The 56,475-nt window shown below is 72.9% G+C and carries 50 protein-coding genes and 6 tRNA genes; 28 read left to right on the top strand and 28 right to left on the bottom strand.

What is annotated here, in order from left to right; genetic code table 11:
- The first annotated feature begins 31 nt into the window (after window positions 1-31).
- Window positions 32-883 carry an inositol monophosphatase family protein gene (locus tag AC1C2V_RS17560; protein ID WP_495391001.1) on the top strand — a complete coding sequence of 284 codons (852 nt, stop codon included), beginning with the start codon at window positions 32-34 and terminating at the stop codon, window positions 881-883.
- Between the two features lie 274 nt (window positions 884-1,157).
- On the top strand, window positions 1,158-1,457 hold the full coding sequence (locus AC1C2V_RS17555; RefSeq protein ID WP_495390927.1) for a DUF4193 domain-containing protein: 300 nt from the start codon (window positions 1,158-1,160) through the stop codon (window positions 1,455-1,457).
- A 136-nt stretch (window positions 1,458-1,593) separates the two neighbouring features.
- Here the strand turns inward: AC1C2V_RS17555 and AC1C2V_RS17550 are convergent, their stop codons facing one another.
- The gene (locus AC1C2V_RS17550) at window positions 1,594-2,064 is read right to left on the bottom strand and encodes a DUF3093 domain-containing protein (protein ID WP_495390926.1); all 471 of its coding nucleotides are present in this window, start codon (window positions 2,062-2,064) and stop codon (window positions 1,594-1,596) included.
- A gap of 52 nt (window positions 2,065-2,116) precedes the next feature.
- Between AC1C2V_RS17550 and dut the strand changes: the two genes are divergently transcribed.
- The 4 genes from dut to AC1C2V_RS17530 all read left to right on the top strand — a co-directional run bounded on the left by dut (window position 2,117) and on the right by AC1C2V_RS17530 (window position 4,799).
- A complete protein-coding gene (gene dut / locus AC1C2V_RS17545) occupies window positions 2,117-2,617 on the top strand; it encodes a dUTP diphosphatase (RefSeq protein WP_495390925.1) in 501 nt (166 codons plus the stop codon).
- 154 nt (window positions 2,618-2,771) lie between these two features.
- Window positions 2,772-3,545 carry a DUF3710 domain-containing protein gene (locus tag AC1C2V_RS17540; RefSeq protein ID WP_495390924.1) on the top strand — a complete coding sequence of 258 codons (774 nt, stop codon included), beginning with the start codon at window positions 2,772-2,774 and terminating at the stop codon, window positions 3,543-3,545.
- Window positions 3,546-3,591: 46 nt separating this feature from the next.
- Window positions 3,592-3,960: an OB-fold nucleic acid binding domain-containing protein gene (locus AC1C2V_RS17535; RefSeq protein ID WP_495390923.1), complete on the top strand. Its 369-nt coding sequence runs from the start codon at window positions 3,592-3,594 to the stop codon at window positions 3,958-3,960.
- Window positions 3,961-4,025: 65 nt separating this feature from the next.
- Window positions 4,026-4,799 carry a DUF3159 domain-containing protein gene (locus tag AC1C2V_RS17530; protein WP_495390922.1) on the top strand — a complete coding sequence of 258 codons (774 nt, stop codon included), beginning with the start codon at window positions 4,026-4,028 and terminating at the stop codon, window positions 4,797-4,799.
- Here the strand turns inward: AC1C2V_RS17530 and AC1C2V_RS17525 are convergent.
- Both AC1C2V_RS17525 and AC1C2V_RS17520 read right to left on the bottom strand, forming a co-directional pair.
- Window positions 4,787-5,578, bottom strand: coding sequence for a potassium channel family protein (locus tag AC1C2V_RS17525; RefSeq protein ID WP_495390921.1), 792 nt, complete (start codon window positions 5,576-5,578; stop codon window positions 4,787-4,789). The genes AC1C2V_RS17530 and AC1C2V_RS17525 overlap by 13 nt on opposite strands.
- Window positions 5,578-6,231 carry a potassium channel family protein gene (locus tag AC1C2V_RS17520; RefSeq protein WP_495391000.1) on the bottom strand — a complete coding sequence of 218 codons (654 nt, stop codon included), beginning with the start codon at window positions 6,229-6,231 and terminating at the stop codon, window positions 5,578-5,580. Before AC1C2V_RS17520 ends, AC1C2V_RS17525 begins: the two co-directional genes overlap by 1 nt.
- A gap of 115 nt (window positions 6,232-6,346) precedes the next feature.
- Between AC1C2V_RS17520 and AC1C2V_RS17515 the strand changes: the two genes are divergently transcribed.
- Complete coding sequence (locus tag AC1C2V_RS17515) at window positions 6,347-8,347, top strand: APC family permease (protein WP_495390920.1); 2,001 nt, start codon at window positions 6,347-6,349, stop codon at window positions 8,345-8,347.
- A gap of 43 nt (window positions 8,348-8,390) precedes the next feature.
- Window positions 8,391-9,692 (top strand): class I SAM-dependent RNA methyltransferase, encoded by a 1,302-nt coding sequence (locus AC1C2V_RS17510; protein ID WP_495390919.1) that lies wholly within the window; start codon window positions 8,391-8,393, stop codon window positions 9,690-9,692.
- Window positions 9,693-9,745: 53 nt separating this feature from the next.
- On the opposite strand, the gene AC1C2V_RS17505 is transcribed toward AC1C2V_RS17510, so the two are convergent.
- Window positions 9,746-10,552 (bottom strand): DUF5701 family protein, encoded by an 807-nt coding sequence (locus tag AC1C2V_RS17505; RefSeq protein WP_495390918.1) that lies wholly within the window; start codon window positions 10,550-10,552, stop codon window positions 9,746-9,748.
- Window positions 10,553-10,805: 253 nt separating this feature from the next.
- Here AC1C2V_RS17505 and acnA point away from each other — a divergent pair, with 253 nt between their 5' ends.
- On the top strand, window positions 10,806-13,571 hold the full coding sequence (gene acnA, locus AC1C2V_RS17500; protein WP_495390917.1) for an aconitate hydratase AcnA: 2,766 nt from the start codon (window positions 10,806-10,808) through the stop codon (window positions 13,569-13,571).
- 139 nt (window positions 13,572-13,710) lie between these two features.
- Here acnA and AC1C2V_RS17495 read toward each other — a convergent pair whose 3' ends face one another.
- Entirely contained in the window at window positions 13,711-14,571 is an 861-nt protein-coding gene (locus AC1C2V_RS17495; protein ID WP_495390916.1) for an alpha/beta fold hydrolase, read from the bottom strand.
- Between the two features lie 74 nt (window positions 14,572-14,645).
- Here AC1C2V_RS17495 and AC1C2V_RS17490 point away from each other — a divergent pair, with 74 nt between their 5' ends.
- Complete coding sequence (locus AC1C2V_RS17490) at window positions 14,646-15,323, top strand: TetR/AcrR family transcriptional regulator (RefSeq protein WP_495390915.1); 678 nt, start codon at window positions 14,646-14,648, stop codon at window positions 15,321-15,323.
- An 82-nt stretch (window positions 15,324-15,405) separates the two neighbouring features.
- Here the strand turns inward: AC1C2V_RS17490 and AC1C2V_RS17485 are convergent, their stop codons facing one another.
- The 4 genes from AC1C2V_RS17485 to guaB1 form a co-directional block, all read right to left on the bottom strand.
- Window positions 15,406-15,804, bottom strand: coding sequence for an SRPBCC family protein (locus AC1C2V_RS17485; protein WP_495390914.1), 399 nt, complete (start codon window positions 15,802-15,804; stop codon window positions 15,406-15,408).
- 84 nt (window positions 15,805-15,888) lie between these two features.
- Window positions 15,889-16,857: an aminoglycoside phosphotransferase family protein gene (locus tag AC1C2V_RS17480; protein WP_495390913.1), complete on the bottom strand. Its 969-nt coding sequence runs from the start codon at window positions 16,855-16,857 to the stop codon at window positions 15,889-15,891.
- A gap of 130 nt (window positions 16,858-16,987) precedes the next feature.
- Window positions 16,988-17,689: an NUDIX hydrolase gene (locus AC1C2V_RS17475; protein ID WP_495390912.1), complete on the bottom strand. Its 702-nt coding sequence runs from the start codon at window positions 17,687-17,689 to the stop codon at window positions 16,988-16,990.
- A gap of 57 nt (window positions 17,690-17,746) precedes the next feature.
- On the bottom strand, window positions 17,747-19,204 hold the full coding sequence (guaB1, locus tag AC1C2V_RS17470) for a GMP reductase (RefSeq protein WP_495390911.1): 1,458 nt from the start codon (window positions 19,202-19,204) through the stop codon (window positions 17,747-17,749).
- Window positions 19,205-19,279: 75 nt separating this feature from the next.
- On the opposite strand from guaB1, the gene dxs reads away from it, so the two are divergent.
- The 4 genes from dxs (at window position 19,280) to AC1C2V_RS17450 (ending at window position 25,306) form a co-directional block, all read left to right on the top strand.
- Entirely contained in the window at window positions 19,280-21,172 is a 1,893-nt protein-coding gene (gene dxs / locus AC1C2V_RS17465; RefSeq protein WP_495390910.1) for a 1-deoxy-D-xylulose-5-phosphate synthase, read from the top strand.
- 120 nt (window positions 21,173-21,292) lie between these two features.
- Window positions 21,293-23,563 carry a formate C-acetyltransferase gene (gene pflB / locus AC1C2V_RS17460; RefSeq protein ID WP_495390909.1) on the top strand — a complete coding sequence of 757 codons (2,271 nt, stop codon included), beginning with the start codon at window positions 21,293-21,295 and terminating at the stop codon, window positions 23,561-23,563.
- Window position 23,564: 1 nt separating this feature from the next.
- Window positions 23,565-24,425: a pyruvate formate-lyase-activating protein gene (gene pflA, locus AC1C2V_RS17455; RefSeq protein ID WP_495390908.1), complete on the top strand. Its 861-nt coding sequence runs from the start codon at window positions 23,565-23,567 to the stop codon at window positions 24,423-24,425.
- Between the two features lie 128 nt (window positions 24,426-24,553).
- Window positions 24,554-25,306, top strand: a complete 753-nt coding sequence (locus AC1C2V_RS17450) for a PIG-L deacetylase family protein (protein WP_495390907.1) — start codon at window positions 24,554-24,556, stop codon at window positions 25,304-25,306.
- Between the two features lie 247 nt (window positions 25,307-25,553).
- On the opposite strand, the gene AC1C2V_RS17445 is transcribed toward AC1C2V_RS17450, so the two are convergent.
- On the bottom strand, window positions 25,554-26,666 hold the full coding sequence (locus AC1C2V_RS17445) for a carboxylate-amine ligase (protein ID WP_495390999.1): 1,113 nt from the start codon (window positions 26,664-26,666) through the stop codon (window positions 25,554-25,556).
- A 179-nt stretch (window positions 26,667-26,845) separates the two neighbouring features.
- Here AC1C2V_RS17445 and AC1C2V_RS17440 point away from each other — a divergent pair, with 179 nt between their 5' ends.
- Entirely contained in the window at window positions 26,846-28,234 is a 1,389-nt protein-coding gene (locus AC1C2V_RS17440; protein ID WP_495390906.1) for a pyridoxal phosphate-dependent decarboxylase family protein, read from the top strand.
- A 142-nt stretch (window positions 28,235-28,376) separates the two neighbouring features.
- On the opposite strand, the gene AC1C2V_RS17435 is transcribed toward AC1C2V_RS17440, so the two are convergent.
- The 4 genes from AC1C2V_RS17435 to AC1C2V_RS17420 all read right to left on the bottom strand — a co-directional run bounded on the left by AC1C2V_RS17435 (window position 28,377) and on the right by AC1C2V_RS17420 (window position 33,960).
- Window positions 28,377-30,530: a 3-hydroxyacyl-CoA dehydrogenase NAD-binding domain-containing protein gene (locus tag AC1C2V_RS17435; RefSeq protein WP_495390905.1), complete on the bottom strand. Its 2,154-nt coding sequence runs from the start codon at window positions 30,528-30,530 to the stop codon at window positions 28,377-28,379.
- A gap of 4 nt (window positions 30,531-30,534) precedes the next feature.
- Entirely contained in the window at window positions 30,535-31,812 is a 1,278-nt protein-coding gene (locus tag AC1C2V_RS17430; RefSeq protein ID WP_495390904.1) for a thiolase family protein, read from the bottom strand.
- A 265-nt stretch (window positions 31,813-32,077) separates the two neighbouring features.
- Window positions 32,078-33,307, bottom strand: a complete 1,230-nt coding sequence (locus AC1C2V_RS17425) for an HRDC domain-containing protein (RefSeq protein ID WP_495390903.1) — start codon at window positions 33,305-33,307, stop codon at window positions 32,078-32,080.
- Window positions 33,304-33,960 carry a DUF3000 domain-containing protein gene (locus AC1C2V_RS17420; protein WP_495390902.1) on the bottom strand — a complete coding sequence of 219 codons (657 nt, stop codon included), beginning with the start codon at window positions 33,958-33,960 and terminating at the stop codon, window positions 33,304-33,306. Before AC1C2V_RS17420 ends, AC1C2V_RS17425 begins: the two co-directional genes overlap by 4 nt.
- 206 nt (window positions 33,961-34,166) lie before the next feature.
- On the opposite strand from AC1C2V_RS17420, the gene gnd reads away from it, so the two are divergent.
- The 4 genes from gnd to cuyB are packed head-to-tail and all read left to right on the top strand — an operon-like array spanning window position 34,167 to window position 39,026.
- Window positions 34,167-35,603: an NADP-dependent phosphogluconate dehydrogenase gene (gene gnd, locus AC1C2V_RS17415; protein ID WP_495390901.1), complete on the top strand. Its 1,437-nt coding sequence runs from the start codon at window positions 34,167-34,169 to the stop codon at window positions 35,601-35,603.
- A complete protein-coding gene (locus AC1C2V_RS17410) occupies window positions 35,600-36,973 on the top strand; it encodes a carboxylate--amine ligase (RefSeq protein WP_495390900.1) in 1,374 nt (457 codons plus the stop codon). The genes gnd and AC1C2V_RS17410 overlap by 4 nt, the downstream gene beginning before the upstream one ends.
- Entirely contained in the window at window positions 36,970-38,289 is a 1,320-nt protein-coding gene (locus AC1C2V_RS17405) for a carboxylate--amine ligase (RefSeq protein ID WP_495390899.1), read from the top strand. The genes AC1C2V_RS17410 and AC1C2V_RS17405 overlap by 4 nt, the downstream gene beginning before the upstream one ends.
- Complete coding sequence (gene cuyB, locus AC1C2V_RS17400) at window positions 38,286-39,026, top strand: cysteate racemase (RefSeq protein WP_495390898.1); 741 nt, start codon at window positions 38,286-38,288, stop codon at window positions 39,024-39,026. Before AC1C2V_RS17405 ends, cuyB begins: the two co-directional genes overlap by 4 nt.
- 73 nt (window positions 39,027-39,099) lie before the next feature.
- On the opposite strand, the gene AC1C2V_RS17395 is transcribed toward cuyB, so the two are convergent.
- Both AC1C2V_RS17395 and AC1C2V_RS17390 read right to left on the bottom strand, forming a co-directional pair.
- Window positions 39,100-39,597: a hypothetical protein gene (locus AC1C2V_RS17395; RefSeq protein WP_495390897.1), complete on the bottom strand. Its 498-nt coding sequence runs from the start codon at window positions 39,595-39,597 to the stop codon at window positions 39,100-39,102.
- A gap of 90 nt (window positions 39,598-39,687) precedes the next feature.
- Window positions 39,688-40,494: a dihydrofolate reductase family protein gene (locus tag AC1C2V_RS17390; protein WP_495390896.1), complete on the bottom strand. Its 807-nt coding sequence runs from the start codon at window positions 40,492-40,494 to the stop codon at window positions 39,688-39,690.
- A gap of 113 nt (window positions 40,495-40,607) precedes the next feature.
- Between AC1C2V_RS17390 and zapE the strand changes: the two genes are divergently transcribed.
- Window positions 40,608-41,678, top strand: a complete 1,071-nt coding sequence (gene zapE / locus AC1C2V_RS17385) for a cell division protein ZapE (protein ID WP_495390998.1) — start codon at window positions 40,608-40,610, stop codon at window positions 41,676-41,678.
- A 47-nt stretch (window positions 41,679-41,725) separates the two neighbouring features.
- On the opposite strand, the gene AC1C2V_RS17380 is transcribed toward zapE, so the two are convergent.
- Window positions 41,726-43,414 carry an alpha-amylase family protein gene (locus AC1C2V_RS17380; RefSeq protein WP_495390895.1) on the bottom strand — a complete coding sequence of 563 codons (1,689 nt, stop codon included), beginning with the start codon at window positions 43,412-43,414 and terminating at the stop codon, window positions 41,726-41,728.
- Between the two features lie 197 nt (window positions 43,415-43,611).
- Here AC1C2V_RS17380 and AC1C2V_RS17375 point away from each other — a divergent pair, with 197 nt between their 5' ends.
- Window positions 43,612-43,845, top strand: coding sequence for a hypothetical protein (locus AC1C2V_RS17375; RefSeq protein ID WP_495390894.1), 234 nt, complete (start codon window positions 43,612-43,614; stop codon window positions 43,843-43,845).
- A gap of 15 nt (window positions 43,846-43,860) precedes the next feature.
- On the opposite strand, the gene AC1C2V_RS17370 is transcribed toward AC1C2V_RS17375, so the two are convergent.
- Window positions 43,861-44,661: an AraC family transcriptional regulator gene (locus tag AC1C2V_RS17370; protein WP_495390893.1), complete on the bottom strand. Its 801-nt coding sequence runs from the start codon at window positions 44,659-44,661 to the stop codon at window positions 43,861-43,863.
- A 97-nt stretch (window positions 44,662-44,758) separates the two neighbouring features.
- Between AC1C2V_RS17370 and AC1C2V_RS17365 the strand changes: the two genes are divergently transcribed.
- Window positions 44,759-45,517, top strand: a complete 759-nt coding sequence (locus AC1C2V_RS17365; protein ID WP_495390892.1) for an alpha/beta fold hydrolase — start codon at window positions 44,759-44,761, stop codon at window positions 45,515-45,517.
- On the opposite strand, the gene AC1C2V_RS17360 is transcribed toward AC1C2V_RS17365, so the two are convergent.
- The 7 genes from AC1C2V_RS17360 to AC1C2V_RS17330 form a co-directional block, all read right to left on the bottom strand.
- The gene (locus AC1C2V_RS17360) at window positions 45,450-45,695 is read right to left on the bottom strand and encodes a hypothetical protein (protein ID WP_495390997.1); all 246 of its coding nucleotides are present in this window, start codon (window positions 45,693-45,695) and stop codon (window positions 45,450-45,452) included. The two genes, AC1C2V_RS17365 and AC1C2V_RS17360, sit on opposite strands and share 68 nt — an antisense overlap.
- A 67-nt stretch (window positions 45,696-45,762) precedes the next feature.
- Window positions 45,763-46,089, bottom strand: a complete 327-nt coding sequence (locus AC1C2V_RS17355; RefSeq protein WP_495390891.1) for a DUF2277 domain-containing protein — start codon at window positions 46,087-46,089, stop codon at window positions 45,763-45,765.
- Between the two features lie 101 nt (window positions 46,090-46,190).
- A tRNA-Val gene (locus tag AC1C2V_RS17350) sits at window positions 46,191-46,262 on the bottom strand.
- A gap of 53 nt (window positions 46,263-46,315) precedes the next feature.
- Window positions 46,316-46,388: transfer RNA gene (locus AC1C2V_RS17345), tRNA-Gly, on the bottom strand.
- 167 nt (window positions 46,389-46,555) lie between these two features.
- Window positions 46,556-46,630: transfer RNA gene (locus tag AC1C2V_RS17340), tRNA-Val, on the bottom strand.
- Window positions 46,631-46,638: 8 nt separating this feature from the next.
- Window positions 46,639-46,709: transfer RNA gene (locus AC1C2V_RS17335), tRNA-Cys, on the bottom strand.
- Between the two features lie 54 nt (window positions 46,710-46,763).
- Window positions 46,764-46,836: transfer RNA gene (locus tag AC1C2V_RS17330), tRNA-Gly, on the bottom strand.
- A gap of 126 nt (window positions 46,837-46,962) precedes the next feature.
- Here AC1C2V_RS17330 and AC1C2V_RS17325 point away from each other — a divergent pair.
- The 6 genes from AC1C2V_RS17325 (at window position 46,963) to AC1C2V_RS17300 (ending at window position 54,121) form a co-directional block, all read left to right on the top strand.
- Window positions 46,963-48,111, top strand: a complete 1,149-nt coding sequence (locus AC1C2V_RS17325; protein ID WP_495390890.1) for a chorismate-binding protein — start codon at window positions 46,963-46,965, stop codon at window positions 48,109-48,111.
- Between the two features lie 30 nt (window positions 48,112-48,141).
- The gene (locus tag AC1C2V_RS17320) at window positions 48,142-48,741 is read left to right on the top strand and encodes a dihydrofolate reductase family protein (protein ID WP_495390889.1); all 600 of its coding nucleotides are present in this window, start codon (window positions 48,142-48,144) and stop codon (window positions 48,739-48,741) included.
- Between the two features lie 33 nt (window positions 48,742-48,774).
- Window positions 48,775-49,641: an aminotransferase class IV gene (locus AC1C2V_RS17315; protein ID WP_495390888.1), complete on the top strand. Its 867-nt coding sequence runs from the start codon at window positions 48,775-48,777 to the stop codon at window positions 49,639-49,641.
- Between the two features lie 82 nt (window positions 49,642-49,723).
- A tRNA-Val gene (locus AC1C2V_RS17310) sits at window positions 49,724-49,795 on the top strand.
- A gap of 188 nt (window positions 49,796-49,983) precedes the next feature.
- Window positions 49,984-53,238: a DUF4132 domain-containing protein gene (locus AC1C2V_RS17305; RefSeq protein WP_495390887.1), complete on the top strand. Its 3,255-nt coding sequence runs from the start codon at window positions 49,984-49,986 to the stop codon at window positions 53,236-53,238.
- Between the two features lie 151 nt (window positions 53,239-53,389).
- A complete protein-coding gene (locus AC1C2V_RS17300; protein WP_495390886.1) occupies window positions 53,390-54,121 on the top strand; it encodes a transposase in 732 nt (243 codons plus the stop codon).
- Here the strand turns inward: AC1C2V_RS17300 and AC1C2V_RS17295 are convergent.
- The 3 genes from AC1C2V_RS17295 to AC1C2V_RS17285 form a co-directional block, all read right to left on the bottom strand.
- Window positions 54,087-54,935 (bottom strand): IS3 family transposase, encoded by an 849-nt coding sequence (locus AC1C2V_RS17295; RefSeq protein ID WP_495390885.1) that lies wholly within the window; start codon window positions 54,933-54,935, stop codon window positions 54,087-54,089. The genes AC1C2V_RS17300 and AC1C2V_RS17295 overlap by 35 nt on opposite strands.
- Window positions 54,935-55,240: a transposase gene (locus AC1C2V_RS17290; protein ID WP_495390884.1), complete on the bottom strand. Its 306-nt coding sequence runs from the start codon at window positions 55,238-55,240 to the stop codon at window positions 54,935-54,937. Before AC1C2V_RS17290 ends, AC1C2V_RS17295 begins: the two co-directional genes overlap by 1 nt.
- 761 nt (window positions 55,241-56,001) lie before the next feature.
- Window positions 56,002-56,475 (bottom strand): hypothetical protein (locus AC1C2V_RS17285; protein ID WP_495390883.1); only part of this gene is annotated, 474 nt, incomplete at its 5' end.

Below are 56,475 nucleotides of genomic sequence, written 5' to 3'. Positions count from 1 at the left end.
CGACAACGACGACACCGGGATCGAAGCAACGATCGACGCAGGGACCGAAGCGACGATCGACGTCGAGGCGCTACGCGACCTCGCGCGCAGCCTGGCCCGCGAGGCCGGGGCGCTGGTGCGCGACGGGCGCCCGGAGCGGGTCGAGGTCGCCGCGACGAAGTCGAGCGCGGTCGACCCGGTCACGGCGATGGACCGGGCGTCGGAGGAGCTGCTGCGCGCGCGGCTCGCCGCCGAGCGGCCCGACGACGCGATCCTCGGCGAGGAGGGGGACGACGTCCCCGGGACGTCGGGCCTCACCTGGGTGCTCGACCCGATCGACGGCACCGTGAACTACCTGTACGGGGTGAGCTCCTACGCCGTCTCCGTCGCGGTCGTCGCGGGTCCGCCCGACCCGGAGCGCTGGACGGCCCTCGCGGGCTGCGTGCACTCGGTCGTGGACGGGCGCACCTGGACGGCCGCCCGGGGCGGCGGTGCGGAGCGCGACGGGCGCACGCTGCAGGTCAACCGGCCGTCGGCGCTCGCAACGTCCCTGGTGGGCACCGGGTTCGGGTACGAGGCCGGGCGCCGGGCGCACCAGGCGCAGGTCCTTGCGAGCGTGCTGCCGCGGGTGCGCGACATCCGCCGGCTGGGCGCCGCGGCGATCGACCTGTGCCTCCTGGCGGAGGGCGCGCTCGACCTCTACTACGAGCGGGGGCTCAACCCGTGGGACGTCGCCGCGGGCGGGCTCGTGGCGGCGGAGGCGGGTGCCGTCGTGGGCGGTCTGCACGGGCGCGGGCCGAGCTCGACGATGACGGTCGCGGGCGCCGCGCCGATCGTCGGCGAGCTCGTGCGCGTGCTCGAGGAGGCCGGCGCGGACGGCCCGGAGGGCGTCGCGGCGCACTGACGCCGGCTGGCGAGGTTCGCCGCCCGCGGGGACGATCTGGGCCGGGGCGAAAATCGTGTCAGCCGGCGCATCTCGCTGCGGGCGAACACGGCATTCCCGGCCGCGTCGTTGCAGGTCAGAGGCCGATGGCGGCACTGTGACGCGGGGAACAGCCTGCGGTGTCGCGCGTCCGCGCGAAATGGTGCACAATCCGTGGGCCGACCGGGAACAAAACCCGGTCACCGAGCATTATCAGCGCGTACCGATACCGAGACCACGGAGCGTGACCCCACAGATGGCAACCGACTACGACGCCCCCCGCAAGAACGACGAGGACGTGGAGCAGGACTCGATCCAGGAGCTCCAGGCGCGTCGTTCCGACAAGTCGTCGGGTGTCGTCGACGAGGACGAGACGGAGGCCGCGGAAGGCTTCGAGCTGCCTGGCGCCGACCTGTCCGGCGAGGAGCTCGCGGTCCGCGTCCTTCCCCGCCAGGCCGACGAGTTCACCTGCACGAGCTGCTTCCTCGTCCACCACCGCAGCCAGCTGGCCTACGAGAAGAAGGGGCAGATGGTCTGCACGGAGTGCGCCGCCTGACGAGCCCACCCCTTCGGTCGGCGACCACGCCAGCACCACGGACGACACAGGCCGTCACGTCAAGGACGTGACGGCCTTCGTCGTCCCCGGGTACGGGGTCGGGAGCGGTGTCGTTGCGGTCTCGATGCGGGGTCGATCAGCGGGCGAGCGCGGCGGCGAGCTCCTGCGGCCGCCGCGTCGAGACGAGCCAGTACGGCGTCGGGTCGAGCGGGTCGTCGAGCTCGACCTGCACGCCGGTGCGCGCCCAGGCGCGCAGGCACACGAACGCCCGCGCGTCGAGCGCGGGGCCGAGCGCGGTGCGCATCTCGTCGGCGTTCGCCAGGGTCGTGACCTCGCCCAGGACGTCGAGCGGTACCCGCGCCTTCCCGGCACGCAGGCGACCACCGGCGACCTCGACCACCGGTGCGGTCGCGATCAGCGCCGTGAGCGTCCCGGCGGCGACCAGGGCGCCGACGACCACGGCGACCGCGTGGGCCATGGGCCACAGCGCCACGGCCGCGATCACGCCGAGCCCGACGGCGCCGCACCAGGCCGCCGGCCCGGGGGAGAGCCGCTCGCGGAAGGCCGGTTCGGTGACAGGGGAGATCTCGGGCTGGGGCTCGCTCATGGCCCCATCATCCCAGGGTCGCGGTGCGCCCCGGGTCGGCTACGCTTCCCGGGTGCCTGACACCTCCAGCCAGCCCGTGAGCGATCACTCGAGCGGCGACGGCAGCACCGTGGACGTGCTCGTGACCCTGCTCGACGACGCCGTCCCGACCCCCGCGTACGCGCACCCCGGGGACGCGGGCGCCGACCTGGTGACCACGGTCGACGTCGAGATCCCGCCGCAGGGGCGCGTCACGGTCCCGACGGGCGTCGCGATCGCGCTGCCCGACGGGTACGCGGCCTTCGTGCACCCGCGCTCGGGCCTGGCCGCCAAGCACGGCGTCACCGTGGTGAACGCCCCCGGGACGATCGACGCGGGCTACCGCGGCGAGATCAAGGTGATCCTCCTCAATACCGACGTCACCGAGCCGGTGCACCTGCGCCGCGGCGACCGGGTCGCCCAGCTCGTGGTGCAGCGCGTGGAGCACGCGCGGTTCCTCGTCGCGACGACGCTGCCGGGCTCGCACCGGGGCGCGGGCGGCCTGGGGTCGAGCGGCGGTTTTGCCGGGCGCTGACGGCGGCGCCGATACGGACCGGAGGCGTCGCCGAACCGGTCTACTGTGGGAGGTGCGGGCAGAGCACCGCCCGAGCACGGCTGGGCGCGACCAGGCCACCATCGAGCCGTCATCGAGCCACAACCGATCTGGGACGACGAGAAGGAGATCCTCCGTGGGGCTGTTCCGGCGCAACGCGTCGAAGAAGGGTGCCGACGACGCCGGCGAGACGCCGGCCGAGGACGCTTCGGCCGCCGACTCGAGCGTCGGTTCCGGCGCCAACGCGGCCGACGCGGCCGGGCGCCCCGACCGTGGGCCCTTCGACTCCTCCCAGGTGACGGGCATGGGCCCTCGCGTCGACCTCGGCGCGATCTGGCTACCCGTGCTGCCCGGCCTCGAGCTGCGCATGGAGGTCGACAAGAAGACCCAGAAGGTCACTGGGGTGTCGGCGACCCTCGGCGGCTCGGGCCTCCAGTTGCAGGCCTTCGCCGCCCCCCGGACGGAGGGCATCTGGGACGAGGTGCGCGCCGAGATCGGCTCGTCCATCACCCGCCAGGGCGGCACCGTGGACGACGTGCCGGGGCCTTTCGGGCGCGAGCTGATCGCGCGCATCCCCGCGACCGGGCCCGAGGGCCAGCCGGCCGTGCGCCCCGCCCGCTTCATCGGCTTCGACGGGCCGCGCTGGTTCCTGCGCGGCGTCCTGTCGGGGCGGGCGGCGGTCGACGCCGAGGCGGCCAAGGCGCTCGAGTCGGTGTTCGCCAACGTCGTCGTCGTGCGGGACGCCAACCCGCGTCCGCCCCGCGACCTGCTCACGCTGACGTTGCCCAAGAACGCCCGCCAGGGCGACGGCCCCACGGGCGCTCCCTCGGGCGGTCCGGAGGACGCGGCCCCGGAGACTCCCTCCTTCGACCCGCTGACCCGCGGGCCCGAGATCACCGAGATCCGCTGAGGATCCACGACATGGGTCACCGGCCGATCACGAGCATGGAGCACTGATGTCACTGCGCACCGCCGTCCAGCACGCGCTGGCGTCGGCCGACGAGGTCGCCGCGGACGAGGAGCGGCACGAGGCCGCCACGCACCGCGACTGCACCGCCGTCTCCGAGCTCGGCGACCGGCGCCGGGCGAGCGTGGCGGGCGTGCTTCGCTCCGTGGTCCTGCGGCCGCGCGAGGGTGTCCCGACGGTCGAGGCCGAGCTGTTCGACGGCTCCGGGTCCCTCGATCTGGTGTGGCTCGGCCGCCGGTCGATCGCCGGCATCGACCCCGGCAGGCGCATCCGCGTCGACGGGATGGTGTCCGACGTCGACGGCCGGCGCACCATGTTCAACCCGCGGTACGAACTGCGCGCGCGGGCCGGCGAGTGAGCGGCGGGTCACGCCCGGCGGGCGATGGGACGGGCGCGACCCCCGGCGCCGCGGAGGGTCGCGGCGTGCGCGCCGTGACGGGCGAGTCGTTCTCGTTCGCCCAGGCCGTGGGTGGCGTCCGCGGCGTCATCGAGGCCGTGGCCCCCGGGCTGGTCTTCGTGGTCGTCTACGTCATCACGTCCGACCTGAGCTGGGCGCTCGGCGCGTCGGTCGCGGCGGCGCTCGTCGCGGTCGTCGCCCGCCTCGCCCAGCGCACCCCGGTGACCCAGGCCCTCGGTGGCCTCCTCGGCATCGGCGTGGGCGTGTTCTGGGCGTGGCGTTCCGGCGAGGCGGAGGACTTCTACGCGTGGGGACTGTGGACCAACGCCGCCTACCTCGTCGCGATCCTCGTCTCCCTCGCGGTGCGCTGGCCCGTCGTCGGCCTCGTGGTCGAGTCCGTCCGGTCGGGGTTCGCCGATGTCGCGGCCGACCGCGCCCGCGGGGACGGCGGGCGAGCCGCCGATCCCGACGACCGGCCCGCCGCCGACGACTCGCCGGGAGCCCAGGTCGAGGAGCCCACGCCGAGCCCCTTCGCAGGGATGGTCGCGTGGCGCAAGGACCCGGCCCTCGTGCGCCGCTACGCGATCGCCACCTGGTTCTGGGCCGGCCTGTTCGCCGTGCGCCTGGCCGTGAAGGTGCCGCTGTACTTCGCGGGCGACATCGGCTGGCTGGGCACGGCCCACCTGGTGCTGGGCGTCCCGCTCTGGGGCCTCGTGCTCTGGCTCACGTGGGTCGTGGTGCGCGGGGCGCACGAGACGCGGCCGTCCCCCGCACCGTCGCCCGGGGCTCAGCTCTCCTGAGCGTCGTCCCGCCCGGGTGCGTCCCGCCCGGGTGCGAGCTGCTCTGGCCCGACGAGCGGTGCTCCGTCCTCGACGGGCCGCGCGTCCTCGATGGCGGGGACGACGGGCACGTCCGGGGCACCGTGCCGCAGGAGCCGCTGGAGTGCCTGCTCGTCCACCTGGCTGCCCATGACGAGCACCAGCTCGTCGCCGGCCTCAAGCGTGTCGTCCATGGTGGGCGCGAGCGGCTGCGAGCCGCGCACGACGCACGCGAGTACGGTGTCCGCGGGCCACAGGACCGCGCCGACGCGGGATCCCACGAGCGGGGAGTCGGTCGGGAGCGTCATCTCGACGATGTCGGCCCCGGACTGGTGGAACGTGAAGATCCGCACCAGGTCGCCCACGGCCACGGCCTCCTCGACCATGGCCGTCATGATGCGCGGGGTCGAGACCGCGACGTCGACGCCCCACGAGCCGTCGAACATCCACTCGTTCTTCGGGTTGTTGACGCGCGCGACCGTGCGCGGCACCCCGAACTCCGTCTTGCACAGCAGTGAGAACACGAGGTTGGCCTTGTCGTCTCCCGTGGCCCCCACGACGACGTCCGCGCTGGTGACATCGGCGGCCTCGAGCGAGGACAGCTCGCACGCGTCGGCGAGCAGCCAGTCCGCCTCCGGCACCTGCGCCACCCGCATCGCCGTGGGGTTCTTGTCGATGAGCACGACCTCGTGGTCGTGCGAGAGCAGCTCGCGAGCGATCGACCGGCCGACCGATCCGGCGCCGGCGACGACGACCCGCATCAGCTGTCCTGCTGCAGGGGCTCGTGGGTCAGGACCCGTTCGACGGCGGCCGCGTCATCGGTGCGCATGAGGACGTGGAGCTCGTCGTTCTCCTGCAGCACGGTGGCGGGGGTGGCCAGGACGCCGTCGGTGTAGCGGGACAGGAATGCCACGCGCGCCCCGGTGGCCGACTCGATGCGGTGCACCGCGACGCCGGCCCAGCCGGGGTGGTAGTCGACCTGGGCGAGGCGCACCCGCCCGGACGGGTCGCGGTACTCGTCGGTCGCGCCCAGGGGAAGCATCCGGCGCAGTACCTGGTCGGCCGTCCACCGCACCGTCGCGACGGTCGGGATGCCGAGCCGCTGGTAGATCTCCGCCCGCTGTGGGTCGTAGATGCGGGCCACGACGTTCTCGACGCCGTACGTCTCGCGCGCGACGCGCGCCGCGAGGACGTTCGAGTTGTCGCCGTCGGACACGGCAGCGAAGGCGTAGGTGTCCTCGATGCCGGCCTGGACCAGGGTGTCGCGGTCGAAGCCCACCCCGGTGACCTTCTGCCCGGAGAAGCCGGCCGGGAGGCGGCGGAACGACTCGGGGTTCTGGTCGACGACGGCCACGGAATGACCCCGGGACTCGATCGTCTGCGCGAGGGTCGACCCGACGCGGCCGCAGCCCATGATGACGAAGTGCACGAGCGAAACGCTATACCTCGCGAGGGCGCCGGTCCTCACGTCGGATCCCCGCGGGGCCGGGCCGCGCCGGGGTGCCCGGCTGGGCATAGCATTGCTCGACGTGTCGGACATCGCGGACGCTGCCAAACGGCTCCTTCTCGGACGCCCCGTGCGCAGCGAGAACCTGGGCCGCACGCTCCTGCCCAAACGCGTCGCGCTGCCCGTCTTCGCCTCGGACGCGCTGTCGTCGGTGGCGTACGCGCCGGACGAGATCCTCCTGACCCTGGCCGTCGCCGGCATCGCCGCGACGACGGTCTCCCCGTGGGTCGGGCTGGGCGTGGTCGTCGTGCTGCTGGTGGTGGTGTCCTCCTACCGGCAGAACGTGCGCGCGTACCCCTCGGGCGGCGGCGACTACGAGGTCGCGACGACGAATCTCGGGCCGACGGCCGGCATCGGCGTCGCGTCGGCCCTCCTGGTGGACTACGTGCTCACCGTGGCCGTGTCGATCTCCTCGGGAGCCCAGTACGCGGCGTCGGCGCTGCCGTTCCTGCGCGGGCACGAGGCGCTGTTCGCCGTGGCCGTCGTCGTGGTGCTCACGGTGATGAACCTGCGCGGCGTGCGCGAGTCGGGCACGTTCTTCGCCGTCCCGACGTACTGCTTCATGGCGCTCATCGGCCTGCTCGCCGTGGTCGGCGCGATCCGGTACTTCGCCGGCGACCTCCCGCTCGCGGAGAGCGCCGGGTTCGAGATCGCCCCCGAGGCGGGTTTCGACCAGGGGCTCACCGGGCTGGCGGGCGCCTTCCTGCTGGCGCGGGCCTTCGCGTCCGGCTGCGCGGCCCTCACCGGCGTCGAGGCCATCAGCAACGGCGTCCCGGCGTTCCGCAAGCCGAAGTCGCGCAACGCCGCCACGACGCTCGCGCTGCTGGGCGGCATCTCCGCCACGATGATGTTCTCGATCCTCCTGCTGGCGCAGGCCACCGGCGTGAAGTACGTCGAGGACGCACACGACCAGCTGACCTCCGGCGGGCGGCCGCTGCCGGAGGACTACAACCAGCACCCGGTGATCAGCCAGCTCGCCGAGGCCGTGTTCCAGGGTTTCACCCCCGCGTTCGTGGCCATCTCGATCGTCACCGGGCTGATCTTGGTGCTCGCGGCCAACACCGCGTTCAACGGCTTTCCGGTGCTCGGTTCGATCCTGGCCAAGGACGGCTTCCTGCCGCGCCAGCTGCACACGCGCGGGGACAGGCTCGCGTTCTCCAACGGGATCATCACGCTCGCCGTCGCCGCGATCGTGCTCATCCTGGCCTTCGACGCCCAGGTGACGCGGCTGATCCAGCTGTACATCGTGGGCGTGTTCGTCTCGTTCACGCTCTCCCAGCTCGGCATGCTGCGGCACTGGACGCGGGCGCTGCGCAAGGAGCCCGACCCCCGGGAGCGCTCGCGGATGCAGCGGTCGCGCGTGGTCAACGGGGTCGGGTTCGTCATGACGGCCACCGTGCTCGTCATCGTGCTCGCCACGAAGTTCACGCACGGCGCGTGGATCACCATCCTCGCGATGGCGGTGCTGTTCGGCCTCATGCGCGCCATCTCGGCGCACTACGCGCGGGTGCGCGCCGAGCTGGAGCTCGACGACGTGGCGGGCTCGCGCGCCCTGCCCAGCCGCGTGCACGCCATCGTGCTGGTCTCCAAGATCCACAAGCCGACGATGCGGGCGCTCGCCTATGCGCGGGCGTCGCGGCCGTCGGTGCTGGAGGCCGTGACCGTGGGCGTGGACGCGGAGGAGATCGCCGACCTGCGCGCCAAGTGGGAGGCGCTCGACCTGCCCGTGCCGCTGCGGGTGCTCGACTCCCCGTTCCGCGAGATCACGCGCCCGGTGCTCAAGTACGTGCGCTCCGTGCGGCGCGACTCCCCGCGCGACCTGGTGGTCGTGTACATCCCCGAGTACGTGGTCGGGCACTGGTGGGAGCAGGCGCTGCACAACCAGTCGGCGCTGCGGCTCAAGGGGCGGCTGCTGTTCACCCCCGGCGTCGTGGTGGCGTCGGTGCCGTGGCAGCTGTCGTCCTCGGCCGGGCAGACGGGCCTGGAGGGCACGGCGTTGCCGCCGCGCGGCCCCCTGTTCTGACCGCGGTTCTGACTGCGGGGCCGCCCGGGGGAGAATAGTGACCATGCCTCGCCCCCGCCGTTCTGCGCCGCGCCCTCGACCGACCGCCCCCGACCCGGAGGTGGGCCGCGAGGTCGAGCTCGAGATCGGGCCCGTCGCCCACGGCGGGCACTGCGTGGCCAGGCTCGACGGCCGCGTCGTCTTCGTGCGGCACACCCTGCCGGGCGAGCGCGTGCGCGCCCGCGTCACCGAGACCGGGTCGCGGTTCTGGCGGGCGGACGCCGTCGAGGTGCTCGACGCGTCGCCCGACCGGGTGCCGTCGGCGTGGCCCGAGGCCGGTCCGGGCGGTGTGGGCGGCGGTGAGCTCGCTCACGTGGCGCTGCCCGCGCAGTGGCGCTGGAAGGCCGGGGTCGTCGAGGAGCAGCTGCGGCGGCTGGCCCGGATCGAGCGCGAGGTCGAGGTCGAGGCGGCGCCGGGCGACGTCGAGCGCGGCGGCCTGGGCTACCGCACCCGCATCGACCTGGTCGCCGACGCCGAGGGCCGGGTGGGCATGCGCCGGTTCCGCTCGCACGACATCGTGCCCCTGGCGGGCATGCCGCTGGCCACCGACGCCGTCGCGGCGCTCGCCGACGCCGAAGGGGTGTGGACGCGCCGGTGGCGCCCGGGCGCCCGGCTGGAACTCGTCGCGCCCGAGGGCGGGACCGAGCCGATGCTGCTGGTCGACGACGCGCCGTGGCGCCGCGGCCGCGCCGACACGCGGCCCAACGCCCGCCGCGCCGTGATCGAGACCGTGCGGGCGGGCGGCGCCGAGCACCGGTACCGCGTGGCCGCCGACGGCTTCTGGCAGGTGCACCGGGCGGCGCCCGACCTCCTCACGGGTGCCGTGCTGGACGCCGTGCTCGGCGGCCGGGCGGACGCCTCCGGCGAGACGGTGCTCGACCTGTACGCGGGTGCCGGCCTGTTCAGCCTGCCGCTCGCGGCCGCCGTCGGCGGCTCGGGCCGCGTCGTCGCGGTCGAGGGCGACCCCGGGGCCGTCAAGGACGCGCGTCGCAACGCGCACGACCTGCCACAGGTGGAGCTGCACCTCGGCGCGGTCGACGAGGTGCTGGGCGACGCCGCCGGGGGCGTCGGGAACGCCGACGTCGTCGTGCTCGACCCGCCGCGCGTGGGTGCGGGCCGGGCCGTCGTCGACGGGATCGCCGAGCGGGCGCCGCGCCGCGTCGTCTACGCCGCCTGCGACCCCGCGGCGCTGGCCCGCGACATCGCCTACTTCGCTGGGCACGGCTACGAGCTGACCGGTCTGCGCGCGTTCGACCTGTTTCCCATGACGCACCACGTGGAGTGTGTGGCCGTCCTCGAACGGTGAGCCTCCTGCGCTGAACCCGTGCGCTGCCGTCGCGCCGCGTGCCGCGGTCGCGCTCAGCGGGTGACGCGGCCGGCGGTGGAGGCGAAGCCGAGCCACGTGTGGCGGTTGCGCCACCAGCACCAGCCGACCTTGGGCGCGCCGCGGCGCGCGCTCCCGTCGCGTCCCGTGCCGTTCGAGATCCAGATCGCGGGCGTGCGGGCGTCGTAGCTCCCGTTCGCGCGCCGCAGGCGGGAGCCGATCGTCATGAAGCAGTGGTTCCGGGTGAGAGCGTCGGGGGACTGCAGCACCCAGTGCACGCCCTCGGTCAGCGTGAGCGGGCTGCGGCCCCGGGCCGCGACCTCGGGCTCGGCCTCCTCGGGCGACCAGTTCGCCAGGTCGTCGCCGCGGACGAGGCGGGTGACCGCGTAGACGTCGGCGTCGGGCACGTCGACGCCACCCGTGGGCGCGAAGTCGTCCACGTCCGGCATGTCCACGACGACGAAGCCCTCGCGCTCGACCGGCGTGCCGCGGTCGCTCGAGGGCAGGCGCAGGTGGGGCGCGAGGCGCGACGGCGGCAGCAGGCGCGGATGCACGACGAGCAGGGAGCCCGCCGGGGCGGTGGCCTCGAGGGCCGACGCGGCGTCGCGGAGCTCGGCAGGGGACAGGCCAGGACCGCCGCCGGGACCACCGCCGTCGGGAGCCACGACGCCGAGAGCGATCAGCCTCTCGGCCTGCTCCGTGATCGGTGCGAGGGCGGGCGGCTGCGTGGCTGAGCTGGCTGAGCTGGCTGAGCTGGCTGAGCTGGCTGAGCTGGCTGAGCTGGCTGAGCTGGCGGACGGCGTGGCGGAGGTGGTGGCGGTCGACGGGGCGGGTGACGGCATCGGGCGTCCTTCCGGTCGAGGGCAGCAGCGCAACGCCCGGGCCGCCGGTCTTGTTCCCGTTCGCCGTACGGAAATGGGCGGTACCTGGTCCGGCCGGGGCCTGTCACGAGATATCTTGATGTCAAGATATATGAGCTATGCTGATCAGGCGCCCGGCGTACGCTGGGCGGAGCCCCCAGAATCACGGCGTCGGAACCGTCGCGTCGCAGAGCGCACGGTCCTGCCGCCGGTCAGCCCCGCAGAAGGAGCCGTAGTGAGCAGCGTGGACACGTTCGGATCGAAGGGATCGCTGGAGGTCGGCGGGAACGCCTATGAGATCTTCCGCCTCTCCGCCGTCGAGGGCGCCGAGCGCCTCCCGTACTCCCTGAAGATCCTCGCCGAGAACCTCCTGCGCACCGAGGACGGCGCCAACATCACCGCCGACCACGTGCGCGCCGTCGCGTCCTGGGACCCGGACGCACAGCCCGACACCGAGATCCAGTTCACGCCCGCCCGCGTGATCATGCAGGACTTCACGGGCGTGCCCTGCGTCGTCGACCTCGCCACGATGCGCGAGGCCGTCGCCGAGCTGGGCGGCGACCCGTCGCAGATCAACCCGCTCGCCCCCGCCGAGATGGTCATCGACCACTCGGTGCAGATCGACGTCGCAGGCCGCGCCGACGCGTTCCAGCGCAACGTCGAGTTCGAGTACCAGCGCAACCACGAGCGCTACCAGTTCCTGCGCTGGGGCCAGACGGCGTTCGACGACTTCAAGGTCGTCCCCCCGGGCACCGGCATCGTGCACCAGGTCAACATCGAGTACCTGGCGCGCACGGTCATGACGCGCGAGGTGGAGGTCGACGGGCAGAAGGTGCTGCGCGCCTACCCCGACACCTGCGTCGGCACCGACTCGCACACCACGATGGTCAACGGCCTCGGCGTGCTGGGCTGGGGCGTCGGCGGTATCGAGGCCGAGGCGGCCATGCTGGGCCAGCCCGTCTCGATGCTCATCCCGCGCGTCGTCGGCTTCAAGCTGTCGGGCTCCATCCCGGCGGGGGTCACCGCGACCGACGTCGTGCTCACGATCACCCAGATACTGCGCCAGCACGGCGTCGTCGGGAAGTTCGTCGAGTTCTACGGTGCCGGCGTCGCCCAGGTGCCGCTGGCGAACCGCGCCACCATCGGCAACATGAGCCCCGAGTTCGGCTCCACCGCCGCGATCTTCCCGATCGACGACGTCACCCTCGACTACCTGCGCCTGACCGGCCGCAGCGACGAGCAGGTCGCGCTCGTCGAGGCGTACGCCAAGGAGCAGGGTCTGTGGCTCGACCCGACCTCCGACGGCTACGTCCAGCCGAAGTTCTCCGAGTACCTCGAGCTGGACCTCGGCACCGTCGTGCCGTCGATCGCCGGCCCGAAGCGCCCGCAGGACCGCATCGAGCTGTCGAACGCCAAGGCCGCGTTCCGCCGCGACCTGCCGGCCTACGCGCCCGAGGTCACCGACGCCGTCGATGAGGCCGAGAAGGAGTCGTTCCCGGCCTCCGACTCGCCCGCGATCCACGCCAACGGCCACCGCACGGTGCCCGTCACCGACAGCGAGGGCAAGCAGTTCGACCTGTTCCACGGCGCGGTCGCGATCGCGTCGATCACGTCGTGCACCAACACCTCGAACCCGTCGGTCATGCTCGCGGCGGGGCTCCTGGCGAAGAAGGCCGTCGAGAAGGGCCTCGCGTCCAAGCCGTGGGTCAAGACCTCGATGGCGCCCGGCTCGCAGGTCGTGACGAACTACTACGAGAAGGCCGGCATGTGGCCGTACCTGGAGAAGCTCGGCTTCCACCTGGTCGGCTACGGCTGCGGTACCTGCATCGGCAACTCCGGCCCGCTCGACGAGAAGATCTCCGAGGCGGTGGGCGAGCACGACCTGTCCGTCGTCTCGGTCCTGTCGGGCAACCGCAACTTCGAGGGGCGCATCAACCCCGACGTGAAGATGAACTACCTCGCGTCGCCGCCGCTGGTCATCGCGTACGCGCTGGCGGGCACCATGGAGTTCGACTTCGAGTCCGACCCGCTGGGTCGTGACGAGGCCGGAAACCCGATCTTCCTCGCGGACATCTGGCCGACGCCGGAGGAGGTCCAGGCGACGATCGACTCGTCGATCGACCGCGGCATGTTCACCAAGGACTACGCCGACGTGTTCACCGGCGACGACCGGTGGCGCGCGCTGGAGACCCCGGAGGGCGACACGTTCTCCTGGGACCCCGAGTCCACCTACGTGCGCAAGCCCCCGTACTTCGAGGGCATGGGCGCCGAGCCCGCGCCGGTGGCGGACATCTCGGGCGCCCGCGTGCTCGCCAAGCTGGGCGACTCCGTCACGACCGACCACATCTCGCCCGCCGGCTCCATCAAGGCGGACAGCCCGGCCGGGGTGTACCTGGCCGAGCACGGCGTGGGTCGTCGTGACTTCAACTCCTACGGCTCCCGCCGCGGCAACCACGAGGTCATGATCCGCGGCACGTTCGCGAACATCCGCCTCAAGAACCAGCTGCTGGACGGCGTCGAGGGCGGCTTCACGTTCAACTTCGTGAAGAACGCCCAGGACACCATCTACGACGCGGCGCAGGACTACGCGGCGCAGGGCACCCCGCTCGTCGTGCTGGGCGGCAAGGAGTACGGCTCCGGCTCGTCGCGCGACTGGGCCGCCAAGGGCACCGCGCTGCTGGGTGTCAAGGCCGTCATCACCGAGTCGTTCGAGCGCATCCACCGCTCCAACCTCATCGGCATGGGCGTGCTGCCGCTGCAGTTCCCGGCGGGCAAGAACGCCGAGACGCTGGGACTGGACGGCACCGAGACGTTCGACGTCGCAGGCATCGCCGCGCTGAACGACGGCGACACCCCGGAGACGGTCAAGGTCACGGCCACCACGGGCGACGGCTCGGTCGTCGAGTTCGACGCCGTGGTGCGCATCGACACCCCGGGTGAGGCGGACTACTACCGCAACGGCGGCATCCTGCAGTACGTGCTGCGCTCGCTCGTCGCCTGATCCCTCGACGGCGCCCCGTCCCTCCTCGCGGAGGGACGGGGCGCCGTGCTGTGTCGTGCGAGAGCCACCAGCAAGAGAGTTTCGACAGGCTCAACCAGCAAGAGGGTTTCGACAGGTTCCACCAGCAAGAGGGTTCGTCTCAGGCGGCCCTGACGGAGGCGGTGACGTGGGCGACGACGGCGTCGAGCACGGCCGGGTCGTCGAGGATCCGGTTGTGGCCGAGCCGGCGGGTGACCAGGAGCTCGCTGCCGGGGACCGCGGCGTGCAGCCGGCGTGCGCCGTCGGGCAGCGACATGCGGTCGTCGTCGTCCTGGACGAAGAGCGTGGGGACGCGTGCCGGGACCGCGTGCGCGACCAGGTCGATCCGGGCGCGGATGTCGCGCACGCCGCCGGGGAACGTGCGCTCGACGTGGTCGCAGAACCGCTCGTGCAGGCGCGGGGGCATCCCCACGAGCCGCAGGAAGGACTCGGCGATGGCGTCGAATCCCGTCATCGTGGACACCGAGACGAACCGGTCGGCCGGGAACCCGTCGTGGAGCGCCAGGCCGGCCGCGAGGCCGCCGAGGGAGTGCCCGACGACGGCGCTGAACGGGCCCTCGGCGTCGTGCACGGCGCGGATCGCCGCCATCTGGTCGAGGGCGGACATCCGGCGGCCGGTCGATTCGCCGTGGGCGACGCCGTCGAACGACACCACGGCGAGGCCGACGTCCTCGAGCGCCGTGACGAGCCCCGCGAACCGGGACGCCCGGCTCTTCCAGCCGTGGGCGAGGAGCACCGTCGGGGCGGCGGGATCGCCCCAGCGGTAGGTGGCGACGCGCTCGCCGCCGACGGTGACCGTGCCGCGCGCGGCGCGGTCGTGCACCGCGCGGTCGGCGGGGCGCACCGGGGCCGGCGGGCCGAGGCGCCAGAAGGTGCGGGCGCCCAGGCGGACGGCGAGCGGGGGAGCGACGGCGGACAGCGCGCGGAAGCTCGTGCTGACGGCGGTGGGGACGTAGGGCACGGCGACCTCCTGCATCGGAAACTATACGATCGTTCGCACAGTATCACCGGACGAACGGTCGTACACTCGTCCGCATGAGCACGTCAGCCCCCGCCCCCACCGACGGCCGCCGGCTCCGCGGGGACCGCACCCGTCGCGCGGTCCTCGACCGAGCCGTGCACGCCGCGTCGGTGGACGGACTCGAAGGTTTGACCTTCGGCACCCTCGCGGCCGTCGTCCCCGTCAACAAGAGCGGGATCGCAGGCCTCTTCGGCTCCAAGGAGGGCCTGCAGCTCGCGGTGGTGGCGCACGCGCGCGAGGTCTTCCGCGCCGCGGTGGTGCTGCCCGCCCTGGACGAGGAGCCGGGGCTCGCCCGGCTGTGGCGCACCGTGCTGGCGTGGCTGGACTACTCCCGCGACCGCATCTTCGAGGGGGGCTGCTTCTTCCGGGCCGCGGCCACCGAGCTCGACGCGCGGGCGCCCGGCCCGGTGCGGGAGGCCGTCGTGGCGGCGCTGCGCGACTGGGACGCCTATCTCGCCCGCCTCGTACGGGACGCGATGGGCCGCGGCGAGCTCGTCGGCGGCACCGACGTCGAGCAGGTCGTGTTCGCGATCGACGCGGCCCTCGACCGTGCCGACCTCACGTCGGTGCTCCTGGCGGACCCGGCGGCGTACGACCGGGCCCGCCGGGCCGTGCGGGACGCCCTGGCCGCGGCCGGGGCGACGCCGGACGGCTTCGACGACTCGTCGGCGCCCGGCGCGTCGCGGCCCTAGCCCGGCCCGCCCTCGCGGGCGAGTCCCTGGCCATGGGCTCAGTCCGCCCGGTACGACTGCCCCTCGGCGCGCAGCAGATCGATCACTCGGACGCCAGGTTCTGCTGCAGCAGGGGGATCGTCCGATCCATCGTCCCGGCCAGCCAGCCGGTCAGCTCGCCCGGCAGGGTGTCGTGGACCCAGACGAGCCGGGATCGCCCGCCCTCCTCGGCGAACACCTGCATCGACGTGTTGTCGTGGGCCACGTGGTCGCCGATCCACGCGTAGGCCAACCGGCGGGCCGTGTCGTCGCGCCCCACCAGTCGCTCCTGCGCGACCGTTCCGTCGACGAAGGTCAGCTCCCGGACGTCGGGGGCCAGCATCCGGCTTCCCGCCAGCGCGCCTCCCGACATGCGCATCGGGCCCTCGACGAAGTCACCCACGACGGCCCACACCGCCTCCGGCGGGGCCTCGATGACGATCTCCCGCACCACAGATCCCATGACGTCCTCCGTCGCTCGCCTGCCGGCAGACAGGTCTGTCTACCGGTGGCCAGACTAGGCAGACCCCGGGGCCTCCGGACGGGCTCAGCCCGTCGTGGCCAGCAGCGCGGTGAGCGCGTGCCGGCCGATCGGCACCATGCGGGGGTGCAGGTCCGGGTGGGCGAGCATGTTCGTCGCGTACAGCAGCGACCAGCCCGCCGCGCGGGCCCAGGTCGCGTCGTCCCACCCGCGTCCGTCGTTCGCGTCCTCCTGGATCGCGGCCCGGCAGGCCGCGCGACCGACGGCGTCGAAGCACAGCCAGAGCGCGCCGAGGTCGGAGGCGGGGTCACCGGAGGTGACGTCGCCCCAGTCCACGACGGCGGCCAGGCGGTCCGGCCGCCCGTCGGTGCCCGGGGCGACCACGAGGTTGGCCGCGTGCGGGTCGCCGTGCAGCCACACCGGCGGGCCGTCGTGGACGGGCGCGTCCAGGGCGCGGTCCCAGAGGCGGCGCGCCCCCGCACGCACCTCGGCCGGCGCGGCGCGGAGGCGCTCGTCGAGTGCGGCGGGTTCCGACGCCTCGGCCCGCTGCAGCAGCGGGACGCCGCGTACCGGGTTCGGCGGAGCGTCGTGGGGAGCCGGCACGTGCACGGCGGCGAGGATGCGGCCGAAGGTGCGTGCCCACGCCGTGCGGGCTGCCACGGGGGTGCTCTCGGCGCTGACCCCACCCACCCACGGCACGACGTTCCACGCCCAGGGATATCCGAGCGCGTCGCTCGGCCGCCCCACGCGCAGGGGCGCCGGGACGACGACGCCGGGGGCCGCGGCGCGCAGCCGGTCGACGAGCGCGGGCAGGGCCTGCTGCTCGTGCTCCACGAGCGGCGCCGCCAGCGCGCGCCGGGGCAGCCGCACCGCGAGGTCGTCGCCGAGGCGCACCATGACGTTGTCCCAGCCGTTCGCCACGACGCGCAGCCCGTCGGCCTCGACCCCGGCGAGAAGGTCGGGGTGCTGCTCGGCGAGCAGAGCACGGGTCAGGGGGACGTCGACGTCGATCTCCGCGGCGGGCACGCGCGCCATCTTCGCACCTGGTGTGGGGTCCGCGACGTGCCTACGACGTGCCTACGACGTGCCTACGACGTGCCGACGACGTACCGACGACGTACCGACGACGTACCGACGACGTACCGACGACGTACCGACGACCAGGTCAGAGCTCGCGCTCGCGGCCACGGTCCCAGGGTTCCGTCCACCCGAGCCGGTCGAACGCGGCGTCCAGGATCCCCGCGGTGAACCCCCACACCAGATGGGGCACACCGTCGGCGTCAAGGACCTCGAAGCCGGGGCCGCGCCAGGTGCGGCCCGCGCGGCGCAGCACGGTTGTGACGCGGTGGTCGGGGTCGAGCAGGTCGGCCACGGGGGCGCGGAAGACGTGCGACGACTCCGCGTGGTCGACCACCCGCACCGGGGCCGGCTTCGCCCACCAGCCCAGCACCGGCGTCACGAGGTGGTTGCTCACGGGGATCGGCAGCTCCGCGAGCGTGCCGAGCACCTCGACGCCGCCCGAGTCCAGCCCGGTCTCCTCGACCGCCTCGCGCAGGGCGGCGTCGACCGGGGACTCGCCGTCCTCCGCCCGCCCGCCCGGGAAGGCGACCTGCCCGGCGTGGGAGCGCAGGGTGGCGGCGCGCTCGAGGAGCAGCACGTCGAGGTCCTGGGCGACCGCGAGGGCCCGCGCGTCGTGGTCGGATGCGAGGTCGTCGAGCACGCCGAAGAGGACGAGCACGGCGGCCGGGCGGGCGGAGGCGGCGTCGAGGTCGCCCCGGGAGAGGCCCCAGGTGGACAGGAGGGTGCGGTCCGCCGCCAGCGCCGCGAGCTGGGCCCGGGCCGCGGCGGCGGACGGTTCGGAGGTCACCGACCGAGGCTATCGCCGACCAGGCGGTTCATCCGGTCGACCAGGTGGAGGAGCGGGTCACCAGCTGGTGGCGACCGGCATCCCCTCGGCGTACCCGGCGGCGGACTGGACGCCCACGAGGGCGCGCTCGTGGAACTCGACGAGCGTGCGGGCGCCCGCGTACGTGCAGCTGGAGCGCAGGCCGGACGTGATGTCGTCGAGCAGGTCCTCGACGCCCGGCCGCAGCGGGTCGAGGTACATCTTCCCGGTCGAGATGCCCTCCTCGTACAGGGCCTTGCGGGCGCGGCCGAAGGCCGATCCTGCCCCCGCCGTCCGCGCTGCCACGGCCCGTGCGGACGCCATGCCGAACGAGTCCTTGAAGAGGCGGCCGGTGCCGTCGTCGTGCAGGTCGCCGGGGGACTCGTACGTGCCGGCGAACCAGGAGCCGATCATCACCTGCGACGCGCCCGCGGCCAGCGCGAGGGCGACGTCGCGCGGGTGGCGCACACCGCCGTCGGCCCACACGTGCTTGCCGAGCTCGCGCGCGGCGGCCGCGCACTCCTGTACGGCAGAGAACTGCGGGCGGCCGACGGCGGTCTGCATGCGCGTGGTGCACATGGCGCCCGGGCCCACGCCCACCTTGAGGATGTCGGCGCCCGCCGCGACGAGGTCGCGCACGCCGGCGGCCGTCACGACGTTGCCCGCGACGACCGGTACCTGCGGATGATCCGACCGCACGGCCGCGATCGCTTCGAGGGCCGCCAGCATCTTGGACTGGTGGCCGTGCGCGGTGTCCACGACGAGCACGTCGACACCGGCGGCCAGCAGCTCGCGGGTCTTGGCAGCCACATCGCCGTTGATGCCGACGGCTGCGCCGATCCGCAGCCGGCCTGCGCCGTCGAGCGCCGGGCGGTACACGGACGAGCGCACGACGCCCTTGCGGGTGAGCACGCCCGCCAGCACGCCGTCGCGCACCACCGGCGCCAGGTGGATCTTCGCGGCGTGCATCCGCTCGAACGTCGCCTCGAGGCCGTCCGACTCCACCTGGGCGGCGTCGATCGCGACCAGGTCCTCCGACATCACCTGGTGCACCTGGGCGAACCGGTCGACGGCCGCGCAGTCGTGCTCGGTCACCACGCCCACGGGCTTGCCGTCGGCCACGACGACCGCCGCGCCGTGCGAGCGCTTGCCGAGCAGGGTGAGCACGGTCGAGACGGTATCCGTGGGGGCCACGACCACCGGCGTCTCGATCACCGGGTCCTTGGCCTTCACGTCGGCCACGACGTCCGCGATGACGTCGACCGGGATGTCCTGCGGGATGATCGCGATCCCGCCGCGGCGGGCGACCGTCTCCGACATCCTCCGCCCCGCGACGGCCGTCATGTTGGCCACGACCACCGGGATCGTCGTGCCCGTGCCGTCGTCCGTGGCGAGGTCGACGTCGAAGCGGCTGGTGACGTCGGAACGCGACGGAACCAGGAAGACGTCGCCGTAGGTGAGGTCGGTGGTGGGCTGCTGCCCGTCGAGGAAGCGCACGAGACCGAAACTACCGTGTGCGTCCGGCTCACGCGGAGCGCCTATTGTGGTGTGGCTATGAACGGAGAGGAACGCATGAGCCTGCTGAGCAACATCGGCTCGCCGGAGGATGTCCGACGGCTGTCACCGGAGCAGACCACGCAGCTCGCGGCGGAGATCCGCGCGTTCCTGGTGGACCGGGTGTCCCGCACGGGCGGGCACCTCGGGCCGAACCTGGGCGTGGTGGAACTGACGATCGCGCTGCACCGCGTCTTTGCCTCCCCGCGCGACACGCTGGTCTTCGACACGGGCCACCAGTCGTACGTGCACAAGCTCCTCACCGGGCGGCAGGACTTCTCGGCGCTACGGAAGTCGGGCGGCATGTCCGGCTACCCGTCGCGCGCGGAGTCCGAGCACGACGTGGTGGAGAACTCGCACGCTTCGACGGCCCTGTCGTGGGCCGACGGCGTCGCGAAGGCCAACGCCGTGCAGGGCCGCCCCGACAAGCACGTGGCCGCCGTCATCGGCGACGGCGCCCTCACCGGCGGCATGGCCTGGGAGGCGCTCAACAACATCGCCGCGTCCGCCGGCCGTCGCCTCGTGATCGTGGTCAACGACAACGGCCGCTCGTACTCGCCCACCATCGGCGGCGTGGCGAACCACCTCAATACGCTGCGCACCACCCGCGGCTACGAGGTGTTCCTCTCCTGGGGCAAGCGCACCCTGAACCGCAGCGGCGCCCCCGGGCGCTTCGCCTACGACTGGCTGCACGGGCTGAAGAAGGGCCTCAAGGACGTCGTCGCCCCGCAGGGCATGTTCGAGGACCTCGGGCTGAAGTACGTGGGCCCCGTCGACGGGCACGACGTGGCCGCGATGGAGCACGCGCTGCGCCGGGCCAAGGCCTACGACGGCCCCGTGATCGTGCACGCCATCACCGAGAAGGGGCGCGGGTACACCCCGGCCGAGGAGGACATCGCGGACCGGTTCCACTCGGTCGGGGCGATCCATCCCGAGACGGGCCTCCCGGTCGCGCCCAGCAGGTTCGGCTGGACCAAGGTCTTCGCAGACGAGATCGTCAAGATCGGGCACGCCCGGCCCGACGTCGTCGCGATCACCGCCGCGATGCTGCACCCCGTCGGGCTCGCGCCGTTCGCGCAGGAGTTCCCGGCGCGTACCTTCGACGTCGGCATCGCCGAGCAGCACGCCGCCACCTCTGCGGCGGGTATGGCGTTCGCGGGGCTGCACCCCGTCGTCGCCGTGTACGCGACGTTCCTGAACCGGGCGTTCGACCAGGTCCTGATGGACGTGGCCCTGCACAAGGCGGGCGTGACGTTCGTGCTCGACCGGGCGGGCGTCACGGGCGACGACGGCGCCAGCCACAACGGCATGTGGGACATGGCGATGCTGCGCATCGTGCCCGGCCTGCGGCTCGCGGCGCCGCGGGACGAGCCGACCCTGCGCGCCGCGCTGCGCGCCGCGGTGGACGTGGACGACGCCCCGACCGTCGTGCGCTACCCCAAGGGCGCCGTGGGCGACCCGATCCCCGCGCTCGAGGGGCTCGACGGCGTGGATGTCGTCGCCCGCCACGCCCCCGTCGCCGCGGACGGCCCGGACGGGCGCCGCGTGCTGGTGGTGGGTGTCGGCTCGATGGCACCCGCGGCGCTCGCGGCGGGGGAGTCGCTGGCCGCCCACGGGCTGGCGGCCGACGTCGTCGCGCCCACCTGGGTGATGCCGGTGCCCGAGGCCCTGGTGAAGCTGGCCGGCGAGCACGACCTGGTGCTCACGCTGGAGGACGGCGTGGTGGACGGCGGCATCGGCGCGATGGTGGCGCAGCGGGCGGCCGAGCAGGGCGTGCGCACGCCGTTCGTGCACGTGGGCCTGCCGGCGCGCTTCCTCGACCACGCCAGCCGCGACCAGATCCTCACGGCGCAGCGGATGCGCGCCGAGGACGCCGTGCGCGACGCGCTGGCGGCGCTCGCGCGCGGCTGACGCCGCCGCCCGGGTCTCGACCGACGAGGCGTGTGTCTGCGACGTCACAGCTCCTCGGCCTCGCTTGTGAAGGGGTTCACGATATCTTGAGGTCGTTGGCCCGACCCCGAGGAGCAAGGCATGACGATCGACGCGGCACCCACCACGACCGCCGGTGACACGACCGCCGCATGGCAGGGATTCACCCCCGGCCCGTGGTGCGACGAGATCGACGTGCGCGACTTCATCCAGCGCAACTACACGCCGTACACCGGCGACGACTCGTTCCTCGCGGGGCCGACGGAGCGCACCACCGGCGTGTGGGCGAAGCTCTCGGCGATGTTCCCGGCCGAGCGCGAGCAGGGCGTCTACGACGTCGACCCGCACACCCCGGCGGGCATCACCGCGCACGGCCCGGGCTACATCGACAGGGACGCCGAGCTCGTCGTCGGCCTGCAGACGGACGCCCCGCTCAAGCGCGCCATCATGCCGAACGGCGGCTGGCGCATGGTCGAGGGTGCCCTGCAGACGTACGGCTACCCGGTCGACGAGAACCTCCGAAAGGTGTTCACCGAGTACCGCAAGACCCACAACCAGGGCGTCTTCGACGTCTACCCGCCCGCCGTCCGCGCCGCGCGCAGCTCGCACATCATCACCGGCCTGCCCGACGCCTACGGGCGCGGCCGGATCATCGGCGACTACCGCCGCGTGGCCCTGTACGGAGTCGACGCGCTGGTCGCGGCCAAGAGGGTCGACAAGCTCGGCCTCGACGTGCAGCCGTTCAGCGAGGCCGTGGCGCGCGAGCGCGAGGAGCACGCGGAGCAGATCCGCGCCCTCGGCGAGCTCAAGGAGATGGCCGCGTCGTACGGGTACGACATCTCGGGGCCGGCGACCACCGCCCGCGAGGCCGTGCAGTGGCTGTACTTCGGCTACCTCGCCGCGGTGAAGGAGCAGAACGGCGCCGCGATGTCGCTGGGACGCACCTCCACGTTCCTCGACGTCTACGTGGAGCGGGACCTGGCGGCGGGTGCGCTCACCGAGGAGCAGGCGCAGGAGATCGTCGACGACTTCGTCATCAAGCTGCGCATCGTCCGCTTCCTGCGTACCCCCGAGTACGACGCCCTGTTCTCCGGCGACCCGACGTGGGTCACCGAGACGATCGGCGGCATGGGGGAGGACGGGCGCCCGCTCGTCACGAAGAACTCCTTCCGCTTCCTGCAGACGCTGTACAACCTGGGGCCGGCGCCCGAGCCCAACATGACGGTCTTCTGGAGCCCGCGCCTGCCCCGCGGGTTCAAGGACTTCTGCGCCCAGGTCTCGATCGACACCTCGGCCGTGCAGTACGAGGCGGACGAGCAGATCCGGGAGGCGTGGGGCGACGACGCCGCGATCGCGTGCTGCGTCTCGCCGATGGCGGTGGGCAAGCAGATGCAGTTCTTCGGCGCCCGCGTGAACCTCGCCAAGACGCTGCTCTACGCGATCAACGGCGGCAAGGACGAGATCACCGGCAAGCAGGTCTCGCCCGCGTTCCCGCCCGTCACGCCGGGCCTGCCGCTCGACTACGACGACGTGCGCGCCCGGTTCGACCGGACCATGGACTGGCTGGCCGAGACCTACGTCGAGGCGCTCAACTGCATCCATTGGTCGCACGACAAGTACGCCTACGAGCGGCTCGAGATGGCCCTGCACGACAAGGACGTGCTGCGCACGATGGCCTGCGGCATCGCCGGGCTGTCGGTCGCCGCCGACTCGTTGTCTGCCGTCCGGTACGCCACAGTGACGCCGGTGCACGACGAGCGCGGGATCGTCGTCGACTACGAGACCGAGGGCGACTACCCGGCCTACGGCAACGACGACGACCGGGTGGACGCCATCGCCGTCGAGCTCGTCGAGTCGTTCATGGCCAAGATCCGGCGTCACCGTACCTACCGCGACGCCGTCCCGACCCAGTCGGTGCTGACGATCACGTCCAACGTGGTCTACGGCAAGAACACCGGGAACACCCCGGACGGCCGGCGTGCGGGCGAGCCGTTCTCGCCGGGCGCCAACCCGATGAACGGTCGTGACACGCACGGCATGCTCGCCTCGGCGCTGTCCGTGGCGAAGCTCCCGTACGACCAGGCGCAGGACGGGATCTCGCTGACCAACACCGTCGTCCCGGCCGGGCTCGGCCGCACGCGCGAGGAGCAGGTGGCGAACCTCGCCGGCCTGCTGGACGCCTCGGTCGGCGCCGACGGCTACCACATGAACGTCAACGTCCTCGTGCGCGAGACGCTCGAGGACGCGATGGAGCACCCGGAGAAGTACCCGCAGCTGACGATCCGCGTCTCCGGCTACGCGGTGAACTTCGTGCGGCTGACGCGCGAGCAGCAGCTCGACGTGCTGTCGCGCACCTTCCACGGGGGGCTCTGACATGACCACCGGCCCGGCGCTTCTGGACGCCCCCTCCCGCCGCCGGGCCGGTGCCGGACTACGGGGGCTCGAGACGGCGGAGGTGGAGCGCCCCGAGCGGCTCGCGCTGATGCGCTCGGGCGAGCTCGGCTCGGTGCACTCGTGGGAGCTCGTCACCGCCGTAGACGGCCCGGGCACCCGCCTGACCGTCTTCCTCAGCGGCTGCCCGCTGCGCTGCCTGTACTGCCACAACCCCGACACCCTCGCGATGAAGGACGGCGAGCCCGTGCTCGCCGACGAGCTCCTGGCCCGGGTGGCGCGGTACCGCGGCATCTTCTCCGCGACCGGCGGCGGGCTCACCCTCTCGGGCGGCGAGGTCCTCATGCAGCCCGCGTTCGCCGCGCGCGTGCTGCGCGGGGCGAAGGGGCTGGGCGTGCACACGACCCTCGACACCTCGGGCTTCCTCGGCGCGAACGCGACCGACGCGATGCTGGAGGACACCGACCTCGTCCTCCTCGACATCAAGGCCGGCGACGAGGACACCTACCGCCGGGTCACGGGGCGGCCCCTGGCGCCGACGCTGCGCTTCGGCCGGCGCCTCGCCGAGCGCGGCGTGAAGGTGTGGGTGCGGTTCGTGCTCGTGCCCGGCCTTACGGACGACCGGGCCACCGTCGAGGCGGTCGCGCGCCATGCCGCCGACATCGAGGCGGTGCGCCGCGGCACGGTCGAGCGCGTCGAGGTGCTGCCGTTCCACCAGATGGCCCGCGACAAGTGGGCCGAGCTGGGCCGCACCTACGAGCTGGCCGGCACGCCGCCGCCCACGGCGGAGGCGACCGAGGCGGTGCGCGACGTCTTCCGCGCCCGCGGCCTGACGACGTACTGACCAGCACTGACCAGCAGCACTGACCAGCAGCACTGACCAGCAGCACTGACCACCAGCACTGACCACGCGCTGACCGGAGCACGCAGGACGCGCGTGCCTGCGCCGCGCACCCTCGCTAGCGTGGCCCCATGACCACCCCGGAACCCGCACCGCTGCGGCCGCTGGACGAGGACTGGACGTCGGCGCTCGCGGTGGTGGCGCACCCCGACGACATGGAGTTCGGGGCGGCCGCGGCCGTCGCGCGCTGGACGGGTCAGGGCAAGCGGGTCGACTACTGCATGGTGACCAGCGGCGAGGCCGGCATCGACGGCATGCACCCCGACGAGGCTCGGCGGGTGCGGGAGGGCGAGCAGGTCGCGTCCGCGCGGGCCGTCGGGGTCGACGAGGTCGAGTTCCTCGGCTTCGCGGACGGGGTGATCGAATACGGCCTGCCGCTGCGCCGCGCGATCGCGGGGGCGATCCGCCGGCGCCGCCCCGAGGTGGTCATCACGGGCAACTACCGCGAGACCTTTCCGGGCGGCATGCTCAACCAGGCCGATCACATCGCGACCGGGCACGCCGTCGTCGACGCGGTCCGCGACGCCGGGAACCGGTGGGTCTTCCGGGACCAGCTCGAGGAGCAGGGGCTCGAGCCGTGGGGCGGCGTGCGCCAGGTCTGGGTGGCCGGGTCGCCCGACGCCGCCCACGCGGTGGACGTCACGGACACCTTCGACGCCGGGGTGGCCTCGCTGCGGGCCCACGCCGCCTACCTGGACGGACTCGGCTGGGACGGCTTCGACCCGGCCGAGTTCCTGGGCCGCATGACGGCTGACACCGGCCCGCGCCTCGGCGTGCCGCACGCCACTCCGTTCGAGGTGCTGCGGATGGGCTGGGAGGACTGAGCTCACGGCCCCTGGTGCGGGCGGCGGATCAGCACCCAATCGTCGTCGCCCGTCAGGACGGTGAGCTTCTCGAGCTGCTCGGGGTCCAGCACCACGCTCCTCCAGGGCATCGGTGTGTCGACGCCCGACGGCCGGTGCTCTGGGTACACCGGACAGGAGCCGCCCGCAGGCCCGGTCGTGACGCGTGCCCGCGTCCTAGCACCTCGGTGCCATGGCACGGAGACCTCAGGCTCGAGGGCCGCGGGGCTCAGGCGTGCGTCGCGTCGACGGCCCGCTCGACCACGTGCCGCAGGTCGCCGCCGGCCGACGCGTGCCACGCACGCTGGCGCGCCGCGCCGCCCCCGGACGCCCAGAGCGCGCCGAGCAGGTCGGTGACCGCGCCCAGGTCGCCGGCGTCCACGAGCGCCTCACGCACGTGCGCCACGAGCTGTCCCACGACGTCGTGCGCGGGCGCGGGCCGCCACGTGTGCGGGGAGAGGAGGTCGTCGGACAGCCCCGACCGGCCGGCACGCCAGGAGGCCGTGCGCAGCAGCTCCGTCCGCAGCACCGGCGCGGCGCACTTCTCGGCCGCCTCCCGGGCCGCGGTCTCTACGAGCCCCCGGGCGAGCGCCGCGAGCAGGGTGGCCGTGTCGGCGTCGAGGCAGACGTCCGCCACGCGGACCTCCACCGTGGGGTACCGCGAGGACAGGCGGGCGTCGAAGTAGACCATGTTCTTGTCGAGGATGGTGCCGGTCGCGACCAGGGCGTCGACCGCCTCGTGGTAGGCCTCGGGTGAGCCGAAGGCCCGGGCAGGGCCGGAGGTGGGCCAGCGCGCCCACACCTGCGAGCGGTAGCTGGCGTACCCCGAGTCGTCGCCCTGCCAGAACGGTGAGTTCGCGCTCAGGGCGAGGAGCACCGCCAGCCAGGGGCCGATGCGGTCGAGCACCGCGACCGCCTCGGCGTCGTCCTCGACCGCGACGTGCACGTGGCAGCCGCTGGTGAGCTGCTCGCGCGCCGTGAGGCCGTACCTCGCCCGCGCCTCCAGGTAGCGCAGCCGGGCCACGGTGGTGCCCTCGAACGGCAGCGGCGACGTGGCGAGCGCCGCGACCCGCGCCCCCACCCGGTCGGCGGCGGCCTGCGCGCGGGCGCGGCCGGCACGGATCTCGGCGGCGAGGTCGGCCAGCTCCTGACGCGGGTGGGTCGCCGTCTCGAGCTGCTCCTCCATGAACTCGGTCTCGAGCGCGCCGCCGCCGGTCTCCGCCGACGCCGGAGGCTCGTCCGGCGCGCCGGCGCGCTGCTCGGACGCGTCCAGCGCCTCGGAAGCCTTCGCGACGGGGTGGCCGTCGTCACCCACGAGGAGGAACTCCTCCTCGACACCCATGGTCCGCTTCACCGGGGAAGTCTCACACGTCCCTGAGGGCCGCCGGAAACCCGCGGCCGTCGGAGGGGGGCGCGGGACGCCTCGAGCCTCTCGGCCGGCCTCCCTCGCACCGCGGGGCGTGCCTACCGCACCCTCGGTATCCTGAAACCTCCCCGAGACCGGCCGCGAAGGAGCACCCGATGTCGGTGAGAGGCAAGGACTTCGAGGGCGCCCTGGATCGCGCCGCGCACCACGCTCGGGGGTGGCTCGACGGCGTGGGGGAGCGACCCGTGCCGCCGCGCGCCGACGCGGACGAGGTCGGCCGGACGCTCGCCGGGTCGCTGCCCGATCAGGGGCTCGCACCCGACGGCGTGGTCGACGAGCTCGTCGCGCGGGTCGAGCCCGGCCTCATGGCCATCGGATCGGGCAGGTTCTTCGGCTGGGTCATGGGGGGCACGCTGCCCGCGGCGCTGGGCGCCGACTGGCTCGTGAGCGCCTGGGACCAGAACGCCGGGATGCGTTTCGCGACGCCCGGCGTCGTCGCGGTCGAGGAGACGGCGGGACGGTGGGTGCTCGATGCGCTCGGCCTGCCCGCGGACTCCGACGTGGGCTTCGTGACCGGCGCGACGACGGCGAGCCTCACGGGGCTGGCGGCGGCGCGCGGGGCCGTGCTCGCCCGTGCGGGATGGGACGTCCACGACCGGGGTCTGAGCGGCGGACCGCCGGTGCGCGTGCTGGTCGGCGCAGAGCGGCACGACTCCGTCGATCTGGCGCTGCGCTACCTCGGACTCGGCACCCCGACGGCGGTGGCGGCCGACGACCAGGGCCGGATGCGCACCGGCGCCCTGGCCGCCGCGCTCCTCGACGGGCCGCCGGGGGCGCCGACGATTGTCGTCCTGCAGGCCGGCAACGTGCACTCCGGGTCGTTCGACCCCTTCGCCGAGGCGATCCCCCTCGCTCACGACCACGGCGCATGGGTGCACGTCGACGGCGCCTTCGGTCTCTGGGCGGCCGCCACCCCCGACCTCGCCCACCTCGTGCGCGGGATCGCAGACGCCGACTCCTGGGCCACCGATGCCCACAAGACCCTCAACGTGCCCTACGACTGCGGCGTCGCCGTCGTCGCCGACCCGACGTCCGTTCGCGCGGCCTTCGGCGTGCACGCGGCGTACCTCGTGGACGCGCCCGGTCCTGGCAACCCGTACGAACGGGTCCCCGAGCTCTCGCGGCGTGCCCGGGGCGTGCCGGTGTGGGCCGCGCTGCGCTCGCTGGGTCGTGACGGCCTGGCCGGGCTCGTGGGCGGGCTGGCGCGCCACGCCCGCGCGATCGCCGAGGGCGTGTCGCGCATCGACGGGGTGCGGGTCGTCAACGACGTCGTCTACACCCAGGTGTGCCTCGCGCTCGGTGACGACGCCCGGACGCGCGCCGCGGGCGCGCGTCTCCTCGCTGACGGTGACACGTGGATATCCGGCTCGCGGTGGCAGGGCCGGGACGTCCTGCGCGTCTCGGTGAGCAACTGGTCCACGGACGACGGCGACGTCGCAAGGACCGTCGAGGCGGTCCGGCGCGCGGTGCGTGATCAGGAGTAGGGCGTCGGCGCGACCGGGCGTCGCGGCGCGCCCGGCGACCGTCCCGAGGGCGTCCTGACGCACCGATGACCCTGTCCCGACGTCGGGACAGGGCCACCGGTGCTTCGTGAGCCGTGCGGCTCGGGTCTCCGAGGAGGGCGTGTCAGGCGACGGCCTCGGGGACGTTCGCGACGCCGTCGGGCAGGATCCGGCGGCCCAGGACCTTCTCGGAGTATCCCGAGCGGTCAAGATACGGCGTGATCCCGCCGGTGTGGAAGCCCCACCCGGCGCCGAGGATCATGCACAGGTCGATCTGCTGCGGCCCGGCCACGACGCCCTCGTCGAGCATGTGGCCGATCTCGACCGTCAGGGCGGTGAGCACGGAGTCCAGCACGCCCGCCGCGTCGAGCACGGGGGTGCCGTGCCGGCCCTGCTCGCCCGCGGCGAGGGCCTCGCCGAAGGCGGCCTGGATCGCCGGGTCGACGGGCTTGGGCAGCCCGGGCGCGGGGCGGTCCAGCACCACACGCGTCCCGTCGGCCACGAGCTTCTCCAGGCCGGGGGAGGTGGGGAAGCGGTCGCCCAGGTCCTCGCGCAGCGAGGTGAGCACGTGCAGGCCGACGGCCGGCCCGACCAGGTCGAAGAGCTCGAACGTCGGCATCGGCAGGCCGAGCGGGGCGAGCGCCGTGTCGGCCACCTCGACGGAGGTGCCGTTCTCGATCGCCTCGACGACCTTGCCCATCACCAGCACGAGCAGCCGGTTGACCACGAAGCCGGGCCGGTCGGCGACGAGTACCGCCGTCTTGCGCAGCTTCTTGGTGATGGCGAACGCCGTGGCCAGGGCCTCGTCGGAGGTCTCCGTGGCCTGCACCACCTCGACCAGCGGCATCTGGGCCACCGGGTTGAAGAAGTGGATGCCGACCACGCGCTCGGGGTGCGCCAGATCGGCCGCCATCTCGGTGACGGACAGGGCGGACGTGTTCGTGGCGAGGACGGCGTCCTCCGAGACGATGCCTTCGAGCTCGGCGAAGACCTTCTTCTTGAGCCCCATGACCTCGGTGACCGCCTCGATCACGACGTCGCAGGACGCGAGGTCGCCGATCTCGGTGGTCCCGTGCACGCTCGCGACGATGCGCGCCGCGGCCTCGGGCGTCATGCGCCCCCGGCCTGCGAGCTTCTCGACGGTGGACCGCACGAAGCCGAGCCCCTTGTCGACGCGGTCCTGGTCGAGGTCGCGCATGACCACGGGCACGCCGAGCCGCTGCGACACGAGCAGCGCGATCTGCGCGGCCATGAGCCCGGCGCCGACGATCCCGACCCGGGTGACGGGCCGGGCGAGGGACTTGTCTGGCGCCCCGACGGGCTTCTTGCCGCCCGAGACGAGCTGGAACGCGTAGACGCTCGCGCGCATCTCGTCGGACATGATGAGGTCCGCCAGCGCCTGGTCCTCGGCCGCGAACGCCTCCGCGCGGGTCGCCGTGCGAGCGGCGGCCAGCAGGTCCAGCGCCCGATAGGGGGCCGGGCGCGACCCCGCGACGACCGCGTCGAGCCGCTGACGCGTGGCCGCGACGACGGCGTCCCACACCGGCTGCGGGTCGAGCTCGCGACGCTCCACGACGACATCGCCGCGCAGCACGCGAGCGGCCCACAGGATCGACTGCTCGAGGAAGTCGGCCGCCTCGAAGAGCTCGTCGACCAGGCCGATCTTCGCCGCCTCGGCGGGCTTGAAGGGCCTTTGCGCGGCGGGCCGGGTGAGCACGACGTCGACGGCCTTCTCGATGCCGACGAGACGCGGCACCAGGTAGGCGCCGCCCCAGCCCGGCACCAGGCCGAGGCCGGTCTCGGGCAGGCCGAGCGCCGGGGCGTCGGAGGCGACGGTGCGGTAGTCGCAGTTGAGGGCGACCTCGAGGCCGCCGCCGAGCGCCAGCCCGTTGACGAACGCGAAGGTCGGCACGCCCATGGTGTGCAGCAGCTCGTAGGCGGCGTGGCCCGACCGGCCCAGCTCGAGCGCCTGCTCGTGCGAGGTGACCGTGGAGACCTGGAGCAGGTCGGCGCCCGCGGCGAGGAAGTAGGGCTTGCCCGTGACGGCGACGGCGGCGATCTCGCCGCGGCCGGCACGCTCCTGCAGGTCGGTGAGCCGCGCGGTGAGCTCCGCCATGCCCTCCGGGCCCAGGGTGCTGGGCTTGGTGTGGTCGAGACCGTTGTCGAGCGTGACGAGCGCGAGCGTGCCCGCGCCGCCCGGGAGCTCGACGTCGCGGACGAGGGAGTGCGTGACGCGCTCGGCGCGGACGCCTGCGTTCTCGGTCGTGTTCGCGGTCATCGGTTCAGTTCTCCTCGTTCGCCGGAGTGGTCGCCGGAGTGGTCGCCGGGGTGCTCGTGTGGCCCGAGTAGTCGGCGTGGTGGGGGTTCTCCCAGATCACGGTGCCGCCCTGGCCGAGGCCGACGCACATGGTCGTGATGCCGTAGCGGACCTCGGGGTGCTTCGCGAACTGGCGGGCGAGCTGCATCATGAGCCGCACGCCCGAGCTCGCCAGGGGGTGACCCACGGCGATGGCGCCGCCGTACGGGTTGACGCGCTCGTCGTCGTCGGCGATGCCGTAGTGGTCGAGGAAGCTGAGCACCTGCACCGCGAAGGCCTCGTTGATCTCGAACAGGCCGATGTCGTCGATGCCGAGGCCGGCCTGGGCGAGGGCCTTCTCGGTGGCCGGGACCGGGCCGTAGCCCATGATCGACGGGTCGACGCCGGCGAAGGCCGAGGCGACCAGGCGCATCGCGACGGGCAGGCCCAGCTCGGCCGCGACGTCGCCGGAGGAGAGCAGGGCGGCGGTGGCGCCGTCAGTCAGCGGCGACGCGTTGCCCGCGGTGACGCGGCCGCCGGGGCGGAACGGCGTCTTGAGGTTCGCGATGCCCTCGACGGTGGTGCTGGGGCGGGGCAGCTCGTCCTCCGTGGCCAGGCCCCAGCCCAGCTCGGCCGAGCGGACGGCCACGGGCACGAGCTCCGGGCCGACGTCGCCGTTGGCCAGCGCCTTGGCGTACTTGGCCTGGCTGTTCACGGCGTAGGCGTCCGCGCGCTCCTTGGTCAGGTGCGGGAACTTGTCGTGCAGGTTCTCGGCCGTGACGCCCATGTTGAGCGACTCGGGGTCCACGAGCTTCTCCGACAGGAAGCGCGGGTTGGGGTCGGCGTCGAAGCCCATCGGGTGGTGACCCATGTGCTCGACCCCGCCGGCGATGACGACGTCGGCGCTGCCGAAGGCGATGCCCGCCGCGGTGGTGGTGACGGCCGTCATGGCGCCCGCGCACATGCGGTCGATGGCGAAGCCGGGGACGCTGGCCGGCAGGCCGGCCAGCATGCCCACGGTGCGGCCGAGGGTCAGGCCCTGGTCGCCCTGCTGGGTGGTGGCAGCGATCGCCACCTCGTCGACGCGCTCGCCCGGCAGCTCAGGGTGGCGGCGCAGCAGCTCGCGCACCGCCTTGACGACGAGGTCGTCGGCGCGGGTCTCGGCGAAGAGCCCGTCGGGGCGGGCCTTGCCGAACGGCGTGCGCACGCCCTCGACGAAGACGACGTCGCGCAGTGCGCGGCGGGCTGGGTTCCGGCTGTTCATGGCAGCTCCATCCCCTGACGATGGTCGGGACTTCGGCGTCCGACGAGCGACGCCGCTCTGTGGTGCGGCCGGCCGGCGGCCGGGACCGAGGTACACGCTACCGCGAGTACCGGAAACGAGGATAGACCATCCTGAGACCCCGTCTCACCGAGCTGTCAGGGCCAGGACCAGGTATCCGTGGTCCTGGCCCTGACAGCTCCCGGGCCCGGGGACCTGTCAGGGCCACACGCATGTTCTGGTGCTCGTGACCCTGACAGGTCGCGGGTCAGGAGACGGCGGCAAGCGCGGACTCCAGCGGCGCGGCGACCAGCTCGATCTGCCACGGACGTGCGCCGCGGTCGCGCAGAAACTCGCTGATCTCGGCCGCGTCGGCCTGCTCCGGCGGGGTCCAGCACAGCCGGCGCAGCGCGTCGGGCTGCAGCAGGTTCTCCACGGGGACGGAGAGCTCCGTCGAGAGGGACGTCAGCAGCTCGCGGGCGCTCGCCAGTCGCCGGGCTGCGACCGGGTCTCGGTCGGCCCACGTGCGGGGCTGCGGCGGGCCGTCCGACCGCGGGCCGCGCAGGCTGGGGAGCTGGTCCTCGCTCAGCGCCAGGGCCTCGTCGATCGCCCGCTGCCAGGCCGGGGCGCGGCGGCGGGTGGCCTTGCCCGCGAACTCAGGGAGGGCCACGAGCTGGGGCACGGTGCGGGGCAGGGAGCGCGCGGCGGCGACGATCGCCCGGTCGGGCAGCACGCGGCCCGGCGAGACGTCACGGGCGCGGGCGCTCGCGTCGCGGGTGTGCCAGAGGCCGCGCACGACCGCCAGCTGATGGCGATCGCGGAGGGTGTGGGTGCCCGACGTGCGGCGCCACGGGTCGACGCGCGGCGCCGGCGGCGGCGCGGTGCGCTCGGCCTCGAACTCCTGCGCGGCCCACTCCGACTTCCCCGCGGCCTCCAGCCGCTCGGCGAGCAGGTCGCGCACGTCGACCAGGACCTCGACGTCGAGCGCCGCGTACCGCAGCCAGTCCTCGGGCAGCGGCCGGGTCGACCAGTCGACGGCGGAGTGCTCCTTGGCGAGGCCCAGGCCCAGCAGCTCGGCGACCACGGCGGCGAGGCCCACACGCTCCAGGCCCAGCAGCCGGGCGGCCAGCTCCGTGTCGAAGACCCGGGCGGGCCGCAGGCCGTGCTCCGCGAGGCCGGGCAGGTCCTGCGACGCCGCGTGCAGCACCCACTCGGCGTCGCCGACGGCCTCGCCCACGGCGGTGAGGTCGGGCAGGGCCACCGGGTCGATCAGCGCGGTGCCCGCGCCCGCCCGGCGCAGCTGCACGAGGTAGGTGGCCTGGCCGTACCGGTAGCCCGACGCCCGCTCGGCGTCCGCCGCGACCGGCCCGACGCCGTCCGCGAACCGCTCGACGACGCGGTCGAGCGCGGCCGGGGTGTCGACCACGCGGCCCACGCCGTCCGCGGGCTCGGTGAGCGGGACGACGGCAGTGGCGGTCGGGGGCACGGCTGAGCTCATGGCCCCACGGTATGCGGTCGGGAAGGTGGCCGGGTGCCCGGTCGCGGTCCCTGCCCAGGGCCGGGGCGGGACGGCAGCGCCGTGACGCCGTCGGGCAGCGGGGGCAGCCCGCCCGCCGTGGCCATGAGGTCCGCCCAGACCGCGAGATGCGCGCCGAGCTCGGTGGTCGTCGGGGTCCACGAGGCACGGATCTCGAGGTCGGCCGCCTCGGGGGTGGCCGCGAGGGCGCCGAAGCTCTGGGAGAGCACCCGGGTCACGGTGCCGCCGACCGCGAGGGCGCCGGGGTCCGTGCCGGTGAGCTTCTCCGTGACCCAGGTCCACGCGACCTCGCCCAGCAGCGCGTCTGCGGCGAGCTCGGGCTCGAGCGTCGCGCGCACCAGGGTGACGACCCGGAACGTGCCCTGCCACGTCTCCTGACCGGCGGGGTCGTGCAGCACGACGAACCGCCCGGTGGCCACCTCCTCGCCGTCGGGCTCCAGCACCTCACCCTCGAGGGCGACGGAGAACGGCGCGACGCGAGTGGGTCCGGGGATCTCGGCGAGGTGCACCTCGCCGCGCAGCCGCGGCTCGCGCAGGGACGCCAGCGCGGCCGCGAACGGGGCGGGAACCTGCCTGGGATCCTGCCTGGAGTCGCCCGTGCGATCGCCGGTCACGCCAGCCACCGTACGGCGCCGGGGCCTTGCCGCGGCGAAACGACGCGGCTTGGGGCCGTGCTCGTGTCCGGATCGTGATGGTCCGTACCCCTCGGGCCGTGCGCCGACTACGCTGGTCCCGGCTCCCGGGCCGGGGCGCGCGCCCGAGTGGATCGCCGCCCGCCCGACGACCGACCGAACCGAGAACCGACGGAAGCAGGGAAACGATGGCAGCTCGTGCCCAGATCGGCGTGACCGGACTTGCGGTGATGGGCCGCAACCTCGCCCGCAACTTCGCGCGGCACGGGTACACGGTTGCGGTGCACAACCGGTCGTATGCCAAGACCGAGTCGCTGATCGCCGACGCCGGCCACGAGGGCGACTTCGTGCCGTCGGAGTCGATGGCCGACTTCGTCGCCTCCCTGGAGAGGCCCCGCAAGGTCGTGATCATGGTCAAGGCGGGCGGGCCGACCGACGCAGTGATCGACGAGCTCGTGCCGCTGCTGGACGAGGGCGACATCGTCGTCGACGCCGGCAACGCGCACTTCCCCGACACGATCCGCCGGGAGCAGGCGCTGAGCGCGAAGGGCCTGCACTTCGTGGGCACCGGCGTGTCCGGCGGCGAGGAGGGCGCCCTCAACGGGCCGTCGATCATGCCCGGCGGCACGCGCGAGTCCTACGCGAGCCTTGGCCCCATCCTCGAGGACATCTCCGCGAAGGTGGACGGCATCCCGTGCTGCACCTACGTCGGCCCCGACGGCGCCGGGCACTTCGTCAAGATGGTGCACAACGGCATCGAGTACGCCGACATGCAGCTCATCGCCGAGGCCTACGACCTCCTCAAGCAGGGGCTCGGGGCGTCGGCCGCCGAGATCGGCCAGATCTTCGCCGACTGGAACAACGGCGACCTCGAGTCGTTCCTCATCGAGATCACCGCGGACGTGCTGAAGCACGTCGACGCCGCCACCGGGTCCGCGTTCGTCGACATCGTGCTCGACCAGGCCGAGCAGAAGGGCACCGGCCGCTGGACGGTGCAGAACGGCCTGGACCTGGGCGTGCCGATCACGGGCATCGCCGAGGCGACCTTCGCCCGCGCCCTGTCCGGCTCCGTGCCGCAGCGTGAGGCCGGCCGCGCGGCGCTGCCCGCCGACGCCGGGACGTGGGACGTCACGGACCGCGACGCCTTCATCGAGGACGTGCGCCTCGCCCTGTACGCGTCGAAGGTCGTGGCGTACTCGCAGGGCTTCGACCAGATCGCCGCCGCCTCCGCCGAGTACGGCTGGGACGTCGACCGCGGCGTGATGGCCCGCATCTGGCGCGGCGGCTGCATCATCCGCGCGCGCTTCCTCAACCGCATCACCGAGGCGTACGAGCGCAACGCCGAGCTGCCCCTGCTGCTCGCGGACGAGTACTTCACCGGCGCGGTCGGTAACGGGCTCCCCGCCTGGCGCCGGGTCGTGGCGCAGGCTGCCCTCAACGGGGTCCCGACGCCCGCGTTCTCGTCGTCGCTCGCCTACTACGACGGCGTGCGCGCGGAGCGCCTGCCCGCCGCCCTCATCCAGGCGCAGCGCGACTTCTTCGGCGCCCACACCTACCGGCGCACCGACCGCGACGGCTCTTTCCACACCGAGTGGTCGGCTGACCGCACCGAGCAGGAGGCATGACCGCACCCGTGAGCACTGTCAACCCGGGGTCCACCCCGACGGCCGGGGGCAGCACGCCCGAGGTCGCGTTCCACCCGGTCATCGTCGGCTCCGACATCGGCGTCTACGCGCTCGCGCGCTCGTTCCACGAGCGGTACGGCGTGCGGACCACCGTCATCGCGTTCGCCGAGCCCGGCCCCATCGCGCACTCGCGCATCATCGACACGGCGCTGTCCGGCACGGAGCCCGGGCAGATCGTCGCGGCCCTCGAGGACGTGGCGGCCCGGCGTGCGGCAGCAGGCGGCGGCGAGCAGCTGGTACTGCTCACCAACATGGACTGGGTGGTGCGGGTGCTGGTGCATCACCGCGCGGCCCTCGAGGCCGCCGGGTACGTGCTGCCGTTCGCGGACGCCGCGCTCATCGACCGGATCTCCGACAAGGCCGAGTTCCAGGCCGTGTGCGCCGAGCTGGGCATCCCCACGCCGGCCACGGTGATCCAGGACTTCGCCACGGCGGGCGAGCCCGGCTGGGAGCCGGCGCCGGTCGCGTTCGACTTCCCGGTGATCGCCAAGCCCGCGAGCAGCGCCGACTACCACGACGTGCGGTTCGCCGGGAAGAAGAAGATCTACGAGATCGCCACGCCCGCCGAGCTCGACCAGCTGATGATCTCGCTGCGGGAGGCGGGTTTCAAGGGCCGGTTCCTGGTGCAGGAGAACATCCCGGGCGACGACACCCGGATGCGGTCCGTCACGGCCTACGCCGACACGAGCGGGCGGGTCACGCTGCGCGCCTCGGCGCAGGTGCTCCTCGAGGAGCGCACGCCGGCCGCCCGCGGCAACCCGTCGGCGATGATCGTCGAGCCGATCGGCGAGATCCTCGACGCCGCGCAGCGGATCCTCGAATACACCGGCTGGCGCGGGTTCGCGAACTTCGACGTCAAGCTCGACCCGCGCGACGGCGTGTTCAAGTTCTTCGAGCAGAACCCGCGCATCGGGCGCAACAACTACTACCTCACCGCCGGCGGGCAGAACCCGACCGAGGTGCTGGTGGACGACGTCGTGCGCGGCGTGCGGCGCGAGCCGGTCACGGCCGACCGCGAGGTGCTCTACTCCGTCGTGCCGCGCAGCCTGCTGCGCAGGTACGTCCTCGACCCGGGCCTGCACGCCCGCGTCGTGCGGCTGCAGCGCTCGAGGAACACCGTGCACCCGCTGCGGTACCGCGCGGACGCGTCCCCGCGTCGCCGCCTGTACGTGCTCACCGCGATGCTCAACCACGTGCGCAAGTACCGGGAGTTCTACCCGCTCGACGCGCTGCGCCGGAACTTCGCGGCGAACAGCGTGACGGGCACCGGCTCGTCCGCACCCGCCGCCGGAGTGAAGGAGGCCCCGTGACGAACCCGACCTCGCGCCGGCTGCAGCCCGTCGTCCTCGGCGGCGACATCGGCGCGTACAGCCTCGCCCGGGCCTTCCACGAGGCGTACGGCGTACGACCCGTGGTCGTCTCCGGCGCCTCCACGGGCCTGGTGCGGTACTCGCGCATCCTCACGAACGTCGTCGAGCCGCGCATCGACGACCCCGAGGCGGTCGTCGCGCGGCTGCGCACGATCGCCGACCAGCACGCGGACGCCGACCTGATGGTCGTGGGCTCCGCGGACTGGCTGGTGCGCACCCTGGTGGAGCACCGCGACCGGCTCGAGGACCGCTACCTGGTGCCCTACGTCGGCGAGGAGCTGCTGCTGCGCCTCACCGACAAGGAGGAGTTCGGGGCTCTGTGCGCCGAGCTCGGCCTGGCGCACCCCACCACGGTGGTGCACGACGTCGCCGCGGGCGGCGAGCCGGACACGAGCGCGCTGACGTTCCCGGTGATCGCCAAGGCGGCCAGCACCGCCGCGTACCACGACGTCGAGTTCGCGGGGAAGAAGAAGGTCTTCCTCGTGGACAGCCGCCCCGAGCTGCTCGACCTGCTCGGGCGCATCCGCGACGCCGGCTACGTCAGCTCGTTCGTGATCCAGGACTACATCCCGGGCGACGACTCGGGCATGCGGATCCTCACCTGCTACAGCGATGCGCAGGGCAAGGTGCGGTTCTCCTCGTTCGGCCACGTGCTGCTCGAGGAGCACGCCCCCGGGGCGCTCGGCAACCCGGCCGCGATCATCACGGGGCAGCAGCACGAGGTCGTGGAGCAGGCGCGGCGCCTGCTGGAGCACGTGGGCTGGACCGGCGTGGCGAACTTCGACCTCAAGTACGACCCGCGCGACGGCCGCTACGTGTTCTTCGAGCTCAACCCCCGGCTGGGGCGCTCGAACTACTACGTCACGGCGACGGGCGCCAACCCGGTGAAGTTCTACGTGCACGAGCACCTGCGGGGGCTGGACCCCGACCCGCGCGCGGTGCTCGGGCCCGACGTCCCGCTCTCCGGCGACGGGGAGGTCCAGGCCGAGCACCTGTACACGGTGCTGCCGGGGGCCCTGCTGCGCCGGTACGTGGCCGACCCGGAGGCGCGGGCGCGCACCCGCCGCCTGCAGCTGACACGCCGAGCGTCCAACCCGCTGTGGTACCGCCACGAGTGGGACCCGCGGCGCGTGGCCTACCTGCTGGTGGCGCAGCTGAACCAGTTCCGCAAGTTCGGGCGCCACTTCCCGGTCGCCGAGTCCCGGGCCCTGGCCTGGACCGGGCCGCAGGCCTTGGCGGCGCGGGAGGGCGCGTGACGTCCCCGGACCCCGTGCCGGTGCCCGACGGCGTCCCGCCGGTCGGGGTCATCGGGGGAGTCGGGCCGCTCGCCACCGCCTACTTTCTGCAGCGGGTGGTGCAGCGCACCGACGCCGAGCGCGACCAGGACCACGTGGACCTGGTCGTGCTCAACCACGCGACGATCCCCGACCGCACCGAGTTCGTGCTCGGCCGCTCGCCGGCCGACCCGGGGCCGGTCCTCGCGCGTGACGCACGGCGGCTGCAGGAGTTCGGCGTGCAGTTCCTCGTCATGCCGTGCAACACCGCGCACTACTTCACGCAGCAGGTGCTCGACGCGATCAGCGTGCCGTTCGTCTCGATCGTCGAGGTGACGGTGGCCGCGGCGCGCGCGCGGGTGCCGGGGCTCGAGCGCGTGGGGCTGCTCGCCACGGCGGGCACCGTGGCGTCGCGGGTGTACGACGACGCCTTCGCCGCGCACGGGGTCGAGGTCGTCGTGCCCGAGCCCGCGGACCAGGGACGCGTCAGCACGGTGATCTACGACCAGGTGAAGGCCGGCCGGCCCGCCGACCCCGACGTGCTGCGTGGCGTGGCGGCGCGGCTGGTCGAGCGGGGCGCCTCGGTGGTCGTGCTCGGCTGCACCGAGCTGTCCGTCACGGCTGTCGACCACGACCTCCTGGACGAGGAGCCGTTCCTGGACTCGATGGACGAGCTGGTGCGCGCCACCATCGAGCGGGCGGGTCACCGAGTCCGCTGACGTGACCGCCGGTCGAGCTTGACGTGAACCGCTGGTCGAAACCCGGTTTCGACACGCTCGACCAGCGGGGGCGTCAGTCGCCGATCTCGCTGGTGCCGGCGTACAGGTGCAGTACAGGGACCTGCAGGTCCTCGCGCGCCCGGGACGCCCAGTCGGAGCGGAAGGTGTCCTCCACGACGTGCGGGTACGTCACGATCACGACGTCCTGCACGCCGTCGGGGCCGCCCTGGGCAGCGACGGCGGTGTGCAGCGCGGGCAGCGGGTCCTCCTCGGTGACCTCGCCGTCGGCCGTCGCGCCCCCGGCGCGGAGCGCCGTGAGCGAGGCCGCGAGCCGCTCGGCGGCCGTGGCGACCGCCTGCTCGGGGGTCGGCTCCTTGCCGACGAGGTCGTGCCCGGCCTCGCGCAGCTCGCCCACCCACAGGTGGTCGATGATCGCGGCCACGACGTTGCGGTCGGTGTCCGCGGGCACCAGCACGCGGTAGCGCTCGGCCTGGGCGTCGTGCAGGGACAGGATGTGCGCCACATCGGCGTCGGTGAGGGCGTCCTCGGTCAGGACGACGGTGGTCGGCATGCGAGCACCGTAGTCGCACGCGGCGCCGCGAGCGAGGTGCAGGAGGCGGGTCGGGCGTGGTCGTGACGAGCGCCTCATCCTGCGACCGGTTCAGCGCAGCAGCCACCGCGCCAGCAGGGTGCCCGATTCCGGTGCGTGCAGCAGGTGCGCCAGGCGCGCCGGCACCGGCGGCGCCGGCACCCCGGCCGCGGGCGGGGGCTCCCCGGCGGCGCCGGCGGGGGAGGCTGCGACGATCCGCGAGGGCCCCGGGCCGACGAGGCACGGGCTGGTCGTGAGGCACAGCTCGTCGACGAGCCCGCCCGCGAGCATGCTGGCCATCAGGGTGGGCCCGCCCTCGCACAGCACGCGGCGCAGGCCGCGGTCGGCCAACGCCGCGAGTCCGGCGCGGAGGTCGACGTCGTCCGGGTCGTCGGCGGAGCCGACCTCGATGACGCAGCCGGCCGGCAGCGTGCGCGCGGCCGTGCGGGCGCCCGCCGCGCCCGTCAGCACGAGGGGCGGTCGGTCGCCGGTGGTGAGCTGCTGCGGTACGCGGCCGGAGCGGGAGACCAGACCGAGCTCGAGCGTCCGGTCGGTGGCCGCCGGGACCCCCGAGGGGCGCTCGAGGGCCGTGTAGCCCTCGTGCCGGGCCGTGCCCGCGCCGATCACCACGACGTCCGCCGCTGCGCGCAGGACCCGGAAGACGCGCCAGTCCGCGTCGTCGTTGATCGACCCGGACCGGTGGTCGGGGCCCCATGCGCCGCCGTCGACCGTGCTGACGAAGTTGGCCCGCACGTGCGTGGCGGTCGCCCCGGCTCCCGGGACGGCGTACAGGTCGGCGAGCCGCCGCTCGGCCGGGTCGGGGGCCAGGCGCTCGGGCGCGGGGAGCAGCAGGTCGAGCGGTGCGGTGGCAGATCTCACAGCGGTCAGCGTAACGACGCGGCGTAACCTTGTGGGTCGTGACGCTCACGCAGGACGATGCCTCGACGCCCCCCACGGCCGGTGTGCCGGCCCCCGCCGCGGGGTCCGACGCAGTGCCCGGCGCCGCACCCGGACCGCAGCAGGAGGACCGCCCCGTGCGGTCGCTGACCTCCGTGCGTCCGGCGGTCTCCCGGGAGCGCCTCCTCGCCGACCTCGTGCCGCCGCGCCACTTCGCGCAGGCCCGCTTCGCGACCTACCGGGCCGACCCCGCCCACCCGAGCCAGACCACCGTGCCGGCCCGGCTGCAGGAGGTCGCCCGCGAGATCACCTCACCGCCGGCGTCGGGCCTGCGTGCGCTGCTCGGGCGTCGCCGTCCCGCGCCCGCCGTGTACATGGACGGCGGCTTCGGCGTCGGCAAGACGCACCTGCTCACGTCGCTGGCTCATGCCGTCACCGAGGAGCTGGGCGAGGGGTCCGCGGCGTTCGGCACGTTCGTCGAGTACACGAACCTCGTGGGCGCCCTGGGCTTCCTGCCCACCGTCGAGGCGCTCGCGACACGCCGGCTCGTCTGCATCGACGAGTTCGAGCTCGACGACCCGGGCGACACCGTGCTGATGTCGCGCCTGCTGCGCGAGCTGGCCGATCGCGGCGTCGCCCTCGCCGCGACGTCGAACACCCTGCCGGAGGCGCTGGGGGAGGGCCGCTTCGCGGCGGAGGACTTCCTGCGCGAGATCCAGGCCCTCTCGGCACGCTTCGAGGTGCTGCGGGTGGACGGCGAGGACTATCGGCACCGTGCGGTCGTCACGGAGCCCGCCCCGCTGGAGGGGGACGTCGTGGCGCGCGCCGCCGCCGGTCACCCGGGGGCCGTCCTCGACGCGTTCGACGACCTGCTCGCCCACCTCGCCACGGTGCACCCGAGCCGGTACGGCGCCCTGCTCGACGGCGTCGAGCTGGTCGCCCTCACCGACGTGCGGCCGGTGCTGCTCCAGGATGTGGCGCTGCGCCTCGTCGTCCTCGTGGACCGGCTGTACGACCGGGACGTGCCGGTGCTGCTCGCCGGCCGGGACGGGCACCACCTGTTCTCCGAGGAGATGCTGCGCGGCGGCTACCGCAAGAAGTACTACCGGGCGCTCTCCCGGTTGGGTGCGCTGGCCGAGGAGGGGCACCGCCTGGTCGAGGCCTGAGCGCTCCCGCCTGAGCCCCCCACCTGAGAGCCCCACTCGAGCGTCGGTCAGGCCGCGACGGGCTCCGTGTGCAGCACGACGGGTGCCCGGGCCGGCAGGTACAGCGTGCCGTCGTCGAGCCTCGTCCCGGCCGGGTCCCACGCCGCGACGACGCGCGTGCCGGTCGGCAGCGACGAGACGTCGAGCGTGGCCGGCTCGGCCCCGGTGACGAGCACGATCGCGGTGCGCCCCCTCCGCCCGAGCAGCACGGTGCCCTCGGTGCGGACCTCGACGGCCTGGTCGAGGTCCAGTGCCGCCGCGGGCCGTAGCCCCACGAGGGCCCTGGTCCAGTCGACGAGCCGTCGCGACCGCGCGTCGCCGACCGGGACGGGCACGTGTTCGGTGTCGAGCACAGGCGGCGTCCCCGCGAGGATCGCGAAGGTGAGCAGACAGGCGCGGTCGTCGTCCGTTGCGGTCTCGGCGCCGCCGTCGAGCTGGTCATCGTGACTGTCGCCGAGGCCGCTGTCGACCGGGCGGTCGTCCGGCCCGAGCGTCCACGGCACGGACCGTGCCGCGGCGGGCAGGCGAGTCAGGTCGCGCACCAGGACCGACGAGGCGCGCTGCGTGGCACCGTGGGCGCGGCGCAGGCTCGGCGGGCGCCAGGAGGCCGCCGGGGTGGGCGGGAACACCTGCTGCGCGAGCCGGCGCAGGTCCTGGGCGCGGTCGGCGTCTCCCGGCGCGGCGAGGATGTCGTGGATGATGCTCGTCAGCCGGTCGCTGCGGCCCGGCCCGTCCACGAGCAGCGCGACGCGGCGGCTGAGCTGGTCACCGAGCGCGTGGACGTCCTCGGCGAGCTCGCCGAGGAAGGGCATCGCCGACCGGTCGACGAGGGCTTCGACGTCGAGCAGCAGGCCGTCGACGTGGAAGTCGCGCAGCCACCGCTCGGCGTCGGCCACGAGGAAGGCGCGGGGGCCCCGGCTCCCGCTCCCGTCGAGATTGAGGCGGGGGCTGTCCGAGCCCTCGGGCCCCGGCCGCGCGCCCGTGCGCGGCCCGATGCGCGAGCCGGTGGCATAGGGGCCGAACGCGTGCAGCCCGAGGCCGTCGGCGACCGCCCACCGGTGCGGTGCGTCGAGGACGACGGCGAGGCCGTGCGCGTGCGCGCGGTCGACGAAGCGCTGCAGGGCACGCGGCCCCCCGAGCGGCTCGTGGACGGCGAAGAGCCGCACGCCGGCCGCCGGGCCGGCCGCCGGGTCGAACGCCGCCACGGGGGACAGCTCGACGCCCGCCACGCCCGTGGCGGCCACGTCGGCGAGGCGCTCCGCGGCGGCGTCGAGGGTGCCCGCGGGGGTGAACGTGGGGAGGTCCACGCGCAGGAGGACGCTGAGGCTGAGGTCGAGACCCCGCCACGCGCTGTCGGTCCACGGAAACTCGGGGTCGAGGACGCGCGAGGGCCCGTGCACGCCATGGGGCAGCCAGGTGCTGCACGGGTCGGGGACGGGCGGGCCGCCGTCGATGGAGAAGAAGTAGTCGGTGCCCACCGCGAGCTCGTCGTCGGCCCGCCAGTAGCCGGGCTCGTGCGCGCCGACGAGGCGCAGCGGACGACGCTCGTCGTCCCCGGGCAGCACCACCTCGACGGTGTGGGCGCGGGGTGCCCACACGAGCGGCTGGGGGCCGGGCCACAGCTCCCGTTTGCGGGGGAGGGGTGGCGGAGGTCCGGGTGCCGCCCTGTCGGCAAGGCCTGCGTCGGCAGCGGTCACGGCCGACACTCTAGCCATCGACCCTGACGTTCGCCGCTCGACGCCCGGCAGCCAGACGTCGAGTGGCGAACCGGCCCGCAGGCGGCGTTCGCAGAGCGGTCAGGTCGCGTCGAGGCGGGGCGTGCCGGAACCTCTCTCGCGCAAAATAGTGTGCCAAGCGCGGGCGACCACGCCCGCCGGCTGCTAGACCTGGGGACATGAGCACGGAAGACACAGGCCCACAACCCCAGGCGCCGGTGGACAGGTTGGACGAATCGAACGCCTCGCAGGCACGGCTGGCACCCCGGCGGCGTCCGGCGGGCGATGAGTATCGGGACCCGCGGCCGGGAGGGGACGCGGCGAAGGCGCCGACATCGCTGTCGGCCGCCGAGCTGCATCCCATCGAGAGCGCGTCGAGCGGGATCTCCTGGGACGACCCGGACGAGTTGTGACGCCCCGGCGAGGTCCTACGCCGTCCGGCGACCCCTGAGGTAGCGCCCCGGAGTCGTCCCGACGACGTGGGTGAACGCGGCGATGAAGCTGCTGGGGTTCGCCCATCCGCAGGCGGCGGCGGTGCGGGTCGTGTCGTGGCCGTCGGCGAGGAGCACCAGCGCGTGATAGACGCGCAGCTGCGTGCGCCACTCGTAGAAGGTCATGCCGAGCTCGTGGCGGAACAGCCGGCTGAGCGTGCGGGCGCTGGCGCCGACCGTCTTCCCGAGCTCGGCCAGCGTGGCATTGTCGGCCGGCGTCTCGCGCAGCATCCGGGCGACGGCCTGCAGCCGGTCGTCGTGCGGCTCCGGCAGGTGCAGCGGCTGTTCGTGCGCCTCGTGGAGCTCGTCGACGAGGACCCGCAGGAGGCGAGCACGTGCGGCGGGGCCGTAAGCGGGCTCGCCGTCGGCGTAGTTGCGGGGCCCGGTGAGAGCAAGCAGGGCCTCGCGCGCGAGGTCAGAGGCGAGGAACACGGTGGGGCGGTCCGGCAGGAGCCGGGCGAGGGACGGCGTGAGAAAGACGATCCGCATGTCCGTGTCGCCGTGGGCGCGGTGGTCGTGCGTGAACCCGGTGGGGGTCCAGGCCACCCGGTTGGTAGGAACGATCGACGTGCCGCGCTCGGTGTGCACCGCCAGCACGCCGCTGGCGGCGAAGACCAGGTGTCCCTCGGCGTGCGACTGCTCGGCGCTCGCTCCGCCGGACGGCCAGAGATGCCGCCCGCCGGACGGCCACACGTGTGACGTCACGGTGGCCGGGCGTGGTTGGCGGGGAACGGGCATCGGTTGGCACCTTAGTGGTAGCAGGCCAGGTCATGACCCGATGAGACTCCTTCGTGCGGCATGACTCGATGCCGCGTCCTGAGCGAAGGAGACACCCATGGCGACGTTCGTTCTCGTGCCCGGCGGCTGGAAGGGGGCCTGGGCGTTCGAGTCGGTCGTGCCCCTGCTGGAGCGTGCCGGCCACACCGTGCTCGCCCTCACGCTGACCGGTCTGCGGCCGGACGACGACGACGCGACGGTCGCGACGGCCAACCTCGACACGCACGCCGACGACGTGCTGCGGCACCTCGAGCGGCTCGACGTCACCGACGCGACGCTGGTCGGCCACAGCTACGGCGGGATGGTGATCACAGCGGTCGCCGACCGCGCCGACCGCCGGATCTCACGACTTGTGCATCTCGACGCCTTCGTCCCGCGCGACGGCGAGTCGTGCTGGTCGGCGTCGAACGACCACTTCCGGGACCTGTTCGCCGGCGGCGCGGCGGCCACCGGCTACTCGGTCTCGCCGCCGGAGGGCGGCGATCCCCGCCGCCGCCCTCATCCCCTCGGCGCCTTCCTGCAGGGTATCCGCCTCACGGGCGCGGTCGCCCAGGTTCCCCGCCGGGAGTTCGTCTACTGCTCGGGGTGGGAGGAGGCGACGCCGTTCGCCGAGCTCGGTGCCCGGCTCCAGGCCGATCCGGGGTGGGAGGTCCACGAGCTCCCCACGGGACACGACGCGATGCACGAGGCCCCGGAGGCGGTCGCAGCGCTCCTGCTCGACGAGGGGGCCGCGGTTGCCGGGGGGCGGCCTAGCGCGGGAGGCGGTCGGCGCCGACCGGCACGAGGCGCGGCATCCCGGCCGGGGCGACGGCGCTGAGCGCCACGTAGCGCGCCTCGGCCCGGTGCAGGCGGATGTGCTCGTCGAGCGACCAGTCGGGCCCGTTGGTCAGCACCATCCCGCACGAGCAGTCGATCTCGACCGCGCCGCCGTCGCCGTGCCGCACCTGGCCCACGGTGACGTGCGACGCCCGGGCTCGTGCCTTGGCACGGTGCATCGTCGCGGAGACCGGGGCGAGAGCGGCGTCGGGGGTCGATGGTGCGGCGTGATCCACGCGGGCGAGCCTAATGGGTGTGGGCGATGCCCAGCTCGTGCTGGCGCTCGTGCTCCTCGCGGGCGGCCTGGCGCGCCGCGATGCGGGCCTGGACCTCCTCGCGCCGCAGCGGCGGCACCGTCTTCGGGGGCTGACGACGGGCGGGGAGCTCGCCCAGCAGCAGGATGACGATCTCCGCGATCTCGGCCGTGGCCTGCTCGCACGGCTCGCGCGTGGCGTCGGTCGCGGAGCGCTGGACGCCGGTCACCTTGCGGACGAACTGCTCCGCGGCGGCCTGGATCTCCTCGTCGGTGGCGGGCGGCTCGAGGCCTCGCAGCGTCGTGATGTTGCGGCACATGCCCTCGACGCTACGCCGCCTGGTCTGCCGGGCGCCACGATTGGACGGTGGTCGTGGGACGACAAAGGCCGCCCCGGTGGTCCGGGACGGCCTTCGAGCGGTGGGCGATACTGGGATCGAACCAGTGACCTCTTCCGTGTCAGGGAAGCGCGCTCCCGCTGCGCCAATCGCCCGTCCGGCTGCTGCGTTCCCCGCGCCCTCGAGGTGAGGGGAGTGCAGAGCTCGGAGCGGATGACGAGATTCGAACTCGCGACCCTCACCTTGGCAAGGTGATGCTCTACCAGCTGAGCTACATCCGCACGACCAGGATCTGGGAGTTTCCCCCGGCTTCCTGGCGCCTGGGGAACATTACTTGACCCGGAGTGGGCTGGTCCAATCGCGGGCCTGTGACCTGCGACGCGGTTCAGGGGCTCGGGGCGGAAGACGACGAAGGCCCCAGACCGTTTGGTCCGGGGCCTTCGTCTGCTGGTGGGCGATACTGGGATCGAACCAGTGACCTCTTCCGTGTCAGGGAAGCGCGCTACCGCTGCGCCAATCGCCCGTGCTACGAGGTGGGTACGGGATTCGAACCCGTGTATACGGCTTTGCAGGCCGCTGCCTCGCCTCTCGGCCAACCCACCTTGAGACGTGCTCTCCCGACGCTCGTGGTGAGTCGATCAGAGAGTGGGCCTCCGAGCGGATGACGGGATTCGAACCCGCGACCCTCACCTTGGCAAGGTGATGCTCTACCAACTGAGCCACATCCGCGCGACCAAGACCAGGGCACCTCGCGGTGCCCGCCGTTCTGGCGCGCCCCAAACATTAGTGGACCGGTACGGGTCCGTCCAATCGCCCTCCGGGGGGTGTCGGCGGGACTACCACTACCGTGCTCCTGTGCACGAGCCGACATCCTGGGCCACCTTCGCCGGACGACGCGCGACGCGCGCCGTCGAGTGCGTCGACGTGGCGGAGCAGCCGGAGCGGCTCGACGAGGGGCTCTGGTTCGTCGTCGTCGACTTCGAGGCCGGCCTGGGCCGTGACGGGAGCGCGCGGGGCGGAGGCCGGGCGCGTGCGTGGCGGTTCGCCGACGTCGCACCGGCCGCCCCGCCCGTGCCCACGGCCGGCGAGCCGTGGCGCGGCCCGGCGCCGTCGAGCTGGCGTACCTCGCTCGACCGCGGCGCCTACGTGCGCGCCGTGGAATCCGTCCGTGAGCACGTGCGCCAGGGCGACGTCTACCAGGTGAACGTGTGCCGTGTGATGTCGGCGCCGCTGCCGGTGGTGACCGCGCCGGACGGCGCCGTCGTCGAGCCCGACGCGGCGGCTCTCGCCGCGCGGCTGGCCGTCGGCAACCCGGCCCCGCACGCGGCGGCCGTCCACGTCCCGGCGGCGACCGGCCTCGACCCCGTCTGGGTGGTCAGCGCCTCGCCGGAGCTCTACCTGTCGATCGAGGACGTCCCCGGCAGCGGGACCGTCCTCGGCTCGGGGCCGATCAAGGGCACGGCACGGACCGTCGCCGGGCTCACGGGGAAGGACCGCGCCGAGAACGTCATGATCACCGACCTCGTGCGCAACGACCTGCAGCGGGTGTGCCGCCCGGGCACGGTGGACGTGACGGACCTCCTCGCCGTCGAGGAGCACCCCGGGCTGGTGCACCTCGTGTCCCGCGTCCGGGGACGGCTGGACGACGACGGGCCGGGCCGGTGGGCGCGCGTGCTGGCGGCCACCTTCCCGCCGGGGTCGGTGTCCGGGGCGCCGAAGTCCTCGGCGCTGCGGATCATCGCCGAGCTGGAGCCGGCCCCGCGCGGGCCGTACTGCGGCGCCGTCGGGTGGGTGGACGGCGACGCAGGGCGCGCCGAGCTCGCCGTCGGCATCCGCACGTTCTGGTGGGCCGACGAGCCCGGCGGGGGCGTGCTGCGGTTCGGCACCGGGGCCGGGATCACGTGGGGGAGCAACGCGGTCCGCGAATGGGCAGAGACCGAGCTCAAGGCCGAGCGGCTGGTCGGACTGGCGTCCTTCGGCGCCGATGTTGCGCTGGACCGATGAGTCCCGGGCGGCGCGACCGTCCCACCCGGCATGACACAAGTGACATGCGACATCGGGATCTCGCTCGACGGGATCTCGGCAGGGCTGAACCAGTCGCTGGAGCAGCCGTTCGGCGACGGCGTCGGGGGCGGGGAGCAGCTGCACGCCTGGATGTTCGAGCACTCCGACGCCCACCAGGCCGAGCTCGCCGCGATCACTACGGCGGGGGCCTACATCATGGGCCGCAACATGTTTACCCCCGGCCGTGGTGAGTGGGACCTCGGCTGGCGCGGCTGGTGGGGCGAGGACCCGCCGTACCACGCGCCCGTCTTCGTGCTCACCCACCACGCGCGCGGCCCGATCGAGATGGACGGCGGCACCACCTTCCACTTCGTCACCGGCGGCCCGCACGAGGCCATGGACCGGGCGCGCGAGGCCGCGGGCGAGCGGGACGTCTCGGTGGCGGGCGGCGCGTCGACCGTCAACCAGCTCCTCGCCGCCGACCTGATCGACGAGCTGCGCCTGCACGTGGCGCCCGTGGTCGTGGACGTCGACGGTGTCCGGTTGTTCGACGGCGTGGGCCCGCGCACGCTGCGCGCCGCCGGAGGGCGCATCACGCCGGAGGTGACGCACCTCGTGCTGCGCCGCTGACGCGGGCCGCGCTTCCGGTGCAGACTGGCCCCCATGAGTCTGGTGATCTGGGCGGAAGGGCGCCTCGTCGGGCAGGGGGAGGCGGCGCTGAGCGCCGTCGACCACGGCATCACGGTCGGGGACGGCGTGTTCGAGACGTGCACCGTCTTCGAGGGCCAGGTGTTCGCGCTGACGCGGCACCTGGCCCGCCTTGCGCGGTCGGCGCGGGGCCTCGGCCTCGCGGCCCCCGACGAGCAGAAGGTGCGCGACGGCGTCGGTGCCGCCCTCGCCGAGGCCGTGCGCCTCGACGGGCCGTTCGACGGCCGGCTGCGGATCACCGTGACGGCCGGCGTAGGCCCCCTGGGCTCCGGGCGCGTGGACGCGCCGCAAACGGTCGTCGTGGCGGCGCAGGCGGGCACGATGGCGCCCACCTCCCGCTCGGCCAGGTCGCCGTGGCCGCGCAACGAGCGCTCGGCCGTCGCCGGCCTCAAGACGACGTCGTACGCGGAGAACGTCGTGGCGCTCGCGGACGCCGTGCGCAAGGGCGGCGACGAGTCGATCCTGCCCAACACGGTGGGCGACCTGTGCGAGGGCACCGGCTCGAACGTCTTCGTGGAGCGCGACGGCGAGCTGATCACCCCCACGCTGGACTCGGGCTGTCTGGCCGGCATCACGCGCGCCCTCACCCTCGAGTGGGCCGCGGAGGAGGGGCTGCCCGTGCGCGAGGCCAAGGAGGGGGAGCTGCCGTTCACCGTGCTCGACGAGGTGACCGAGGGCCGGGCGCAGCTGGTGCTCACGTCCTCAGGCCGCAACGTGCAGCCGGCCGTGTGGCTCGACGGCGCCGACGTCGCGGTCGGCGAGGTCTCCCGCGCCGCGCACGAGCTCTTCGAGCGGCTGTGCCGCGAGCGCCTGGATCCGTGACGGTCACGCAGGGTCGCTGCGCCACATCCGGTGCGGCTGGTTTGAGTCACGCCCGTTCTGTGGCTAATATCGTCCACGCGTCGGGCGATTGGCGCAGTGGTAGCGCGCTTCGTTCACACCGAAGAGGTCACTGGTTCGAACCCAGTATCGCCCACCCTCTCGAACGGCCCTCTGGCCAGCGGAAACGCTGAGCGCGGAGGGCCTTTCGCGTTGTCACGGAGTGACCCCTTCGTGGCTCTGGGGGCTTACGCGGGGGCTTCGCTGGCGGGAGTGACCTCTCGTGCATCGCTGAGCCATCGCGCTCGTCAAGCCTGTCGGTCCCGACTCCTACGCTCGCACCCTGTGACCGATAACGCATCCACTCCCGCCCTCCCCGACGAGGACGCGTTCGTCTTCCCTGACGCCTGGAAGCGGTTCATCCGACCGCGCCGCGGTGAGGCCAGGACCTGCAAGTTCACCCCCAAACCCGACGCGGTGGCCGAATTCCGCAAGGAGCGCGAGGCCCGGGTCCGCAAGTACCTCGACGACGACGCCAACCCCGACTTCGAGGCCCACGTGAACGCGTTCCTCGACGGCGAGCCGGACCTGCTCGGCGCGGCCGCGACCCTGCTGCTTGCCCGACCCTCCCACGGGCCGGTCTTCGACCGCCTAACCTTCGACGCGGCCGCGGCCGAGCACGGGCTGCCGTTCGCCGTCGTCGCACTCGCCGAGTCGTTCACGCTCGACTCCAACCACAGCTGGCCGGCGGCACACGAGCACTACGAGATTGTCCAGAGAGACCCCTTCGGCACCGCTTGGCGGCGGCTCGACCACTGCGAGAAGGTCCCTGCCGTCCGGAATCTCCTCGCGGCGCTCCCCGACAGGGACTACGTCGAGGTCGTCACCGCGCTCGACGTGCGGCGCGGGGACTTCATGCACCGCCTCGGCGTGAGCCTCCTCGTTCCGAGCGAGCGCGAATGGCTCGAGGAGGTCTGCTCGGAGTTTCGGTCGGCTGGCGTGCACCCGTACTGCGCAGGTGTGCTCCTCCACGTCGTGCACACCCCCGAACAGCTCGCCGCGATCGACCATGCGGGTCTGAGCATGATCGGACGAGCTGCTGAGATCGGCGACATCCTGCACCGGCTCGGCCCCGACGCGCTCCCGGTCCTGGAGCGCCGGCTCACGTCCGGATACTGGGTCGAGAACCTCTTCCGCGGGCTGGCGGCGATCCCGACCGACCACGCGTTCGGGCTGCTCCTCGACAAGCTCGACGAGTTCAACGAGCCGGTCGCGCTGAACTACGCCAAAGAGGCCGCCTCGCAGTTCCCGCAGCGCGCCCTGCGGCTGATCGCCGCACGGGCGGCCGGTGCCGAACCCGAAGCGCGCGAGCGCTACACGGTGCTGCTCAACACCGCCGACCCGATCCTGCTCGCGACGCTGCCGTTCCAGGACACGGCCGTCCGCGAAGCGATCGAGGGCCTGCTTCCGAGCGGAGACCGAGTCCCCGTCGCGCACGACGAGGAGATCCCGCCACTGCTGCTCGACCCACCGTGGCTGGCAGACGCCTCCCGGGAACCGTTGGTGCTCACGGGCTTGAAGCCCCCTACGATCCTCAAACTCCGCTGGGCCGAAGGCGAACGCGAGCGATGGTCGATGGCCCGGGTGGACGATCCCGACGTCGACGTCGAAGCAGAGGTCGCGAAGTTCCGGAGCGTGATGGCGGGGGAGTCCCCCTTCGATCCGCCGTGGTGGTGGAGCGCCCGCCGGATCTCCTCCGCGCCGGTCCCGCTCGCGGCCGCGCTGTTCGAGGTATGGGAGACCGAGGGAGTCCGCGCCGACCCGTCCGACCTGCGCGCGATCCTGGCGAGCCTCGGTGAGGGCGCGCTCGAGAAGATTGCGACGATCGAACCCTCCTCCGTTGACCATGCGGCCCTGCTGCCGATCGCGAGCCTCGACAACGCCCGGCAGGCCGCGGACGCCCTCGCGCACAAGAAGACCCTGCGCGAGTTCGCGACCGAGTGGTTCAACCGGCACCGCGAGGACGCGGCCGTGCTGCTGATCCCGGACGCCCTCGGGAAGGCCAAGAAGCGCCGCACCGCCGCCGAAACCGTGCTCCGGTACCTGGCGTCGGAATACGGCTCGTCCTCTGTATGCGAGGCCGCCGCGACATACGGCCCTGAAGCGGCCGAGGCGATCGCGGCGCTGGTCGACGTCGACCCGCTCATACCCGTGGGCGTCAAGGTCCCGGAAATCGGGTCTTGGGTGGCCGCGCCACTGTTCCCGCAGGTGCTGCTGGCCGGCGGCCGTGCGCTCCCTGACGCTGCGATCCGGAACCTCGCGACGGTGCTCGCGCTCGGAACTCCCGAACACCCGTATGCGGGGGTCGACGTCGTCGGAGCGGCCTGCGATCACGAGTCGCTGCAACGGTTCTCGTTGGCGCTTTTCCACAAGTGGGACGAGGCGGGGGCGCCGAGCCAGGACACCTGGGTGCTGAGCCAGCTCGCCCACTTCGGCGGGGATGCGGCGGTGGAGCTTCTCGCGCCGCTCGTCGAGCGCTGGCCGGGCGAGAACCGGCACCACCACGCCGTGCCGGGGCTGAAAACGCTCGGGGCCATCGGTTCCGAGGCGGCGCTACGCACGATGAACCGGATCGCCGAGCGGGCCCGGTTCTCGGCGATCAAGGAGGAGGCGGGCGAGCAGATCGAGTCGATCGCCAAGGGGCTTGGGCTCACTGCCGAGCAGCTCGCAGACCGGCTCGTGCCCGACTTCGGGCTCTGCGAGGAGTCGGCGCTCGTGCTCGACTACGGCCCCAGGCAGTTCCGGGTCGGACTCGACGAGTCGCTGCAGCCGTTCGTCACCGACGAGAACGGCAAGATCGGCAAGGCGCTGCCCAAGCCTGGCGCGAAGGACGACACGGAGCAAGCCGAGGCCGCTTACCATCGCTTCTCCCTGCTGCGCAAGGAGCTCAGGGCGGTCGCGAGCGACCAGGTGCAGCGACTGGAGCGGGCGATGATCGCCACGCGGACCTGGACGCTCGAGGAGTTCGGCGAGCACTTCGTGCGCCACCCTCTGATCCGGCACCTGACGCGTCGTCTGCTGTGGACCGCCGACTCGGTGGCTTTCCGTGTGGCCGAGGACGGGTCGTTCGCCGACGCGAATGAGGATCCTCTGACTCCAAGGGAAGGCGCCGGGGTCCGCATCGCGCACCCCGTGCACCTCGTCGGCGAGGTCGAGCGGTGGGCGGAGGTGTTCGCGGACCACGAGATCGTGCAGCCGTTCCCGCAGATCGCCCGCCCGGTCGGCGCGTTTACCGAGGAAGAGCTGAGCACCGGGCGCCTGACCCGCTTCGAGGGGCAGACGGCGCCGGTGGGGGCTCTACTCGGTCTGTCCTCGAAGGGCTGGGAGCGGTCGGCGCCGATGGACGCGGGCATCCAGAACGAGCTGTGGTTCTCGTTCCCTGAAGGCGGTGGAGTCGAGCTGCGACTCGATCCGGGGATCATGATCGGGGATGTGGAGGCGTGGGGGCACCAGGACATCAGGGCCGCGGTCCTGTCCGGACCAGTGGACGCGGTCATGGCCTCCGAGGCGATTACGAGCCTGGAGAAGGCCCTGGAGTGAGAGGGCTATTCACGGAACGGGTCGCGGCGTCGCGGCCGGGTAGGAGCGCACCGGCTCTCTGGCCTGCAACGATGGGGTTGCCACACCATCCATCGACGAGGATTGAGAGCCGGTGCGCTACGAGTCTACGACCGGGTTGGACGCTGACCAGATGACGGAACTGGTCGCCAGGATCTACCAGATCGAGTCGGGGCGACCCTGGGATGAGCGAGGCCACTTCGAGATGGGGCTTCGAGACCAGGTACGGGCAACGCTGACGTTGCTTCGCACGAACCTGTCCCAGGCCGAGGCAGGGGAGTTCTTCGGGGTCTCGCAGCCGACAGTCTCGCGGATCTGGCGGCACGTGCTGCCACTCGTCGCGCAGGCCACCTGCATGTCCAACCAGGACCTGGCCGACGTTTGTCGCGGCCGGGTGGTTCTCGTTGACGGCACCTACGTGGCGACCGGGAACCGCGCGGAAACAGGCCGGAGGAACTACTCCGGCAAGAGGCACTGCCAGTGCGTCAACGTCCAGGTCGCCGCCACCATCGACAGAACCCTGCTCGCCGTCTCGGAGCCCGCCCCCGGTGCCCGACACGACTCCGCGGTCCTGGACCTGGTCGGCTGGGCGCAGGCCCTCGCCGACGTCGAGTGGATCGCCGACACCGCCTATACCTCCCACGGCGCTATCACCCCGATCAAGAAGGCCCGTGGAGTCGAACGCACCGAGTTCGAGAAGATCTGGAACGGATCGATCGCCTCCATCCGCGCCGCCGTGGAACGCACCATCTCCCACCTCAAGAACTGGAAGATCCTCGCCACCGGCTACCGCGGCCGACTGGCCGAACTACCCCGCGTGATCCGCATCGTCACGAACCTCGAGCTCTACCGACTGGGCTGGTAACCGTGAATCGCCCTCTCAGCCATCCGAGCGCGGAGTGCCGGCGCTGGCGGTTGTGGAAGATCTCGAGGTACTCGAAGATCGCGTTCGCGAGCTCCAGGCGGGTGCGCCAGCGGCGGCGGTCCAGGAGCTCGACCTGCATGCGGGACCAGAAGCTCTCGATGACGGCGTTGTCGTAGCAGTCGCCGATCGATCCCATCGAGGGCACGAGGCCGGATGACTTTGCCCGGGTGGTGAAGGCCCAGGATCCGAATTGGACTCCGTGGTCGGAGTGGATGATCGTTCCGGCCGGTGGCTGGCGGTTCTCGATGGCCATGCCGAGCGCGTTGGTGACAAGGGCCGCTGTGGGCGAGGAGTCGATCGACCAGCCGACTACGCGGCGGGAGCAGACGTCGAGCACGACGGTGCAGTACACCTTGCCCTCACGGGTGGGGTGTTCGGTGATGTCGGTGACCCACAGCTCGTTCACGCCGTCGCGGGCGAACTGCCGATCGACGAGGTCGGTGGAGATCAGGTCGGGGCGCGCGCGACGCCACTTCGGTCGTCCGCCGACGCCCTTGAGTCCGGCACGGGCCATGAGCATCTCCACGGTGCCGTGCCAGACCTGGATGCCGTGGCCCTTGGTGAGTTCGGCATGCACCCGCCGGGCGCCGTAGACGCCTCGAGAGGCGGTGTGGATGGTGCGGATGGTCTCGGCAAGCAGAGGGTGCCGGATCTGGCGAGCCGAAGGCGCTCTGACCCGTGAGGCGTAGTAGCCCGATTCCGAGCAGCCCAGCACGCGCACCGCGGGCTGGACCGGCAGGCCCTCGCCGGCCATCACCGTGATCGCTTCGAACCGCCTTTTGGGGGCACCACCTTGCCCAACAGCTCGCTCGCCCTCCGGTGGATCGCCAACTCGGTCTCGAGCTCGACGATCCGCTTCTTCGCGACGGTCAGCTCGGCCTTCTCACCGCTGGTCAGGCCCGGCTCCAGCCCCTTGTCGATGCGGTCCTGGCGGCGCCAGGCGTAGACCGTCTGGTCACTGATCTCGAGGTCGCGGGCGACATCCGCGACCCTGCGACCGGACTCAAGCAGGTCCAACACCTTGCGCCGGAACTCCGGCGGATACCCACGACGTCCCACGAGGCCCTCCTACAGGGTCAGGTGGCACAAGAATCCAGTAATCCGACTCCATGGAACGCGGGACACACCACCTCCATCAGACCCGGGGCGCAACACTTCAACGCCCCCATCCTGCAAACCGGCACCGAGTCCTACCGACTGCGCACCTTCAAGTGCCTTCGCCGGAGCCAAAATTCATGACGACAAGTGGGGCAAGAACACTTGACTACACGCAGCCAAGGACAGCACGTTGCCGGCCTGGTCGTAGGTGTACGTCTCGGACCGGTCGATCCCGGGCTGCAGGAAGCGGTCCGCTCGGTACTCCGTCAACCGGTCCGTGGTGCGGTCGAACCCGTAGGTGGCGGTGATCAGTTGCTCCCGAGGGCGTCGCGATAGTTCACAGAGGGGTGGTCTGCCGCGCGCTGCGTCCACATTTTCACCCGACGTGAACCGCCCCAATTATCGGCGGCGGCGTTCCCGCGGAGGATTCTCGTCTAGTTCCACACCGGGAATTATCGCCAGGTCGAATGACGGCGCACCCTCGTCATGGACTTCCCTAATTTTTCGAACCAGATCATCAATGTTAGATGATGAGCAACCAGTTCGGATGTAAAACTCTCGCGGGCTCAACATATTGATTGCCTCTGTCAGAACGTTCGAGATCCTGAGGAGTTCCTCCCGATCCATGGAAATCTTCAACTCTTCATCAACAATGACAGCTCGCACTTAATTCTCCTATCCCCTGCGCCGGGCGAACCCATCGGGCGACTCTCTGAACGCCGTCATTGAAACGGCCCGTTCTGCACTACTGTAACTCCCCGCTCGGCGTCATACCATCCCACGCCACCAGACCTAAGCGTCTGCCCGTCCGACCGACCCACAAAGCCATCAAGATAGTCCGCGAGGTCATCGTCCGACATATCGAAGCGATGGCTTGCGGTCGCGCGATCGCGAATTTCCTTCTCGGCTTCTTCGCGGATGTGGAGCACCCCCTGGTAGGCAGCGTCACTGCACCCATCCATTCCACCCGAATTGTGGGAAAGTAGTGCTGCATATCCAGCGAACGCAAAGTACGTGTGGGTTCCGGCGATGGTGAGGTTGTAGACCGTGGCGCGTTCGCGGCTGGTCTCGACGGCGGTGAGCTGGATTTGGGTGCCGGCGCCGGTCTGCAGCCACTGAGGTTTTCTCACCAGCGTGATCGCCGGGTCCCGCGTTGAAGGTTGAGTAGCACGAGTGCTGCGGCGGTGATCTCGGTG

The sequence above is a fragment of the Isoptericola sp. Y541 genome, from assembly GCF_059445465.1.
This window is presented reverse-complemented; position numbering and strand designations above follow the sequence as displayed.

Bases quoted from the DNA above. Each gene is read 5' to 3' on its own strand.
- AC1C2V_RS17300 (WP_495390886.1), top strand. From the start codon at position 53,390: ATGACGGAACTGGTCGCCAGGATCTACCAGATCGAGTCGGGGCGACCC.
- AC1C2V_RS17485 (WP_495390914.1), bottom strand. From the start codon at position 15,804: ATGGGATCTGTGGTGCGGGAGATCGTCATCGAGGCCCCGCCGGAGGCG.
- AC1C2V_RS17440 (WP_495390906.1), top strand. From the start codon at position 26,846: ATGTCGGTGAGAGGCAAGGACTTCGAGGGCGCCCTGGATCGCGCCGCG.
- AC1C2V_RS17365 (WP_495390892.1), top strand. From the start codon at position 44,759: ATGGCGACGTTCGTTCTCGTGCCCGGCGGCTGGAAGGGGGCCTGGGCG.
- AC1C2V_RS17430 (WP_495390904.1), bottom strand. From the start codon at position 31,812: ATGAACAGCCGGAACCCAGCCCGCCGCGCACTGCGCGACGTCGTCTTC.
- AC1C2V_RS17510 (WP_495390919.1), top strand. From the start codon at position 8,391: ATGCCTCGCCCCCGCCGTTCTGCGCCGCGCCCTCGACCGACCGCCCCC.
- AC1C2V_RS17320 (WP_495390889.1), top strand. From the start codon at position 48,142: ATGACACAAGTGACATGCGACATCGGGATCTCGCTCGACGGGATCTCG.
- AC1C2V_RS17375 (WP_495390894.1), top strand. From the start codon at position 43,612: ATGAGCACGGAAGACACAGGCCCACAACCCCAGGCGCCGGTGGACAGG.
- pflB (WP_495390909.1), top strand. From the start codon at position 21,293: ATGACGATCGACGCGGCACCCACCACGACCGCCGGTGACACGACCGCC.
- AC1C2V_RS17555 (WP_495390927.1), top strand. From the start codon at position 1,158: ATGGCAACCGACTACGACGCCCCCCGCAAGAACGACGAGGACGTGGAG.
- AC1C2V_RS17480 (WP_495390913.1), bottom strand. From the start codon at position 16,857: ATGGCGCGCGTGCCCGCCGCGGAGATCGACGTCGACGTCCCCCTGACC.
- AC1C2V_RS17505 (WP_495390918.1), bottom strand. From the start codon at position 10,552: ATGCCGTCACCCGCCCCGTCGACCGCCACCACCTCCGCCACGCCGTCC.
- AC1C2V_RS17315 (WP_495390888.1), top strand. From the start codon at position 48,775: ATGAGTCTGGTGATCTGGGCGGAAGGGCGCCTCGTCGGGCAGGGGGAG.
- AC1C2V_RS17450 (WP_495390907.1), top strand. From the start codon at position 24,554: ATGACCACCCCGGAACCCGCACCGCTGCGGCCGCTGGACGAGGACTGG.
- AC1C2V_RS17425 (WP_495390903.1), bottom strand. From the start codon at position 33,307: ATGAGCTCAGCCGTGCCCCCGACCGCCACTGCCGTCGTCCCGCTCACC.
- AC1C2V_RS17435 (WP_495390905.1), bottom strand. From the start codon at position 30,530: ATGACCGCGAACACGACCGAGAACGCAGGCGTCCGCGCCGAGCGCGTC.
- pflA (WP_495390908.1), top strand. From the start codon at position 23,565: ATGACCACCGGCCCGGCGCTTCTGGACGCCCCCTCCCGCCGCCGGGCC.
- AC1C2V_RS17445 (WP_495390999.1), bottom strand. From the start codon at position 26,666: ATGGGTGTCGAGGAGGAGTTCCTCCTCGTGGGTGACGACGGCCACCCC.
- AC1C2V_RS17520 (WP_495391000.1), bottom strand. From the start codon at position 6,231: ATGGGCTGCGGCCGCGTCGGGTCGACCCTCGCGCAGACGATCGAGTCC.
- AC1C2V_RS17550 (WP_495390926.1), bottom strand. From the start codon at position 2,064: ATGAGCGAGCCCCAGCCCGAGATCTCCCCTGTCACCGAACCGGCCTTC.
- AC1C2V_RS17395 (WP_495390897.1), bottom strand. From the start codon at position 39,597: ATGCCGACCACCGTCGTCCTGACCGAGGACGCCCTCACCGACGCCGAT.
- AC1C2V_RS17360 (WP_495390997.1), bottom strand. From the start codon at position 45,695: ATGCACCGTGCCAAGGCACGAGCCCGGGCGTCGCACGTCACCGTGGGC.
- gnd (WP_495390901.1), top strand. From the start codon at position 34,167: ATGGCAGCTCGTGCCCAGATCGGCGTGACCGGACTTGCGGTGATGGGC.
- AC1C2V_RS17355 (WP_495390891.1), bottom strand. From the start codon at position 46,089: ATGTGCCGCAACATCACGACGCTGCGAGGCCTCGAGCCGCCCGCCACC.
- AC1C2V_RS17535 (WP_495390923.1), top strand. From the start codon at position 3,592: ATGTCACTGCGCACCGCCGTCCAGCACGCGCTGGCGTCGGCCGACGAG.
- AC1C2V_RS17525 (WP_495390921.1), bottom strand. From the start codon at position 5,578: ATGCGGGTCGTCGTCGCCGGCGCCGGATCGGTCGGCCGGTCGATCGCT.
- AC1C2V_RS17410 (WP_495390900.1), top strand. From the start codon at position 35,600: ATGACCGCACCCGTGAGCACTGTCAACCCGGGGTCCACCCCGACGGCC.
- AC1C2V_RS17370 (WP_495390893.1), bottom strand. From the start codon at position 44,661: ATGCCCGTTCCCCGCCAACCACGCCCGGCCACCGTGACGTCACACGTG.
- AC1C2V_RS17490 (WP_495390915.1), top strand. From the start codon at position 14,646: ATGAGCACGTCAGCCCCCGCCCCCACCGACGGCCGCCGGCTCCGCGGG.
- AC1C2V_RS17295 (WP_495390885.1), bottom strand. From the start codon at position 54,935: ATGGCCGGCGAGGGCCTGCCGGTCCAGCCCGCGGTGCGCGTGCTGGGC.
- dxs (WP_495390910.1), top strand. From the start codon at position 19,280: ATGAGCCTGCTGAGCAACATCGGCTCGCCGGAGGATGTCCGACGGCTG.